The organism is Pseudomonas sp. GW822-FHT02E03 (assembly GCF_058802325.1).
Genome location: NZ_JBXAOA010000037.1, coordinates 1 through 50,749, shown reverse-complemented (window position 1 = coordinate 50,749; position 50,749 = coordinate 1). Strand labels below are relative to the sequence as shown.

Sequence of the window (50,749 nt, the reverse complement as noted above, 5' to 3'; positions counted from 1 at the left end):
AATGATCTCCGATGAGCCCCCGGTGAAAGCTTAGTGGGCGATCACAGGGGGCAGCGGGGGTAGCCATTTCATTAGGGCAGTGCAAGGGGTTACTTGAGGTTGCCGCTGAGGAACTGCTTCAACCGCTCACTCTTCGGATTACCCAGTACATCCTCCGGCGCACCTTCTTCTTCCACCAGCCCCTGGTGCAGGAACAGCACCTGGCTCGATACCTTGCGGGCGAAACTCATTTCGTGGGTGACCATGATCATGGTCCGGCCTTCTTCGGCCAGGCCCTGAATCACCTTGAGCACTTCGCCCACCAGTTCCGGGTCGAGCGCCGAGGTCGGTTCGTCGAACAGCATGACTTCCGGTTCCATGGCCAGTGCGCGGGCAATGGCTACCCGTTGTTGCTGGCCACCCGACAGGAACGCCGGGTACTGATCCGCTACGCGCGCCGCCAGGCCAACCTTGTCGAGGTAACGTCGGGCACGGTCTTCGGCCTCTTGCTTGCTGCAACCCAGGACCCGGCGCGGGGCCATGGTGATGTTTTCCAGCACCGTCATGTGGCTCCACAGGTTGAAGTGCTGGAACACCATGGCCAGGCGGGTGCGAATCCGCTGCAGTTCATCTGCATCGGCCACGCGCATGCCGTGACGGTCGTGGATCATGCGGATCGTTTGGCCGTCCAGGCTCATGGCGCCGTCGTTGGGTTGCTCGAGAAAGTTGATGCAGCGCAAAAAGGTGCTTTTGCCTGAGCCGCTGGCGCCGATCAGGCTGATGACGTCGCCGGTTTTGGCCTTGAGCGAAACGCCTTTGAGCACCTGATGATCGCCATAGCTTTTATGCAGGCCTTCAATGGTCAATTTGTACATGGGGCATGCATCCTCAAGGCGAAAGTAGGTAGCCGCTGCGATAGGCTTCGGTGCCCGCGACGTGGGCGATCACCATGCCGGCAGTGGCCATGCGCCGCAGCGAACGGGCGTACATCAGCCCGGCGGCGGTGCAATGAACAGGGGTGACGCGATCATTGATCGGGTCGATGACTTCAGCAATCAGTTGCCCGGCCTCCAGGTATTCCCCGGGCAGAACCGTGAACACCAGCAGCCCGCCCACCGGTGTAGCCACCGGTTCGACGCCGGCCAGCGGTGTCGCCGGGTAGGGCAGTTCCGGTAATGGCGCCGGCTCACCGGCAATCGCGCCGAAATGAATCAGATAATCGATCAGCGCCTGGCTGTCGAGGCTGGCCAGCGGGTGATTGACGTCACCCTGGCCGCGTAATTCGACAGTGACTGAAAAACTGCCCAGCGGAATCTCGAACTGCTCGCCGAAGCGCTCTTTCAACTGCCACCAGAGCAGGGTGAAGCATTCATCGAACGATTGGCCACCCGAATCGGTAGCCAGCAGGCTGGCTTCAGAACCGATGTAGCGCGCCAGTGGCTCGACCTGCGGCCAGGCCTCGGGCGTGGTGTAAAGGTGCGCCACGGCTTCGAAATCGCAATGCAGGTCCAGCACCATGTCCGCATCGCAGGCCAGCCGTTGCAGGGTCAGGCGCTGGGATTGCAGTTGAGTGCCTGCGGTCTGCCGCGCCAACGCCTTGCGCAGGCTGTCGCGGATCAATTCGAGGTTACGTTGCGGATCGTCGCCGAGCAGGCCTTCGATCTCGTTGCCGACTTCTTCACTCAAGTCGACGAACCAGCGATTGAAGTTCTGCCCGCTTTCCAGCTCGTAGCGGCCCAATGGAACGTCCATCAACACTTGTTCCAGGCCGACCGGGTTGGCCACGGGCACCAGCACGATTTCGCTGCGCAGCCGGCCGGCGGCTTCCAGATCCGCCAGACGCTGCTTGAGGTGCCAGGCCACCAACATGCCGGGCAATTCATCGGCATGCAGGGAGGACTGGATGTAAATCTTGCCTTTGGCCGACGACGGGCCGAAGTGGAAACTGTGAATCTGTCGCACGGTCCCCGGCAGCGGGGCCAGCAGGTCATGAATCTGGTGGCGCATGTACGAGTTGTCCTAGTGAGTCGGCCCGAGGAAGGCCAGCCATCGGCGTTCGGCGAGACGGAACAGGCCGACCAGCGCAAAGGTAACGGTCAGGTAGATCAGCGCGGCGATGCCGAACGACTGGAATGTCAGGAAGGTCGCAGAGTTCGCATCGCGAGCGACTTTCAATACATCCGGGATGGTCGCGGTGAACGCCACGGTGGTCGAGTGCAGCATCAGAATCACTTCGTTGCTGTAATAAGGCAACGAGCGACGCAGGGCTGACGGCATGATCACGTAGGCGTAGAGCTTCCAGCCTGACAGACCGTAGGCCTTGGCCGCTTCGATTTCTCCGTGAGGCAGGCTGCGAATCGCCCCGGCGAAGATCTCCGTGGTGTAGGCGCAGGTGTTCAGGGCGAAGGCCAGGATCGTGCAGTTCATCGCATCGCGAAAGAACGCATCGAGGACCGGCTGGGCGCGCACGGCCGCCAGGCTGTAGATACCGGTGTAGCAAATCAGCAGCTGGATATACAGCGGCGTACCCCGGAACAGGTAGACGTAAAACTGCACTGGCCAGCGGATGTAGATCTTGGACGAAACCCTGGCGATGGACAGCGGGATCGACGCCAGAAAGCCGATGAAGATCGAAGCGCTGAGCAGCCACATGGTCATGGCCAGGCCGGTGATGTTGTAACCGTCGGTATAAAGGAAGGGTTTCCAGTATTCCTGCAAGAGTTCGATCATCGTACGGCCTCCCGGGAGCCGGCGGCGTAGCGGCGTTCGAGCCAGCGCAGGACGACGTTGGAGGCGCTGGTGATCACCAGGTAAATCAGCGCAGCCAGCACCAGGAAATAAAACAGTTGATAGGTGCTTTTACCGGCGTCCTGCGCGGCCTTGACCAAGTCGGCCAGGCCGATGATCGAGACCAGCGCGGTGGCCTTGAGCATCACCATCCAGTTGTTGCCGATACCCGGCAGGGCGAAGCGCATCATTTGTGGGAACACCACGAAACGAAAACGCTGGCCGCGTTTGAGACCGTAGGCGGTGGCGGCTTCGACCTGACCCCGTGGCACGGCGAGGATCGCCCCGCGAAACGTTTCGGTGAAGTACGCACCATAAATGAAGCCCAGGGTGATGACCCCGGCGCTGAACGGGTTGATCTCGATGTATTCCCATTCCATGAAGTCGGTAAACGAGGTCAGCCAGGTTTGCAGGCTGTAGAAGATCAGCAGCATCAGCACCAGATCGGGCACCCCACGAATCAGCGTGGTGTAGAGCTGGGCCGGTACCCGCACCAGTTTGACTTTTGACAACTTGGCACTGGCGCCCAGCAAGCCGAGCAAAACGGCCACCAACAACGACAACACCGATAATTTGATGGTCATCCAGGTGCCTTCCATCAGCAACGGACCGAAGCCCTGGAGGCTGAAGGCTGAAAGCCCCAGGTTTTGTAATAGGTTTTCGAACATAAATCAGCAACCTGATCGGGTGAAAAAAGCGCCCATCGCGAGATGGGCGCCGGGCATTATTTGCCGCTGTACAGATTCAGATCGCCAAAGTGTTTCTTCTGAATGGTGGCGTAGGTGCCATCGTCGTGTAACGCTTTGATACCTTTATTCAAAAGCTCTTTGAGGTCTTTGTTACCTTTAGAGATACCGATCGCTGTTTTCGACGGCAGCAATTCGCTGTCGACTGGCTTGCTGACTTCGTAACCTTCGCCTTTTGGCGACTTCAAGAAGCCCAGTTCGGCTTGCAGCATGTCCTGGATCGCTGCATCGAGACGGCCGGAAGTCAGGTCGGAATACACCTGATCCTGGTTCTGATAGGCCTGGGTTTTTACGCCAGCCTTGTCCAGCACGGCCTTGGCGTATGCTTCCTGGATGGTGCCTTGCTCGTAACCGACGGTTTTGCCCTTCAGCGAAGCGACGTCTTCGCTCAGGCCGGAACCTTTCTTGAACACGTAAGCGGTTGGGCCGGAGAACAACTCGTCGGAGAAATCGATGACTTTTTCGCGGGCCGGGGTGACGGTCATCGAAGAGATCACACCATCGAATTTATTGGCTTTCAAGCCCGGAATCATGCCGTCGAAATCGCTTTCGACCCATTTGCACTTGACCTTCAGCTCGGCGCAAATTGCATTGCCCAGGTCGATGTCGAAGCCTACCAGGCTACCGTCGGCTGCTTTGGACTCGAACGGCGCGTAAGAAGGGTCAACGCCAAAACGCAATTCTTTGTATTCCTTGGCCAGCGCGGAGCCGGCAGCCATGCACAACGCCAGTGCAGAAAGGGTCAGCAATGCTTTTTTCATTATTCAATCCCTAAGAACCAATATGAGCGCTTGTGGCGCAGAAGTACTGTTACTGAAAAGCGTAAGACCTATTAAAAGTAGCAATTTCCGAACCAGAGTCCCGAACAAGCGTTTAAAAGGTAATACAAGAAGTGGCAAAGCGCGATTTATGCACGAAAACGGGCATCGCCAGATCCCTGCGCCAGGGTGGTGCGCAGTATAGGGAGCCCACCGCCAGATCAGCTAAGCCACAATCCATGTGGGAGCGGGCTTGCTCGCGAAGAGGGAGTGTCAGTCAACATTAATGTTGCCGGACACACCGCCTTCGCGAGCAAGCCCGCTCCCACAGGTTCTGCAACTTTACTGACCTGCATTGGTGCAACACAGAAATCAGGTCAGGCGAGCAAATCCTGCAACGTCGCCAAGTTGTCAGCTTCCTCCACCGATTTGTCCTGCCGCCAACGCAGCATTCTCGGAAACCGCACCGCAATCCCGCTCTTATGCCGCTTCGACAGGGCAATACCCTCGAATCCCAGCTCAAACACCAAAGTCGGTTTCACACTGCTCACCGGTCCGAATTTTTCCACGGTGGTCTTGCGTACGATGCTGTCGACCTGACGAATTTCTTCATCAGTCAACCCGGAGTAAGCCTTGGCGAAAGGCACCAGCGTTCGCTCGCGGGCAGAGGGAGGACCGTCCCACACCGCGAACGTGTAATCAGTGTAGAGGCTGGCCCGGCGGCCATGGCCCTGCTGGGCATAGATCAGCACCGCATCAACGCTGAACGGGTCGACTTTCCATTTCCACCACACGCCCATGTCCTTGGTCCGCCCGACGCCATACAGCGCATCGCGGGCCTTGAGCATCATGCCTTCGACGCCCAATTTGCGGGAGGCTTCCCGTTGGCGGGCGAGGTCGAACCAGTTTTCGCCGGTCAGTACGGGCGAGCTCAGTAACACCGGGTTTGCGCAGGCTTTGATGAGTTGTTCCAGTTGAACACGGCGCGTGGCTTGGGTCTGGTTACGCCAATCCTCACCCTGCCATTCCAGCAGGTCATAGGCCAGGATCACCACGGGCACCTCATCGAGGATTTTTTTGCTCAGCGTTCTACGGCTGATCCGCTGTTGCAACAGAGCGAAGGGTTGCACGGCGGGTGACGACGTCGACTTCGGGTCGAAGGCGTCCTCGGTGCCTGGTCGTGCGGCTTTCCAGGCGACGATTTCACCGTCGATCACCGTACCGTCGGGTAAGTCATGAACCAGGCTGTCCAGTTCGGGGAAGCGCTCGCTTACCAGCTCTTCACCTCGCGACCAGATCCACAAGCGCCCATCGCGCTTGACCACTTGAGCGCGGATGCCGTCCCACTTCCATTCCACTTGCCACTGATTGACGGGGCCGAGCAGGGCGTCGAACTGCTCGACCGGGTGCGACAACGCATGAGCGAGGAAAAACGGGTAGGGCTGCCCCCCCCGTTGGGCATGCTCATTGGGTGATTCGGGGGCGACCAGCTTCAGGTAACTGGCGGCGCTCGGGCGGTTGGACTGATCGGTGTAACCCACCAGCCGCTGGGCCACGCGTTTGCTGTCGACCCCGCCCATCGCCGCCAAGGCGCGGGTAACCAGCAATTTGGAGACCCCGACACGGAAACTGCCGGTGATCAGTTTGATGCACAGCATCAGGCTCTGGCGATCCAGTTGCGCCCACAAGGCGGGCAAGCATTCGGCGAGGGTTAGCGGGGGCGCGTTACGCAGCGGCAGCAGTTTGTCTTCAATCCACACCGCCAGCCCATCGGTAGAGGTGTGGGGCGTTTCGGGCAGCACCAGCGAGATGGTTTCCGCCAGATCACCTACGGCCTGATAACTTTCTTCGAACAGCCAGGGCGAGAGTCCGGAAAACGCTGTGGCCATTTCCCGCAGCATTCGTACCGGTACCAATTGTCGAGGACGCCCACCGGACAGAAAGTACACCGCCCAAGCGGCATCTTCGGGTGCGGCTTGGGCGAAATAGCTCTGCATCGCCGCCAGTTTGGCGTTGCTCGAGGTGGTGGCGTCGAGTTCGGCATACAAGTCGGCGAAGGCTTTCATGCCAGCACCTCGGCGCTCTCGGGTTCTAGGACTGTGGTTTCTTCATCATCGCCATATTCGGTGCTGAAACTCATGGCATCGAGGCCTTGTTCGCGCAGATAGCGCACCAATACCCCGATCGAACCATGGGTGACGATCACGCGCTCGGCTCCGGTTTGTTCGATGGCCCAAAGCAGGCCGGGCCAGTCGGCGTGATCCGATAGCACAAAACCGCGGTCCACACTGCGCCGGCGCCGTGTACCGCGCAAGCGCATCCAACCGCTGGCGAAGCCATCGCTGTAATCACCGAAACGCCGTACCCAAGGGCTGGCACCCGCAGAAGGAGGCGCGAGGACCAAGGCCTTGCGCATCATCGGGTCATGCTTTTTAACTTCGCCGGCATAGATCGTTGGCGGTAAATAAATACCGCTCTCGCGATAAATCCGATTGATGGGTTCAACCGCGCCATGTACCAGAATGGGGCCGAGGCTGGCATCGATGCCGTGGAGAATCCGCTGGGCCTTGCCGAAGGCATAGCAGAGCAGCACGCTGGTCTTGTCGGCCGCCGCATTGGCCCGCCACCACTGATTGATCTCGGCAAAGATCTGCATCTGGGGTTGCCAGCGGTAAATCGGCAAGCCGAACGTCGATTCCGTGATGAACGTATGGCAACGCACCGGTTCGAATGGCGCACAGGTGCCATCGGGCTCGGTCTTGTAATCCCCCGAGGCGACCCAGACTTCCCCGCCATATTCCAGACGTACCTGGGCGGAGCCGAGTACGTGGCCCGCGGGGTGAAAACTCAGTTTTACACCGCGGTGCAGCAATGGCTCGCCATAAGGCAAGGTTTGCAGGTTGATGTCCTGGCCCAGACGCGCACGCAGGATGGCTGCCCCCGGTGCCGCTGCCAGATAATGTTGATTGCCACGGCGAGCATGGTCGCTGTGGGCGTGGGTGATGACCGAGCGTTCGACCGGCTGCCATGGGTCGATATAGAAATCACCGGGCGGGCAGTACAAACCTTCAGGACGAGCGATAACAAGGTCCATGTTGTTACCCAAATGGAGAGGCCTGTTAGCTAGGAGGTTTGCGCGAGACGAGAAGTTCTATTTATTTTCAAAGAAGGTTGGAGGCGCTAATCAGGCCGCTTTCGCGAGCAAGCCCGCTCCCACATTCAATCGAGTTCTACCAGAAAGAATGCGATCAAATGTGGGAGCGGGCTTGCTCGCGAAGACGGCGGCACATTCAACATCAATGGGACCGGCAGCATGCTTTCGCGAGCCGGCCCAGTCCCACTTGAGGTTACTTGCCAGGCGTGAGGGTCAACCGCGTCTTCCCGTAGACCTTGTCAAAGTTCTGCGGCTGCATCGGCAGGCTGATGTATTGCCCCTTGAGCCATGGCTCGACGCTGTCGAGATAGTGCGCGCTGGCCGGGTTGCCGGACTGGCCGCTACCGTTCTGGCCCATCAGCGGTTCGGCTTGGCCGAAATCGACGATAAAGCGCATGGCCGGCGCCAGCGTGGTGTTGAAGTCCTGACCCCAGGTGAACGCGGCGGTGTTGAGCGTGGTGTGGTCGCCGCCGGCTGGCAGCGGACCGCGCACGGTCTGGCCACTGGCGTTCTTCCATTCGTAGCGATGCAGTTTGCCCCACTGCCAGGCTTTGTGATCGCCACCCAACTGGCTGTCCCCCGCACTGATCGCGGCCGCCAGGCTACGGGCGAGAATCGTCGGTTTGTCTTCTTTCTGTGGGGTGCGCGAGTCGTCCCAGAACGGACTGTCCTCACGGCTCAGCAGATGATCGGCCTGCGCCGCGTAAGACAACTTGCCGTTGGCGATAAAGGCTTTCCACGCCGGGCTGCTTTCCGGGCCCAGTTCGTCGAGGAAAATCTGTTTAGTGCTTTCCTGCAGGAACAGCTCGTAGATCGCCGCGTCGGCGGAGGTCGGGCTGAGTTTGCCGTCGAAAGCCATCAAGCGCGTATAAGCCTCGCGAGCCTTGCCGCGATCGGCCACCGGCAACGCTTCGATGGCTTGCTTGAGTGGCTGGGACATGCCCGGTGCTTCAAACATCTTCTTCAGCTTGGCAGCGAAGGTGGTGGTCTGGTCGTATTGCATGGCGATCAGGCTACGCGTGTCGTGTTTGCCCACGCCCGCCAGTTCGGCCATGCGTTCACCGCGCTCCGGCGCCGACCAGGAATTGGACAGCTGCATGCCGTAGCCATGGGGAATGACCCGCTGGTTGGCGGTGCCGAGCCAGCCTTGAGCCGGGTCCTGGTCATACGGATGGAGCATCGGGTCGGCGTAACCGTCCCAATCGTAGCGACCTTCCCAGCCCGGCGACGGCAGCAAGCCTTCGCCTTCGCGACGGTTCGGGTAACGCCCGGTAACTTGCCAGCCGATGTTGCTGGCATCGGCAAACACCAGATTCAGGGCGATGGCGCGTATTTCACGGCTGGCGTCCGAGGCTTTCTCGACGCTCTGCGCTCGAGACAGGTCGAAAAAGGCATCCAGGGTTTTGTCGTCGGTGAAGTTTGGCGTCTGCAAGGCCAGGCCGAAACCATTCGCCAACGCGGTGCCTTGGGCGCTGTTGAGTAGCGGTCCGTGGCGGGTTTCGTACACCGCTTCGCGAATCGGCTTCTGGCCTTTGACGAAGTAGGTTTCGTTGCGCACGATCGCCGGCTGCCATTTGCCGCTGACTTCGTAAGAAAGGCCGTTGCCCTGGCGTTTGATTTTTTCCAGGAACAGGTCCTGGTTGTCGCCCATGACCGTGGTCATGCTCCACGCCACTTTGCCGTTGAAACCACCGAGCACCATCGGTAACCCGGCAATGGTCACGCCGGAGGCCTGGTATTTCGGCGCGCGAATCTGCACGTAACTGAACAGCGACGGCACGCCCAGCGGTCCATGGCTGTCGCTGGCCAACAGGCTTTTGCCGCTGCGGCTGCGTTGCGGAGCAATCGCCCAGTTGTTCGAAGACGTGGCGCCCAGCAGATTCAGGTCGGACAGTTGGCCCGTGGCTTTGCTGATTTCGCTCAGCCCCGGGATTTGCCCATTGAGTTTGATGCCCTGAAGTTTTTCCGCTTCTGCAACTGGCAGTTTTTCATCGGGAGCGGACGGCGCAAGCCACGCCAGCTTGTCGGTACTGACTGTCTGGGCCAGCATCAATGAGGAAATTTCTTCCGGCAGGTTCGCCGATTGACTGAAATTCAGCAGGCAGAAAATCAGCGCCGAATCTTCCGGTTTCCAGTACTCAGGCTTGTAGCCAGTGGCTGCGAGGTCCGCAGGCAGTTTGTCGCGGTAGCGGAACAGGTAGGCGTTGACCCCACGGGCATAGACTTCGAAGAAACGCTTGAGGCGCGGCGAAGAGGCCTTGTACAGCTCTCCCGCGCTTTTCTTCAGATTGACCGCACGCATGTAGCGGTCGGCGTCGAGCAGGTCTGCGCCGGACATCTCCGCCAAACGGCCCTGGGCCAGCAACCGCAGAGTGACCATTTGGCTGATGCGGTCGCTGGCATGCACGTAGCCGAGGGTGAACAGCGCATCGTGGAAGCTATTGCTCTCGATCAGCGGCATGCCCATGGCATTGCGCCGAATCGAAACGTTCTGCGCCAGGCCTTTGAGCGGTTGCACGCCGGAGGTAGGCGGGAGGGTGTCTTGAGTGTTCCAGGTCTGACAACCGGTCAGGCTTAAAACACCGGCCACTGCTGCGGCAACGCCGAACCGGGGAAGAAAATGTGTGAGGGCTGGCGAGGCCATGGCAAAGCTCCTGCGGGGGTAGTGGTGCCCCGCCTCGAAAGTCGCTGTTCAGTGTTGACGGCGTCTAATGTCGTCAGACTGCGTTGCCGCTCCTCGCCATAGCGGGCTATGACTCGTCGCGGCGCCTTGTCTGACAACATTAGCCACTCGTCAAAACTGAACGGACTTCCGAGGCGGGGCACAATAAAGGCGCTACGTTAGTGAGCAGGAGGTGGCCGCGCAAGCGGCGGCGGTGTTATTTCTTTACGGTGATCGTTCCCACGCTCTGCGTGGGAATGCAGCCCGTGACGCTCTGCGTCACATTCAGAGCCGAACGCGGAGCGTCCGTTGAGGCATTCCCACGCGGAGCATGGGAACGATCAGGGTGCAGGGCCTCAGGATTTAGGCGGATTGACCTTGGCCACCAGCGCATACGCCTTCACCGTCGCCGGGCGGTTCTGGATGTGGGTGAACCAGCGCAATACGTTGGGGAAGTCTTCCAGGTTCTGGCTTTGCCACTTGTGAGAAACGATCCACGGGTAGATTGCCATGTCGGCAATGCTGTATTCGCTGCCGGCGACAAAGTCATTGTTGGCCAGTTGCTTGTCGAGCACCCCATACAGGCGGGCGGTTTCGTCGATGTAGCGCTTGATCGCGTAAGGGATTTTCTCCGGTGCGAATTGGCTGAAGTGATGATTTTGCCCGGCCATCGGCCCCAGGCCACCCATCTGCCAGAACAACCATTGCAACGCTTGCTGGCGTCCGCGCAGATCCTTGGGCAAGAACTTGCCGGTTTTCTCCGCGAGGTACAGCAGAATCGCCCCCGACTCGAACAGTGCCAACGGTTCACCGCCATCGACCGGCTCATGATCGACGATGGCCGGGATTTTGTTGTTCGGCGAGATCTTCAGGAACTCGGGTTTGAACTGGTCGTTCTGGCTGATGTTGATCGGGTAAACGTTGTACGGCAGGCCGGCTTCTTCCAGGAATATCGAAATCTTGTGCCCGTTGGGGGTGGTCCAGTAATACAAGTCGATCATGAAATACTCCAAATCAAGAGACATCGTCAGGTACGGACAGCGACCGCCGGCATCAGGTCGTCCTGTTTGCGTTTGATGGCTTGCCAGTAGCAAGAGGTGATGCTGAAGTGCGGGAAATTCAATGCCCAGCAGGAGAAAAGTCGGCATGGAGCTCAAGACAAACGCGGCGCTGATCATCATCGATCAACAAAAAGGCATCCTGCATCCCAGGTTGGGCCGCCGAAACAACCCTCAGGCCGAAGAGCGCATCCTGGAATTGCTGGGGCATTGGCGTCGAACCGGACGGCCGGTGATTCATGTGCAGCACCTGTCCCGCTCAGAGGATTCAGTGTTCTGGCCGCAGCAATCGGGGGTGGAATTTCAGGAGCGTTTTCAACCATCGATGGGTGAGTGGCTGATTCAAAAACAGGTGCCGGATGCCTTTTGTTCGACGGGGCTGGAAGCACGTTTGCGCGAGGCGGGGATCGATCAGTTGATCATCGTTGGTGTGGCGACCAACAATTCGGTGGAGTCCACGGCGCGAACGGCCGGGAATCTGGGGTTTGAAGCGTGGGTTGCTGAGGATGCGTGCTTTACCTTCGATAAAACGGATTACTTTGGCGATGCTCATTCAGCCGAGGAAGTGCACGCGATGTCGCTGGGCAATTTGCATGGCGAGTATGCGACGGTCATCAGCACCGCGAAAATTCTGCACGCCGACTAAAAAACCTGTGGGAGCGGGCTTGCCCGCGATGAGGATCTAACTGAAACAGTTGTATTGAATGTGCCGCCGTCATCGCGGGCAAGCCCGCTCCCACAGTAGATTGTGTCGTAAGCGAATCTGTGAACGACGATACCCCTGTGGGAGCGAGGCTTACCCGCGATAGCGATTCAACAGGCGAAAAAGATATCCGCCCGAAGCATCAAGCGCCGTGGCACTTCTTGAATTTCTTGCCGTTGCCGCATGGGCAAGGGTCGTTGCGGCCGACGTCTTTCAGGGCGTTGCGCACCGGTTCCTGGTGGGCGTGGCCGCAGTTCGGGCCGTGGACATGGCCATGGTCGTGATCATGGTGGTCGTGATGGTCATGATCGTGGTTGCAGTCAGGGCCATGGACATGAGGTTGCTGGGTCATCGGGGTCACTCCGGAATTAAATCGGCGGCGATTATCACGCCATTACGCGCCAGGTGCACGTAGTGCGCGATGAATAAACCGGTTTCCAGTTCACCTTCCAGACGATAGGGGATGGGTTGGTCGGGTTTTTTCAGCAGCTTGACCAGGTCCCGGACTTTCGGCCACAGGTTGGTGCGGATCGGCACTTTAAAATAGGCGCTGCGTTTGGGGCCGACCGTGAACCAGTGTTCGTGCTCGCCTTCGGTCAGCAGTATGTCCCCCAAGTGAATGCGATATTCCAGGGCACGCACCGTCAGGTCTTGGTCATTGGGATTGTCGACGCGAAAATGCAGCAGGAATTTCTGCTCCAGTAGTTTGGCCCGGACCACCTCGACCTTGACCAGATGCACCTGCGGCTCCGGCAAGTCGTCGTCGAACCACGACGCACAGCCTCCGAGCCCCAGAAACAGAAGCAGGGTGAACAGCTGTAATGCGCGCCGTTGACGGGTCATGGTGAGGTATCTCCCTTGAGACCCAGTCTAGCCTTAAAAAGATCGCAGCCTTCGGCAGCTCCTACGCGCCTGTGGGCGCCGCCGAAGGCTGCGATCTTTTTGCTGTTGGTCAACTCAAGCGCTGAAATAACTCGCGCAGCACTTCTTGAACTTCTGCCCGCTGGCGCACGGGCACGCATCGTTACGTCCGGCCTTGAGTGACACGGTGGGGTCGATGAAATACCAGTGGCCGGCGTTCTGTACGAATGACGAACGTTCGCGGTGGCTGTGTTCGCCGCTGCTGTCGTGCCAGCGAGCGGTGAAGGTGACGAAGGCGTGCTCCGGCTGTCCGCCGAAAACCTCGGCGCTTTCCACCTCCAGGCCCAGCCAGGTGCTTTGGGCGCTCCAGTCGCTGATCGACTGGCGATCCAGGCCGGCCTGTTGTGCGGGCAGGGTGGTCGCCACTAGATAATCGATCAACCCCAATACATAGGCGCTGTAGCGCGAACGCATCAAGACTTCGGCGCTGGGAGCGGGGTGGCCGGCGTGGTAATGGCCACAGCAGGCATCGAGCAGCGTGCCGCTGCCGCAAGGGCAAATGGATGTACTCATTGCGTTACCACCAATATTTCCCGAAGTTTTCCGGATTGGCCCAGAAGCGGGAGTTGAGCCAGTCGGGCACCTGTTTATAGTCAAGCAGATCGTAGGTAAACAGGGTCAGTACTTGATCGTCGCGCTGGAAGCGTTCACTGGCTTGCAGCGCCAGGGAAAAGAAGTCCGTCTCCTGCCAACCGCATGCCGGCAAGTCGGCCAGCACCGCAATGCGACTGGCATTGAGGTTGCGTATCCCGCCGAGCAAATTCAGGCCGTCGCGCTTGGGCAAGTGTTCAAGGCAATCGACCACCAGCGCCAGATCAAACCGTTGCGCCGCCAGTTCGGCGGGCAGTGGCCCGGGTGCAGCAAAGTCGACGATGCTGTCCGGGTGCGCGAGCTTGAATGCCTCAAGCGCGGGGAATTCGCTGGCACCAATCAGCAACAGACGCGCCGGGGCGTAACGATCAAGCAAAGCGGCCAACGCCTGCTGGGGCGTGCGCGAAGAAATACCTGCAATCATCGAAGATCCTCAATCAGAACGCCAAGACTAGCCTGCCCCAACGTCCGGGCCTAGTGTTCCTGTCTCGCGCAATTAACCAAAAAGCGGCGATCCTCCATGAACATGGGGCAAAACAGCAATGGCCTATTGCTGGCGGAGATTAAAAGTCGGGTCTTTACTCCCTAGAATCGGTTTTAAGCCGATCCCTCAGGAGAAGAACTAGATGAGCATAATTCGGACAGCATTACCCTTGGTTCTGCTAACCAGTGTGTTGACTGGTTGCGCAGGTTTGCAGAAAACCGACTGGCCGACCTGTGCGGGTGTCGGTGGTGTCATCGGTGCAGGGCTCGGCGCGACCGAAAGCTCGGCATGGGCTGGGTATGGCGCGCTGCTGGTCGGCGGCACGGCAGCAGCCTGGTGCTGGGTGCATGGCGATGGCGATGAAGACGGCGATGGTGTGCTGGACAGCCGCGACAAGTGCCCGGGTACACCTAAAGGCGTGCGGGTCGATGCCGACGGCTGCCCTCCACCCGCGCCTGCGCCGGTGGTCGAGGAGGCGGCGGTGGTCAAGGAAGAAGTCATCGTTATCCGTGATGTGCACTTCCAGTTCGACTCGGCCAAGCTCACCCCTGCCGATAAGGACGTACTCAGCACCATTGCCACGCGCCTGAAACAGGAGTCCTCCACCGCCCAACTGACTGTCACCGGTCATACCGACAGCGTCGGCAGCGATGCCTACAACCAGAAACTGTCGGATAGACGCGCCCATTCAGTGGTGGAATACCTGATTTCCCAAGGCGTGCCACGCAGTAGTTTCGTGTCTGTGACCGGTGCCGGTGAAAGCCAGCCGGTGGCCGATAACAAAACCGCTGACGGCCGTGCGATGAACCGGCGCACGGAAATCAAAATCAACCGCTAGGTCTCTGCCGTTCCGCGGCTTGTACAGTCGCGGATGCGGGTCTTTACTCCTGTGTGACCGGTATGGGCCGGTGACACAGGAGCATTCACAATGAGCGTTCTTACAAGGACCGTCTTGCCGGTTCTGCTGCTTGGCAGTCTTCTGACCGGTTGTGCGACTCACAGCGATGGCACCGCCCCTCTGAATCAACGCACCTGGCCAATCTGCAGCGTCCTGGGTGGATTGGTCGGCGGCGGTTTGGGCGCGATCGAAAGTAGTGCCTGGGCAGCGGGTGGAGCGGCGCTCGGGATCTTGACCGGTGGCCTGATCTGCTACGCCCAGGATGGCGATGAAGACGATGATGGCGTCTTCGATCGACGTGATCGTTGCCCCGATACACCTGCCGATACCCCTGTCGAACATCACGGTTGCCCGCTGCCGCAATACCCGGCCAGCGTGAAACCTGTTGAAGCACCGGTCTCCGAAGTCATCACCCTGAACGGCAACGTGCTGTTCGCTTACAACCAATCCGAGCTGATGCCCCAAGCGCGCAGTGAGCTGGATTCGTTGATGGCCAAATTGCAAAACACCGATGTGGTGAGCATTAAAGTCATCGGTCATACCGACAGTCAGGGTTCGGACGCCTATAACCAGAAACTGTCGGAACGTCGTGCCAGCAGCGTCGCGGCCTACCTGTTGAGCCAGGGAGTCGCGCCAGACAAACTCACCAGCGAAGGCCGGGGCGAAAGCCAGCCGGTGGCCGATAACGACACGGAAGAAGGACGGGCGCAAAACCGTCGCGTGGAATTGCACATCAATCGCTAAGCCTTGTAATAGAGCCGTCGGACACCGATTCAGGTTGATCCGACGGCCAATTCGCGACCTTCGGGAAGAATTTTTTGTTGCCCTCTGGCTTATCCCGCGTGTAAGCCGTTACTGTGCGCGCAAAGAATAATTCTCAACGGGGGAGCGTATGAAGGTGTTTTGGGGGCTGGGGAAGTTGTTGACCCTGCTGTTCTGGTTGGTGGTGCTGGCCAATCTGCTCATACCGTTTGTTCATCCGTTTCACCTGCTGATCAATTTTGCAGGCACTGTGTTGGCAGGGCTTCATCTTCTGGAGCTGGTGTTCTGCAACCGCAGCCTCAAAGGTCGAGCCCATCCTTGGCGTGATCGCCTGAAGATTGTCTTTTTCGGCGTTTTCCACCTGCAAACCATTCCGGCCCCGGCCGCTTCGAAGGCCTCCCATGCGTAAACTCTGTCTACTCGCTGCATTTATCAGCCCATTGGCCTGCGCGCAGGTGGTGAGCGTCGAAACCAACTCGCTGATGCGCTTGCCCAACACCACCAGTACCTTGCAACTGGAACGGCTGGAAGTCGCCGATTACGGGACTTTGCTGATTCCCTCGAACGTGACCGAAGTGACGGTCGGCGAGCTGCACCTGGGACGCGACGCGCGGATTGCCATTGTGCCGAGCGAACAAGCCCTGGCGTTGAAGGTCAGCCGTGCCGAATTGGCCGAAGGCAGTCAGATCACTGCACGTGGCGCGCCGGGGACTTACCTCAAGGCCGCTCGCTCCGGACGCAATCTGGATTTGCAGATCAAAGCGTTGAACGCGCCGCAATTGTCGGTAGACGCTCGCGGTGGCGCGGGTGCTCCAGGTTTTGTCGGCCTTGATGGGGCTAATGGTCAAGCACCGGGTTGTACCTGGGGCCAGGCCGGTCGCGGCGCCGATGGCAGTAATGGCAGTGACGGCCAGCCGGGCGCACCAGGGGCGCTGGTTCGGCTGGAAGTGCCGCGTGATTACCCTGCGCAGCAGATCAAGGTCGAGATTGCGGGCGGGGAGGGTGGTACGGCAGGGCCCGGTGGAAAACCAGGGGCGGGCGGCAAGGCCAAGGGCTGTATCGTCTATAAAGCCGATGGCGGCAAGAGCGGCCGCCCCGGTGCCGACGGTCAGCCGGGGCCTGCGGGAGTGGCGGGTTCGGTGACGATTCAGCGGTTGTAAGCCCCTCAAGCGATCGTTCCCACGCTCTGCGTGGGAACGCAGCCCGTGACGCTCCGCGTCACTGGACGCGGAGCGTCCCTTGAGGCATTCCCACGCAGAGCGTGGGAACGATCACGGCCGCGCCGCCGCAATCGCCACCAGCACCAACCCGACCACCAGATTAATCCCCACCAACCGCCGAATCTTACCCAGCACCGCCGCACCCGTCGGCCAATCCTGAGCCGCCACCGCCGTGCGCAGTTCCGGAAGCATCAGCGCCTGAATCCGGATAAACAGCGCCGTCATCACCACATACAATCCCATCATCACCTGCACATACCGCGGCGCCGCTTCAAACCCCGCGAACTGCAGATGAATCATGCCCACGCCGCTGATCGGCAAAAGCACCACGGCGATCCAGACCCAGCGGAAAAAACCTTGAAACACTTCTACCCACAGCTTCAACCGGGCAGGGCCTTCCAGCGCCTTCATCGCCGCAGGGCGCAAGACCATCCAGGCGAAAAACATGCCGCCGACCCACACCAGGGCAGCGATGACATGCAGGGTATAAACGATGCCAAAAGGTGTCATTGAGGTACTCCGTTCTGCGCGGGATTGATTAGCGCGGTATGATAGCCGCCGATCCGAACCACTGAAAATTTATCCAGCATTTTTTGCGCCCGACAACCAATGATCAGCACCGAACTCAAAACCACGATCCAGGGCGCCTATTCGCGTTTTCTCGAAGCCAAGAGCCTCAAGCCGCGCTACGGCCAACGCCTGATGATCGCCGAAATTGCCAAAGTCCTCGGTGACATCGACACCGACGACGAAGGCCGGCGCAGTGGCGACCCCGCGATTGTCGCGGTGGAAGCCGGCACCGGTACCGGCAAAACCGTGGCCTACAGCCTGGCGGCCATCCCTGCCGCGAAGGCCGCCGGCAAGCGTCTGGTGATCGCCACGGCCACGGTGGCCCTGCAAGAGCAGATCGTCTACAAGGATTTGCCCGACCTGATGCGCAACAGCGGGCTGAATTTCAGCTTCGCCCTGGCCAAGGGGCGCGGGCGCTACATGTGCCTGTCCAAGCTGGACATGTTGCTCCAGGAAGGTCACGCGCAGACTGCCACCGCGCAGTTGTTCGAAGAAGAAGGCTTCAAGATCGAGGTCGATGAGGCCAGCCAGAAGCTGTTCACCAGCATGATCGAGAAGCTCGCCGGCAATAAGTGGGACGGCGATCGCGACAGTTGGTCGACGGCGCTGGAAGACGCCGACTGGGCGCGCCTGACGACCGATCACAGCCAGTGCACCAACCGTCATTGCCCGAACTTCGGCCAGTGCGCCTTCTACAAGGCCCGCGAAGGCATGGGCAAGGTCGACGTGATTGTGACCAACCACGACATGGTCCTGGCCGACCTGGCCCTGGGCGGCGGTGCGGTTCTGCCGGACCCGCGTGACACCATCTATGTGTTCGACGAAGGCCACCACCTGCCGGACAAGGCCATCGGTCACTTCGCTCACTACACGCGTCTGCGTTCCACCGCCGACTGGCTGGAAACCACCGCCAAGAACCTCACCAAATTACTCGCCCAGCACCCGCTACCGGGCGATCTGGGCAAATTGATCGAGCAGGTGCCGGAGCTGGCCCGTGAGATCAAGACCCAGCAGCAGTTCATGTTCAGCGCCTGTGAGCAAGCCGCCGACTTCAAGCCCGGCGAAGACGTCGAAGGTCGCGAGCGGCCACGTCACCGTTTTGTCGGCGGGGTGATTCCCGAGCACATGCGCGAAATGGGCATCGAGCTGAAGAAGGGCTTTGCCCGCCTGACCGACCTGTTCACCCGGCTCACCGACCTGCTCAAGGAAGGCATGGACGGCGAGGTCAATATCGGCATCGCCAGCAACCAGGCCGAAGAGTGGTATCCGCTGTTCGGCAGCCTGTTGTCGCGCTCTTCGGGCAACTGGGAGTTGTGGACCGCCTTCACCGTCGAAGACCCGGAAGACAACCCACCGATGGCCCGTTGGCTGACCCTGGCCGAAAGCGGTTCGCTGTTCGACATCGAGGTCAATGCCAGCCCGATCCTCGCGGCGGATATGCTGCGGCGTAACCTGTGGAACGTGGCTTACGGGGCGCTGGTGACATCGGCGACCCTGACCGCTCTCGGCACTTTCGACCGCTTCCGCATGCGTGCCGGTCTGCCTAAAACAGCCGTGACCGCCGTGGTCCCGAGCCCGTTTCATCACGCCGATGCCGGTGTGTTGCGGGTGCCGGACCTCAAAGCCGACCCGCGTGATGCGCCGGCTCACACCGCCGCGATCATCCGCGACCTGCCGCAACTGGTAGAAGGTTCACGCGGCACCCTGGTGCTGTTCTCCTCACGCAAACAGATGCAGGACGTGTTCGACGGTCTGGACCGCGACTGGCGCAAGCAAGTGTTCATTCAAGGCAACCTGTCGAAGCAGGAAACCCTGAACAAGCACAAGGCGCGGGTTGATGGTGGGGATTCCAGCGTGCTGTTCGGCCTGGCGAGTTTCGCCGAAGGCGTGGATTTGCCCGGTGCGTACTGCGAGCACGTGGTGATCGCCAAGATTCCGTTCTCGGTGCCTGACGATCCAGTCGAAGCGGCGCTGGCGGAATGGATCGAGGCTCGCGGTGGCAATCCGTTCATGGAAATCTCCGTGCCGGACGCCTCGCTGAAACTGGTCCAGGCCTGCGGTCGCTTGCTGCGGACCGAAGAAGACCGCGGCACCATCACCTTGCTCGACCGTCGTCTGGTCACACAACGCTACGGCAAAGCTATTCTCAATGCACTGCCACCATTTCGTCGTGAAATTTCCTGATGCACCGGTGGGCAAATAAGCCCACCGCGTTGTCTACCTCACTGCCACCGCTTTTCCACTGGCCCATTGATGGTCGCTTGGGAGATCCACGTTCCTATGATTCGCCGCTCGTTGCCCGCCGTTTTTGCCTTGATGTTCGCAGCCCCTTTGCTGGCGGCCCCTGCCGGCCAGCAGACGCTGTTCAACTTTGTGCGTCCCGCCGATGTGGTTCAGGTGGCGACCCAGGACGCCAGCCTGCCGCAATCCAACGCGGAGCAAACGGCCGAAGGCGAAGTGCTGCGCCGCGTGACCTTCAACCCGGTCGCCCAGCCGACGTTGCGTCTGACGCCGCAGACCGGTGCCTGGGACTGGTCGCAGTCGGGTGTCATGAGCCTGCGGATCCAGAGCGCGATGAACTGGGCCGTGACCCTGTACGTGAAAATCCAGAGCAACGACGGCAAGACCCTGGTCAGCCGTGTCGATCTGCCGGCCGGCCCGGCGCAAACCCTGCTGGTACCACTGCAGCCGAGTACACCTTTGAGCCAGGGCATGAAAGCCGGCCCGCCGATGCCGATCAACTTCGAAGGCCAGCGTGTATTGCTGGCCAGCAGCGCCGGTGAGCTGGACCGCAGCCAAGTGGTGTCAGTGACCTTGTCGATGGATCAGCCGAAAGTCGCCCAGAGCATCCTGCTCGAGCGCTTCGGCGTGCAGGATGGCGAGGCTGTCACCAAGGCCGCTTATGGCGGTCTGGTGGACGCCTACGGCCAATCGACCCGGGCCAAATGGCCGGAGAAGGTCAGCAGCGACGAGCAACTGAAATCCGCTGCGGCCAAAGAACAGCAACAACTGAAAAGCTGGCTGGCCGAGCGTGAGAAGCAGTCCCTGGACAAGTTCGGCGGCTGGACCAAAGGCCCTGCGTTCAAGGCCAGCGGCTTTTTCCGCACCGAAAAGCGTGATGGCCGCTGGTACCTGGTGACCCCGGAAGGGCATCCGTTCTATTCCCTCGGCGTCAACAGCGTGACCCCGGGCGCAAACCAGACCTACGTCGCCGGTCGCGAGTGGATGTTCGAGTCCCTGCCCAAACCCGACGAGCCCCTTGCCAGCTACTATGGCGAAGGCGACAACCGTGGCGGCAATGGCGCCGATCAGGGCCGAGCCTATAACGCCGGGCGCTGGTACGATTTTTATGGCGCCAACCTGCAGCGTCTGTATGGCGAGCCTTGTGCATCGGGCAGCGACACCAAGGCTGGTGTCGCCGAAGCGGCCAAGGCCGATGCGGCCGAGGCGATGACCGATAAGGCTGCCGAGCAATCAGCCGCTCCTGCGGCGACCGAATCCGGCGCCGGGGTTGCCGAAGCGGCCAAGACTGGCGCCGTTGAAGCGTCAGTCGAAAAAGCGGCCGGGCAAACGGCCACCGAACCCTGCAAAGTGGTTTTCGACGAAAAACGCTGGGCCAGCCACACCCTCGATCGCCTGCAAGCCTGGGGTTTCAATACCATTGGCAACTGGAGCGCACCGGTGTTCGGCAACGCTGACCGAGTGCCGTACACCTTGCCACTGTCGATCGTCGGCGATTACGCCAGCATCAGCACCGGCACCGATTGGTGGGGCGGCATGCCTGATCCGTTCGATCCGCGTTTCGCCATGGCCACCGAACGCGCCGTGGCCATCGCCGCCCGCGACCATCGCGACGATCCGTGGCTGATCGGTTACTTCGCCGACAATGAACTGGCCTGGGCCGGTCCCGGCGATGACCCGAAGGCCCGTTACGCGCTGGCCTACGGCACCTTGAAAATGACCACCGATGTGCCGGCCAAACGTGCCTTCCTCAAACAACTGCGTGACAAGTACCGCAACCAGGCGGGCCTTTCCAAGGCATGGGGCATTGATCTGTCAGCCTGGGAATTGATGGAAGACCCGGGCTTCGTGCCGCCGCAGCCGAGCGCCGAGTACCCGGAAATCGAAGCCGACTTCAAATACTTCCAGAAAGTGTTCGCCGACACGTACTTCAAAACCGTCTCTGACTCGCTCAAGTGGCATGCGCCGAACCAGTTGTTACTGGGCGGCCGTTTTGCCGTCAGCACCCCTGAAGCCGTTGAGTCCTGCGCGCAATACTGCGACGTGCTGAGCTTCAATATGTACACCCTGCAACCCCAGGACGGTTACGACTTCGCCAGACTGCGCAGCCTGGACAAGCCGGTACTGATCACCGAATTCAACTTCGGATCGGCGGATCGCGGCCCGTTCTGGGGTGGCGTGACACAACTGGCGAAAGAAGAAGACCGCGGCCCGGCCTACGCCAACTTCCTCAAACAAGCGATGAGCGAACCGTCGATTGTCGGGGTGCATTGGTTCCAGTACCTCGATCAACCGGTGACGGGTCGCCTGCTGGACGGCGAGAACGGTCACTTCGGGCTGGTGGGCATTACTGACCTGCCGTTCCAGGGCTTTGTCGACACGGTACGCAAAAGCAATGTGCAGACTGTCGATCAACTCGGCAAAGAGGCCGAGAAGGCCAGGGCCGAGGCGGAAAAAGCCACCGGGAACCATGAAGGCGAGGGCGGCAAGCAAGGCGCTGCTGGCAAAGGTGCGGAGCACGGTACCGGCCATGCGGGTGGGCATTCGGGCAATGGTCATTAAGCACTGAGATCCCCTGTGGCGAGGGAGCTTGCTCCCGTTGGACTGCGCAGCAGTCCCATTCTGGGAATAGGGGGGCGCTCCGCGCCCCAACGGGAGCAAGCTCCCTCGCCACAGAGGCTCCTGATTAATTCCATGGGCGACCGCCCGACCCGACCCTGTTCCCAAATCCCTCAAGGGCTGGAACAATGCGGGCCACTTTATAGAGCGTTTATCCGGGAGAGTTGTGGGTGCAGATTCAGGGTCATTACGAGCTTAAGTTCGAAGCGGTGCGCGAAGCTTTTGCAGCGCTGTTCGACGATCCTCAGGAGCGTGGCGCGGCGTTGTGCATCCGCATTGGCGGGGAAACCGTTCTCGACCTCTGGGGTGGTACCGCTGACAAGGACGGCACCGAAGCCTGGCACAGCGACACCATTGCCAACCTGTTTTCCTGCACCAAGACCTTCACCGCCGTGACCGCGCTGCAACTGGTGGCCGAAGGCAAGCTGCAACTGGATGCTCCAGTCGCTCGCTACTGGCCCGAGTTCGCTGCCGCCGGCAAAGAGTCCGTGACCCTGCGCCACTTGCTCTGCCATCAGGCCGGCCTGCCGGCCCTGCGCGAATTGCTGGCGCCAGAAGCACTTTACGACTGGCAGACCATGGTCGATGCCCTGGCCGCCGAAGCACCATGGTGGACACCGGGTGAAGGTCACGGTTATGCGGCGATCACCTATGGCTGGCTGGTCGGTGAGTTACTGCGTCGCGCCGACGGTCGTGGGCCGGGCGAGTCCATTGTGGCGCGGGTCGCGAAGCCCTTGGGGCTGGACTTCCACGTCGGCCTCGCCGACAAAGAGTTCCATCGCGTGGCGCACATTGCCCGCAGCAAAGGCAACCTTGGCGATGCCGCAGCCCAGCGCTTGCTGCAAGTGACCATGCGCGAGCCGACGGCCATGAGCACGCGGGCCTTCACCAACCCGCCGTCTATAATGACTAGCACCAACAAACCGGAATGGCGGCGCATGCAGCAGCCGGCCGCCAATGGCCACGGCAATGCCCGCAGCCTGGCCGGGTTCTACGCCGGTTTGCTCGACGGCAGCCTGCTGGAAAGCGAAATGCTCGACGAGCTGACCCGCGAGCACAGCGTCGGCGAAGACAAGACTTTATTGACCCGGACTCGCTTCGGCCTGGGTTGCATGCTCGATCAACCGGACGTACCCAACGCCACCTACGGCCTCGGCCCACGGGCGTTCGGTCACCCCGGCGCCGGCGGTTCCATCGGTTTTGCTGACCCGCAATACGATGTGGCTTTCGGCTTTGTGACAAATACCCTGGGGCCGTACGTCTTGATGGATCCACGAGCGCAAAAGCTTGTGCGAGTACTGGCCACTTGTCTGTAAATCACGCTTAAGGGGGCCAGGGCCGGAACCCGAAAGCCTTTGTGGTTTCAAAGCGCTGTTTATCCGGGCTAACCCGGTCTGATTCTTCATTACTTCATTTTGTGGATATCCAATGTCATCCAATAAAACTCTCGCCCTGGCCCTGTGCTTCGCTATCACCGGTTGCGCACAAACCCCACAAAATGACGCAGACGGCGGCAGCTGGTGGCCGTTCGGTTCATCCGACAAGGTTGCGACCAAAGAACCGGCCCCGGCCCCGCTGAAACCTGCTGCAACAGCCCCCGTCGCCAAGGCTGACAGTGCATCCCCTTGGTACTGGCCGTTCGGTTCCGATGACGCTGCCGACAAAGTGGCCAAACCGGACGTGAAACCAGACGTTAAACCTGAAGCCAAGCCGGTCGTTGCAGCCAAGGCTGAAGCCGATGCCGGTGGCAACTGGTGGTGGCCGTTCGGCGGCAAGGAGCAAAGCACCGCCAAGGCCGTGCCGATGCCCGACCCGAAAGTCACCCAGGCCTGGCTCGACGACTACGAACCGCGTCTGCGCGAGGCGATCAAGGACAGCAACCTGAAACTCGAGCGCCGTGAAAACGTGCTGGTCGTCACTGCGCCGGTAGAAGGCTCGTTCAACCCTGACCGTCCGGCCATGCTGCTGCCGGTGACCCTCGGCCCGTTCACCCGTGTCGCGAAAATCCTCGAAGTCGATCCAAAGACAGCCGTGCTGGTACTCGGTCACAGTGATACGTCGGGCGCCGCTCCGGCCAACGTGAAGCTGAGCCAGGAGCGCGCCCAGTCGGTGGCGGCGATCTTCCGTCTCAGCGGTCTGCAGCGTGATCGCCTGATGCTGCGTGGCATGGGTGGTGAGGCTCCGCGTGCCGCCAACGACAGTTCTGAAGGTCGTGCCTTGAACCGTCGCGTCGAGCTGTTGGTGACGCCGGCAAACACCATGGTCGCGTTGCTGAGCAAGTACAACATGCCGGCTCCGGCACCAGTGAAAACCATGGTCGCTGCGCAAGACATCAAGCCAGTGGCCAAGCCTGTGACCCCGGCGCCTGCTGCGAAGAAAGCGGCTGTGCCGGCGACGAAAAAGGCTCCGGCCAAGAAAGCGGCTGCCAAGGCTCCAGCCAAAAAAGCCGTGGTGAAAAAGACTGCGCCGGCCAAAGCCGCTGTCGACACCAAGAAAGTCGCTGTCGCCGATGACACAAAGAAGTGATTCGTTAACCAAAAGGAATGCGCCATGACCCGGCCCTTGGCAGATATGCGTCGCGACTACACCCGAGATGGCCTGACCGAGGCGCAAGCCCCGGCCGAGCCGTTCGCGCTGTTCCATCAGTGGTTTGCCGATGCGGTGAAAACCGAGCAGGTGCCGGTGGAGGCGAATGCCATGACGCTGGCCACCGTCGATCAGCAGGGGCGGCCGCATTGCCGCATTCTGCTGCTCAAGGGCCTGGATGAGCAGGGCTTCACCTTCTTCACCAACTATGAAAGCGACAAGGGTCAGCAACTGGCAGCCAATCCATTTGCGGCCATGACGTTCTTCTGGCCAGCCCTGGAGCGTCAGGTACGCATCGAAGGGCGGGTGGTGAAGGTTACGCCTGAAGAGTCCGACGCTTATTATCAGGTTCGCCCTCTGGGCAGTCGTCTCGGCGCCTGGGCCTCGCCCCAGAGCCGGGTGATCGCCGATCGCGGCGAACTGGAAGCGCTGCTCAAGAACACCGAGCAACGTTTCAGCGATACTCAGCCTCACTGCCCCGAGCACTGGGGCGGCTATCGCTTGCTACCCGAGCGCATCGAATTCTGGCAGGGTCGTCCGAGCCGTCTGCACGATCGCCTCAACTACCGCTTGAAAGGCACCGACTGGGTTCGTGAGCGTCTGGCGCCATAAATAGCCTACCGATCGGGATACCCTGCCGCAGCCGCCGCCAGCCACTGAGGCAGGTCCCGCCGCTTGATCTTCTGCGCTTGAGCGTTCGCCAGTTGCTGGAGCATGAAGGCTCTTTTCTGTTCGTCTTTACCCGCCAGTGACAACGCCAGATCGCGGTCCATCCAGCGTTTGATCCGCACGTACAGCCACCAATGGAAGTACAAGCCGGCGACGGTCGTGACGACAATGATGAAGTAATCCATGAAAATCCTTGGGTCAGTGGCGCAGATTTTGTAATTTGGCGCTACTGTATGCCGAGTTCGATAAAGCGCCTGTATCGGGCCTGAATGAAACCAATTTTATCCGGGCAATGCCGTGACAGGCGTCAAGCTGCGGAGTTTAATGGATACCTGTCCTATGGAGTTTGATGCTATGCGTAAGTCTGTTCTACTGGTTGCTTCTTTTTCCACGATGGCGATGTTGCTCACTGGCTGCCAATCGAGCCTGACCGGTGACTCCTACTCCCGTGACGAAGCGCGTCGTGTGCAGACGATTCGCATGGGCACTATCGAGGCGCTGCGTCCGGTGAAAATCGAAGGCACCAAAACCCCGATCGGCAGCGTCGCGGGCGCAGCCGTGGGTGGTGTCGGCGGTAGCGCCATTGGCGGCGGTCGCGGCAGCATCGTCGCAGCGGTCATCGGCGCTGTCGCCGGCGGCCTGATAGGCTCGGCCGCCGAAGAAGGCCTGACCCGTACGCAAGGTGTTGAGATCACCGTGCGCGAAGACGATGGCAGCATGCGCGCCTACGTGCAGGAAGTTCAGCCAAACGAAGTGTTCCGCGTGGGTGAGCGGGTGCGGATTGCCACGGTTGATGGCACCAGCCGCGTTGCGCACTAAGCGGAGCGAAGGGTAAAAGAAAACCCCGATCAGGTGCGCTGGTCGGGGTTTTGTGTTTTTGGGGGAATTACCATACTTGCCGATATCGAAATGCAACTTGGTAATCAAAAGCAGCAATATTGATCTTATGCTTGAACAGAGGCTGAAGCTTGGGTACCCACGCCGATAAAACGTCAAATCCACCGTCGTAGATCTCGCTTTCCGCCATCAGGCCTAATGCATCGATTACTGAACCGTCATCACCAAGATCAGCGGAGTATTCTTTGCCGGCTGCTATTTCCGTTTCTTTGTCATACCAGTCCAATCTGACCTTCAGTCCCATCTTGCCCTCACAAATACTTTTTAATGCTGCGGTTTTTTTTAGGCGGGTCTATTTGTTTGCCTGTTAGGTGGTCGAACGAGCCTAGATGACTTCCATCGCTTGCCCGATAAGCTTCCAGCTCTCCATGCAAAGAGTCCCATTCATAAATTGTTCGACCTTTGGCATCAATCCAGCGCTCCCGAAGTCCACCACCCCCTTGTCGTGGGTTTTTCTTCTTTGCTTCTTTCAAGCCCAAGAAACCAGTGATTTCCTCTGTTTCAGGTGCAGAGTGATAGTCGTGATCGGGGTTAGGGACCCGTCTTCCTGCAACACTCACCACAATATAAACCGGCAACACCCCCGAATCCGCCGGAAACACCAGAATGAAATCCTTGTACTCAGGCGGGTACACCGGATTCACGATGATGCTGTCAGCCGCCTTCGTCGGCGGGTAAACCCAGATGTGTGGTGCTTGCGGTGCGGCTTCCAGGGCGGGGATGCCGAGGATGTTTGAACCGTCCTCGGCCGGTGTCCAGATCAGCTCTATACCGTCCCCAAGATCAGCCACCTGCTGACTGCCGCGCAAGGTGAATTGCACGACATCGACCATCTCCCAGTCACGGTTTTTACCGGTGTAGAAACCGTATCCCTTGAGACTGCCGTCAGCCTGTTGCTCGACTCTGAGGCGTACGCGAGTGCGGGCCTGTTTAAGGGCGCGCAGTTGGTCTTCGGTGTAGAGCGAGCTGTCGCCAAGGCTCGACGGTATGACCAGGGCCACCAGGCCTGCCAAGGTAGCCGTGGCGGTGCTGGCGGCGACGGCGGGCAGTGCGGTGAACGCTGAGCCGGCTAGCGCAAAGCTGCCGAAACCCGCCGGAATCGCAGTGCCACTGATTTTCTTGAGCGGCACGACACCGCTTTCATCGGCCTCGCGAGCACCGAGCAGAACCAGTTCACCGTAGTCTTTCAGACTGTCAGTCGGAACAACGCCAGAGGGATTCGTGTAGTCGATGATTGCATCGGGCAGTTTGCAGGACTTGGCGAATACGCAGCCCGCGCGGACAACATTGCCCTTTTTCGCAGCGACCTGAAGGCTGTCTTCGAAGGCCTGCTGCCGGGCGAGCATGGCGTCGTAGGCATTTTGCCTGGCATCGCGCTCGGCCAGTTCGGTGGCCGTCATGTAACGATGGGTGACGTGATGCCCGTCGCCTGACGGTGGGTTTTTCACCCGGGGGATGTCCTTGTGGCCAGCCACTGATTGTCCTTCGCTCGTCCATCGGCAACCCCTGAAAGAGGGGCTGCACGACGTTAACGAACGTGGCTAATCGTGGCTGTAGGACGAATCCTGAATGTCGCTAAGAGTGTTCTCTATCGTTCAGGACTGCAGCGCAGTGCTCTTGCGACTCGCTGCTGCCGTCACCGCATAACCGAGCAATGCCGCAAGTATCGAGCCGGTCAGAATCCCCATCCGATCCATCCCGGCGTATTCACTGGTGCCGGGCACGAAGGCCAGGGAACCGACGAACAGGCTCATGGTGAAACCGATGCCGCAGAGGATCGCCACACCCAGCACCTGGCCCCAGTTGGCGCCTTGGGGCAGGGCGGCGATGCCGATTTTTACCGCCAGCCAGGTCAGGCCGAACACGCCGACGGTCTTGCCCAGCAGCAGGCCGACGGCGATGCCCATCGGCACGTCGTGGGTGAAGCTTTCGGTGGTCACGCCGCTCAGTGACAGGCCGGCGTTGGCGAAGGCAAACAGCGGCAGGATGCCGTAGGCCACCCACGGATGCAGGGCATGTTCCAGGGTCAGCAGCGGCGAAGGCTCGGCGTTTTTCGTACGCAGTGGAATGCAGAAGGCCAGGGTCACACCGGCCAGTGTGGCGTGCACACCGCTCTTGAGTACGCAGACCCAGAGGATCAGCCCGATGATCATGTACGGCCCGAGCTTGACCACGCCGAGTCGGTTCATCCCGATCAACGCCGCGATGCAGGCTGCGGCCAATGCCAGGGACAAGGTCGACAGTGCGCCGGAATAGAAGATCGCAATGATGATGATCGCGCCCAGATCGTCGATGATCGCCAGGGTCATGAGGAACAGTTTCAGCGACACCGGCACGCGTTTGCCCAACAGGGCCAGTACGCCGAGGGCGAAGGCGATGTCGGTGGCGGTCGGAATGGCCCAGCCACTCAGGGCGGACGGGTTGTCGCGGTTAAGGAACCAGTAGATCAGCGCCGGCACCACCATGCCGCCAATCGCCGCCGCGCCGGGCAGGACGATTTGCGACGGTTTCGACAGTTGGCCGTCGAGGACTTCGCGTTTCACTTCCAGGCCGATCAGCAGGAAGAAAAGGGCCATCAGGCCGTCGTTGATCCACAACAGCAGCGGCTTGGCGATTTTCAGCGCGCCGATCTGAGCCACCACGGGGGTGTCCAGCAGCCCGCTATAGAGCCACGACAGTGATGAATTGTTGATGATCAGGGCGAGAGCGGCCGCGGCGATCAATAACAGACCGCTGGCAGCTTCCAACTGAAAGAAACGCGTGAACGTGCTACGCAGAGGCAAGGTCGCTCTCCATCGATGAATTCAAAAGGTGGCACACCCTAACCCGTACCGTTAGTTGTTAAAACAAAAGTTATATTCTTTTTTGTTATATGCCGTTACAACGTGGTCAGTCAGCAAAGGCCTGAGCCTAGCAGTTGCCGGACGTATTGGACCTCAGCTGTATCTGTGCATGATGTAGGTTCTTTCCTAAGCTTGTGGGCTGAGCCTTGCGACAAGGCCAACTCTTTGCCTGATTCAACGAGAAAACCATCATGAGCGACAACCGACAGTGGGCCCGCGAAGCCATCCGGATCATCGAAGCTGACTTCCAGCGCAGCGCCGATACCCACCTGATTCCCTTGCCGCTGCCGGGGTTGCCGGGCATCGAGTTGTACTTCAAGGATGAGTCGAGCCATCCCACCGGGAGCCTGAAACATCGGCTGGCGCGCTCGTTGTTTCTCTACGCCCTGTGTAACGGCTGGCTCAAACCAGGTGCGCCGGTGATCGAAGCCTCCAGCGGTTCGACGGCGATTTCCGAGGCGTACTTCGCCCGGATGCTGGGGTTGCCGTTCATTGCAGTGATGCCCGCAAGCACGTCCAAGGAAAAGATCGCGCAGATCGCTTTCTACGGTGGCAAGAGCCACCTGGTGGACGATCCGACGCAGATCTACGCCGAGTCCGAACGCCTGGCTCGCGAACATGACGGGCACTTCATCGACCAGTTCACCTACGCCGAACGCGCCACCGACTGGCGGGCGAACAACAATATCGCCGAATCGATCTTCCAGCAGATGCGTTTCGAGCAGCACCCGGAACCGAGCTGGCTGATTTCCAGCCCCGGCACCGGCGGCACCACCGCGACGCTCGGCCGTTACGTGCGCTATCGCCAGCACTGCACCCGCGTGCTGTGCGCCGATGCCGAGCGTTCGGTGTTCTTCGATTATTACCAGACTGGCGACGCCAGCCTGCGCCTGGATTGCGGGTCACGGATTGAAGGCATTGGTCGGCCGCGAGTGGAAGCGTCGTTCCTGCCCAAGGTGATCGATGCGATGGTCAAGGTGCCGGACGCGTTGTCGCTGGCGGCCATGCACTATCTGGCGCAGCGTTTGGGTCGGCATGTAGGTGGATCAAGCGGCACCAACCTGATTGGCGCGCTGATGGCGGCGCAACAGATGAAGGCGGCGGGGGAGTCGGGGTCGATCGTGGCGATTCTGTGCGATGGCGGCGAGCGCTATGCCACCACCTATTACGATCAGGCCTGGCTCAAGGCCCAGGGGTATGAGTTGAGTGGTTTGATGGATGCCGTGGCGGCGAGTGTCGAGCGCGGCGAGCCGTTGCCGGCCAGCGTGTTGCGCGCCAATATCTAAATCTTTCAGACACTGAAGACCCTTGTGGGAGCCGGGCTTGCCCGCGATGGCGGATTCAAATTCAACGGATGCGTTGACTGATCCACCGCTATCGCGGGCAAGCCCGGCTCCCACAGGTTATGTGTTGTTTCGGGGATTTGCGTGTCAGGCCTCGAGGCCAAGGATGTCTCGGGCCACCGCTTCGGCAATCCGAATCCCGTCGACACCCGCCGACAGAATCCCGCCCGCATAACCCGCGCCTTCACCCGCCGGGAACAAACCCTTCACGTTCAGGCTTTGCATCGACTCGTTACGGGTAATGCGCAGTGGCGATGACGTGCGCGTCTCGATCCCGGTCAACACGGCGTCGTGCAGCGAGTAGCCACGAATCTGCTTCTCGAACGCCGGCAAGGCTTCGCGAATGGCTTCGATGGCGAACGCCGGCAAAGCCAGGGCCAAATCACCCAAGGCAACGCCCGGCTTGTAGGACGGCTCGACACTGCCCAACTCAGTGGACGGCTTGCCTGCAATGAAGTCGCCGACCAATTGCGCCGGCGCTTCGTAGTTGCTGCCGCCCAACACAAAGGCGTGGGATTCCAGGCGTTCCTGCAACTCGATGCCGGCCAGCGGGCCACCTGGATAATCGACTTCCGGGGTGATCCCTACGACGATCCCGGAGTTGGCGTTGCGCTCGTTACGCGAGTACTGGCTCATGCCGTTGGTGACCACGCGGTTCGGCTCGGAGGTCGCCGCCACTACGGTGCCGCCCGGGCACATGCAGAAGCTGTAGACGGAACGGCCGTTGCTGGCGTGGTGCACCAGTTTGTAGTCCGCAGCGCCGAGTTTCGGGTGCCCGGCGTATTTGCCCAGGCGTGCGCGGTCGATCAGCGATTGCGGGTGCTCGATGCGGAAACCTACCGAAAACGGCTTGGCCTCCATGTACACGCCACGACCGTGGAGCATGCGGAAGGTGTCCCGGGCGCTGTGGCCGAGGGCCAGAATCACGTGTTTGGAATGGATCTGCTCGCCGCCATTGAGCTCGACGCCGACCAGTTGGCCATCTTCGATCAACACATCGGTGACGCGCTGCTGGAAGCGCACTTCGCCGCCCATGGCGCGAATCTGCTCACGCATGTTTTCCACTACACCGGTCAGACGGAACGTACCGATGTGCGGTTTGCTGACGTAGAGGATTTCTTCCGGCGCGCCGGCCTTGACGAACTCGTGCAAGACTTTGCGACCGATGAATTTCGGGTCCTTGATCTGGCTGTAGAGCTTGCCGTCAGAGAACGTACCCGCGCCGCCTTCACCGAACTGCACGTTGGATTCGGGGTTGAGCACGCTTTTGCGCCACAGGCCCCAGGTGTCCTTGGTGCGCTGACGCACTTCGGTGCCACGTTCGAGAATGATCGGCTTGAAGCCCATCTGCGCCAGCAGCAGCCCGGCGAAGATCCCGCAGGGGCCGAACCCGACCACGATCGGGCGCTGGCTCAGGTCGGCCGGCGCCTGGCCGACCACTTTGTAGCTGACATCCGGCGCCACGTTGACGTTACGGTCATCGGCGAATCTGTGCAGCACCGCCGCCTCATCGCGAACGTTGAGGTCAATGGTGTAGATGAAGCACAGTTCGGAGGATTTTTTGCGCGCATCGTAGCTGCGCTTGAACAAGGTGAAATCGAGCAGGTCATCACTGGCGATGCCCAGGCGCTGCACGATGGCAGGGCGCAGGTCTTCTTCGGGATGGTCGATCGGCAGCTTGAGTTCGGTGATTCGTAACATGACGGGATCCGGTTCGCGGGGCGCACAACTGCGCCAAGGCGTTTGAAGCCCGCGATTATAAGCCTCAAAGGATGATTCCCGTGAGGCAAAAACGATCAGTCGTCGCGCGATCCGCCAAAATACCCACAGCCGCGTTGCACCTGGCCGTCGATGCGCAGCTCGGCGCTCATGTGCTGCACACTACCGGTGCTGCTGTCGACGCAACGTTGCGGCGCGACCCAGAGCTCAATGCGCTGGTTATTGGCTTCGGTGCTGAGGTTGAAGCGGCCATCGCCCAGTTGCTCTTCAACGTACGGTAGGGCCAGGGGCGGTTGACCGGCGCGGTCGATGACCATGCCTTTGCCGCTGACTCTGACGTTCCATTCCGGGTCATGGCCGGCGGCGCGCAGGATCAGCTGTTTGAAATTGGGATCGTCGCACGCCGTGCCCGAGCGTTCGACGCGGTACAACTGCTCCAGATCCAACTGGCCGCTGGCGGTGATCCGGCCGCGCACGTCAGCAAACAACTTGCCCTGATCATCGGCCAGGCTTGCGGCTTCTTGCAGGACGCTGGTGCCGCCGGTGTCGTTGACCACCAAACTGCGCTGCTCATTGCATGGCTGGAACAGTAACTTTCCGTCAGCGGCCGTCAATTGGCCCTGCAGGCGGGTCTGACCCACATGGGACGCGCTTTCCCGTGGGCCATCAAGCAACTGGCAGGCGGCGAACAACGGAAGCACGGCAACAAGTACCAAGGAACGGGCAACACGCATCTTTGAGTCTCCTGACAAGTGTCGCCACGTTACTCAGCCTGACCGTTCATCACAACCCTGCGATGTCCTCGCTTTCCTACGGGGCATGTTCGGTTTAGCCGACGCGGTAGGTCTGGCCGGTCTGTAAGCCTTCCACGCTTTTAGCGTAGGCCAGCGCCACTTCGGCGGCGGGAACCGGTTTGAAACCACGGAAGTACGGGGCGTAGCTACCCATGGCTTCGACCAGCACGTTCGGGCTGACCGAGTTGATGCGCAAACCGCGCGGCAGTTCGATTGCCGCGGCACGGACGAAGCTGTCCAGGGCGCCGTTGACCAGCGAGGCCGAGCTACCCGTACGAATCGGATCGTGGCTGAGGATGCCGGTGGTGAAGGTGAATGAGGCACCGTCATTGGCGAATTCCCGGCCGATCAGCAGCAGGTTCACCTGACCCATCAGCTTGTCCCGCAAACCGAGCTCGAAGTCTTGTTCGGTCATGGTCGCCAGCGGCACGAAGTTGACGCTGCCGGCGGCGCAGATCAGCGCATCGAAGTTGCCAGTCTGTTGGAACAATTTGCGGATCGAGGCGCTGTCACTGATGTCGACCTGAAACTCACCGCTCTTGCGGCCGATACGGATGATTTCGTGGCGCTGGGACAGTTCATGGTCAATGGCCGAACCGACGGTGCCAGAGGCGCCAATCAAAAGAATTTTCATCGCGATGTACCTGAATGGGTTGGATTTAAATTTAAGTTTAGAGTGGTTTTTTCCATAGATAAGCGGGCTAATAGGCAACCTTTGGTTTTCAAATGGAAACAATCCATGAGCGAAATGGATGATCTGGCGGCGTTCGCGGTGTTGATCGAGGCGGGCAGTTTCACCCTGGCCGCCCAGCAATTGGGTTGCAGCAAGGGGCAACTCTCCAAGCGCATCAGCCTGCTGGAAACGCGGTTCTCCGTAGTGTTGCTGCAACGCACCACACGCCGCTTGAGCCTGACGGCGGCAGGCGCGGCGCTATTGCCGCAAGCCCAGGCACTGGTGATTCAAGTCGAGCGAGCGCGTCAGGCCTTGGCGCGATTGAAAGACGACATGGCCGGCCCGGTGCGGATGACGGTTCCGGTTTCATTGGGGGAAACCTTCTTTGACGGTGCGCTGCTGGAGTTTTCCCGGCAGTACCCCGAAGTGCAGATCGAACTGGAGCTCAACAATAACTACCGTGACCTGTCCCGGGACGGTTTCGACCTGGCGATCCGCTCGGAAGTGGCCAACGACGAACGCCTGGTCGCCCGCCCGCTGCTGGCCTGGCACGAGATGACTTGCGCGAGCCCTGCGTACCTTGAGCGATTCGGTGAACCACTGACGCCTCAAGCATTGGCCGAACACCGCTGCCTGCTCAACAGCCATTACAGCGGTCGCGAAGAATGGCTCTATCACCAACAGCACGAGTTACTGCGGGTGCGAGTGTCGGGGCCGTTCGCCAGCAACCACTACAACCTCTTGAAGAAGGCCGCGCTGTCGGATGCGGGCATTGCGCGTTTGCCGTCGTACTTGCTGCAAGAGGAATTGGCTGACGGGCGTTTGCGCTGGCTCCTGCGCGATTATCAGACTCGCAGCATGCCGATGTACCTGGTGCACCCGTATCAAGGCGGTTTGCCGAAGCGCACCCAAGTGCTGGCGGATTATCTGATCGGTTGGTTCAAGCGCAGTGGCGAGGCGTTGGACAGGCTTTAAGGTCGCGATAGGGCACTGAAATCTGATTCATCACGCAATCCCCTGTGGGAGCGGGCTTGCTCGCGAAAGCGGTGTATCAGTCAACATCTCTGTTGAATGTGAAACCGCCTTCGCGAGCAAGCCCGCTCCCACAAGGGGGGGATCTTCATCGTCTGGAGATTTGAGGTCTGGCATACCGCTTGGCAATCAGATGATCAATCGACAACTTGCCCGGCCCGGTCGCCATCAAGTACAGCAACACCGCAGCCCAGGTGCCGTGGGTCGGATAGGCATCGGGGTACACGAACAGCTGAATGGTCAGCGTCATACCCAACAGCGCCAACGCCGAAAAACGGGTGGCGAAGCCGATCAGGATCAGCATCGGAAAGAAATGCTCGGCGAAAGCCGCCAGGTGCGCCGCCAGTTCCGGGGAGAGCAATGGCAGGTGATATTCGCTCTGGAACAACGGGATGGTCGAGTCCGCCAGCCTTGGTACGCCGAGTTGAAACGTGCCGTCGATCAAGTCGATGGCCAGGCCTTCCACCTTGGTTTGTCCGGACTTCCAGAACACCGCGGCAATCGAAAAACGCGCGATAAAGGCGATCAGGCTGTGGGGGATTTTTTCCAGCCACTTGATGGCGCGGGCGATGGGGTTGTGATGGAGGTTCATGGCGATACCTTCTGGTGTAAATGGGTGATGACGTTGTGGCTGATCAGCAGCGCCAGGGTTTGGCTGAGGTCGAAGTCGGGCGCTGTTTCCAGCGCTTGGGCCAGAGGCTGGCCGTTTCGCAGGTTCTGAATGAAGATGCTGGCGCCGTGGTCGATGGCGAAAACCTCAACTTCCAGACCATTGCGCAACACCAGCGCGTTTTGTCCGTGGCCGAGGTCGATCCCGGCCATCGTCGCGTCCTGTTGATGCGCCGCCCAGATCGCAACCACGGCAAAAGCTGAAGTCAGCAGATTCAGGGAGGGATGAAACCCGACCGTCAGCTCGCTCAGTGCCTGCGGGTCCGACAGCGCGGCGGCAATCTGTTCATGGCGCAAGGGCTGAGCGTCGGCGGCGTGATAGGCCTGAACGCGCAACCGCTCCAGCCGCGCCGTATCGGCCAGATAAGGCACGCTGGCTGCCGGTTCAAAGCTGTCGATGAACTCGGCGAAGTCCTTGCCGTAATCGTTGATGAGTGGGCCTCGAGGCGGGCAATGCTGCACATACAGCCCCGCCATCGCCCGAAAGAACTCATCGCCCACCAATTGCGCAACCACTGGGTAACTGTCGGCCAAGGCGTTGATCAGCGAGCTCTGCATATTGTTGCGATACACCGCGAAACGGTTGGCGGGATCGGCGCCATTGGCACAGAACAAGCCGTCGGGGCAGGGCTGTTGCGGATCGAGCAGGGCGGCGGCAAACGCGGCTTGAGTGTTCATGATCGGTTCCCCGCGCAACGCAGCAACTCATCGGCCTGACGGGCTTCGGCGTGCAGCACGCTGAAGGCCGGTAATTGGTTGTCGCGCTCGATCAACGTGGCGATCGGGCCGACCCGCTCCAGCACCCGCGAGTACAGCGCCCACACCGCGTTATCGATGGGCGCACCGTGATCGTCGATCAGCAGACGGTCGCCGAGGCTGTCCGTATCTTCGGCAAACCCGGCCAGATGAATCTCTCCCACTGCGTGCAGCGGCAGCGCGTCGATGTAGGCCAGCGGATCCCTTTGGTGATTGATGCAGGAGACGTAGACGTTGTTGACGTCCAGCAGCAGCCCGCAGCCGGTGCGGCGAATGACCTCACTGATGAAGTCGGCCTCATCGATTGTCGAGCGCTGGAACGCCAGATACGTCGCCGGGTTCTCCAGCAGCATCGGACGTTTGAGGATGCTCTGCACCTGATCGATATGCTCACAGACGCGGTTCAGCGTCGGTGCATCGTAGGCCAGGGGCAGCAGGTCATTGAGAAACACCGGGCCATGACTGGACCAGGCCAGGTGTTCGGAAAAGGACTGGGGTTGATAGCGTTCGATCAGCGCGGCAAGCCTTTGCAGGTGCTGAAGATCCAGCGGACCTTCGGCACCAATAGACAAGCCAACGCCGTGTAGCGATAGCGGATACTTCTCGCCAATCAACCCCAGAAAATGATGAAACGGGCCGCCGGCCACCATGTAGTTTTCGGCGTGGACTTCGAAGAAACCGATGTCCGGTTGTGCACCGAGCACTTCACGAAAGTGCTCGGCCTTGAGCCCCAGCCCGGAGCGGGGCGGGAGCCCTGAAGATGAATGGTTCATGGTCGATGCTCAGGCTGGGTGCGGATTACGACTTGGCTTTGTACGCTTCCAACTGGCCGAAACCGGTTGGCGAGGTTTTGCTCATCGTGGTGACGCAGGTGCCCTTAGGGACGAGTTTCCAGGCATTGGCCTGATGGTCGGTTTTTGCCGTACCGGCGCAAGTAGTACCAGCGCCTGCGGCGCAATCATTCTTGCCTTTCATGGCCACGCCGAAGCATTTTTCCATGTTGTCGTCAGCGGCATGGGCGGTGGAGACAGCGGCGATGCTCAAGGCAGAACCGAGGGCCAGAACCAGGGCGGTGGCGGACAGGGTGCGGGTGGTAGCAGTCATGATGTTTCTCCGAAGTTGAGCTTGGGTTGGCAAGCGTTTGTGCTTGCTTACTGCTCTAGAGAAACGACAGCGCGATGCGTTACAGGCCACCCAAAAATTTTTTGCCGATAAGGTCGTCAGGCAATGCTGATTTTACTGACGCTGGTGATCTGACCGTTCCAGATCATCTCGTAGTGGGCTGTTTGAGTGATTGATGAGAGGGGGCTGGGGGTCATCAGTGCCCAGCAGTAGCTCCCCTGCATGCGCACGGAGTTGTACCGCAGACCAGGGACCCCAGCATTCTTGATGGCCTTTCCCAAGCGATGGGAGTGCGTGTAATCGACGGGATCGTAGACAGGATCGTCCATTGGAATGGATACGGCATCCCTCATGGCTTCGTCAACGAAAGTGCAGGATAACCCCCGGAAAACAAACCTCTCGTAATTGAGCCCCTGGACTTTCGACCAATACTGATTCTGATGATGCTGCACCTCAGCCAGTGCGGTTTCCATCGAGGCAGCCAGGTACAACACTCCGAAACTGCCATCGCTGAAACGCGAACCCGCTGGGTTGATGTGGGTGAAAGGAGCGATTGCGTAAGAGCACCCAGGGATGCCGAAGGGAATCTGCGCACGCGGTATCAGCTCAAGCCGGCCGACTTCATTTTGCAGCCTCGGATTGGTGAGGGCCTGGATCTGATACAGCACATCAAATTCGTCCGCGTTTGCCACGTCGTCAAACAGTGCAATGGGCGGAAATTTTGAATTGATCAACCGGTAGGCCTGCAACTGCTCACCGGCCAATACAGCCAGCTGGCTCAGCGTTACCATTGTGCGCCTCGCAGCATGTCGATCCGCCGAAACGTCTCGTACAGGGAAATCATATCCCCTTGGGACATGATTTCGAGCGGGCTACGCCCGTTGAAGAACTCGTTCTCGTTCGCCATCGCCGCAAAACCATAGACGTTTTCAGGGTTGTCGAAGACAAGGCGCAGGGTGGCATGGATGTTGAGAATAAAACTGATGCGCTGCATCTGGTCTGAATCCAGGCTGACGGACCAATCGGGATCGCGCTGCTTTGCCCGGGAGTACGTACTGCGGGAAATGCGCAGGATGCGACAGGCCTGATCGCTCGACGCTTGCCACTTTTCGAGTATGCCTACAGCCGCTCGCAAACCAGTCACGCACTGGTCTTTGCTGAAGGCTTGTGCCTGGGAGGTTGCTGTCATGGCGATCACTTTGGTTTGGTCTATAGATACAAATATATGAAAAATGTCTCTATGGATCAAGTTGGTTCGTGTTGTGAGTACACAGCTCCTACGGGGGATCTTCATTGTTGTGGGGTTTGTGGCAGGCATAAAAAAACGGCCTGCGAAGGCCGTTTTTTTGTTTACCGCAATCGCTTAACCACCGAGGTACGCTTCGCGCACTTTCGGGTCGGTCAACAGCGCTTCGCCAGTCCCTGTCATCACCACCCGGCCGTTTTCCAGCACGTAGGCTCGGTCAGCGATTTTCAACGCCTGGTTGGCGTTTTGCTCCACCAGGAACACCGTCACACCGTCCTTGCGCAGTTGTTCGATGATGTCGAAGATCTGCTGGATGATGATCGGTGCCAGGCCCAGCGATGGCTCGTCGAGCAGCAACAGCTTGGGCTTGCTCATCAGCGCACGGCCGATGGCGAGCATTTGCTGTTCGCCGCCAGACATGGTGCCGCCACGTTGGGCGAAACGTTCTTTCAGGCGTGGGAAAAGTCCGAGAACCTTGTCCATCTGTTCCTGATAGTCGCCCTTGTCGGTGAAGAATCCGCCCATGGCGAGGTTCTCTTCCACGGTCAGACGGGCAAACACCCGACGACCTTCCGGGACCACGGCGATGCTTTTACGCATGATGTGCGACGAGTCCTGGCCGACGAGCTCTTCACCCATGTAGCGGATGCTGCCGCTGTGGGCTTGCGGCGAACCGCAGAGGGTCATCAGCAGGGTCGACTTGCCGGCACCGTTGGCGCCGATCAGCGTCACGATCTCGCCCTGGCGGACTTCGACGTTGACGCTGTGCAGCGCCTGGATCTTGCCGTAGAAGGTGGAAACGTTTTCGAACTGCAGCATTTACGCTTCCCCCAGGTAGGCTTTGATCACTTCAGGATTGTCGCGGATCTGTTCCGGCGTACCGTCGGCCAGAGGCGTGCCCTGGTTGATCACGAAGATGTGGTCGGAAATGCTCATGACCAGTTTCATGTCGTGTTCGATCAGCAGCACGGTCACATCATGCTCTTCACGCAGGATGCCGATCAGTGCCTTGAGGTCTTCGGTTTCCCGCGGGTTGAGACCGGCAGCCGGTTCGTCGAGCATGAGGATCCGCGGGCGGGTCATCATGCAGCGAGCGATTTCCAGGCGACGTTGCTGACCGTAGGCCAGGGTGCCGGCCGGACGGTTGGCGAACTCCTTGAGGTTGACCTTTTCCAGCCAGTACTCGGCGTATTCCATGGCCTCGCGTTCGCTTCTGCGGAACGCGGGGGTCTTGAACAGACCGGCCAGGAAATTGGTGTTCAGGTGACGATGTTGTGCGATCAAGAGGTTCTCGACCGCTGTCATGTCCTTGAACAGCCGCACGTTCTGGAAGGTGCGCACCACGCCTTTGAGGGCGATCTTGTGGCCCGGCAACCCTTGGATCTGTTCGCCGTCCAGCACGATGCTGCCGGCGGTGGGCTGGTAGAAACCGGTCAGGCAGTTGAACACGGTGGTCTTGCCGGCGCCGTTGGGGCCGATCATCGATACCACTTGTTTCTCTTTGACGGTCAGGGCCACGCTGTTGACCGCCAACAGGCCGCCGAAGCGCATGCTCAGGTCAGTGACTTTCAGGATCTCACGGCTCATTTGCGCAGCTCCATGTGGGGGCGTTGCATCGGCAGCAGACCTTGTGGACGCCAGATCATCATCAGCACCATCAAGGCGCCGAACATCAACATGCGGTATTCACTGAACTCACGCATCATTTCCGGCAACAGGATCATCACCGTGGCGGCGAGTACGACGCCCAGTTGCGAGCCCATGCCGCCCAGCACCACGATGGCGAGGATGGTCGCCGATTCGATGAAGGTGAAGGACTCCGGTGTCACCAGGCCTTGGCGCGCGGCGAAGAAGCTACCGGCGAAACCGGCGAAGCAGGCACCGAGGGTGAAGGCCGACAGCTTGATGACCGTAGGATTGAGACCCAGTGCACGGCAGGCAATTTCGTCTTCACGCAGCGCTTCCCAGGCACGGCCCAGGGGCATGCGCAGCAAGCGGTTGATGACGAACAGCGCGAACAACGACAACAACACCGCGATCAGGTAAAGGAAGATCACCTTGTTGATCGAGTTGTATTCCAGGCCGAAGTACTCGTGGAAGGTCTGCAGACCTTCTGCGGCAGTTCTATCAAAGCTCAGCCCGAAAAGCGTGGGCTTGGGAATGTTGCTGATGCCGTTCGGGCCGCCGGTGAGGTCGGTCAGGTTACGCAGGAACAGACGGATGATTTCACCGAAACCCAGGGTCACGATTGCCAGGTAGTCGCCGCGCAAACGCAGTACCGGGAAGCCGAGCAGGAAGCCAAACGTGGCCGCCATCATCCCGGCGATCGGCAGGCAGATCCAGAAGCTCAGGCCGTAGTAGTGCGACAGCAGCGCGTAGCTGTAGGCGCCCACGGCATAGAAGCCGACGTAACCGAGGTCGAGCAGGCCAGCCAGGCCGACCACGATGTTCAAGCCCAGGCCGAGCATCACGTAGATCAGCACCAGGGTGGCGATGTCCACCGCCCCGCGGGAGCCGAAGAACGGCCAGACCAGCGCGCCGATGATCAACGCGATGATGATCCAGCGTTGAGTCGTCGGCAGGGTCAGGAAGTTAGTGGCCTTGGCCGGCATCACCGGCAGGTTGGGCGAAGCTTTCCAGGCCGAACTGATCTGCTGGTCGAACAGCACCCGCAGGAACATCAGCACCGAGCACACGGCGATGGTGATCAGCGTTGCAGTGCTGGTGCCATGGACTTCGAGGTTGATGCCGACAATGGTCAGTTTCAGACCGAGTACCGGGTAGGCAACCGCCCACACCAGCAAGGCGCTGAACAACGCCTGTTTAAGATTCCTAGTCATACTTTCTCAACCTCCGGACGGCCCAACAGGCCGGTTGGCCGGAACAACAACACCAGAACCAATAAGCCGAACGCCACGACGTCCTTGTACTGGTCGCCGAAGATATCGGCACCAAAGGCTTCCGCCACCCCAAGCACCAGCCCGCCGAGCATCGCGCCGGGGATGCTGCCGATACCGCCCAATACTGCTGCGGTGAAGGCTTTGAGGCCGACCAGGAAACCGGCGTTCGGATTGATCACGCCATATTGCATGCTCAGCAACACAGCCGCGATGGCCGCCAGTGCCGCACCGATGACGAAGGTCAGGGCGATGATGTTGTTGGTGTTGATACCCAAGAGGTTGGCCATCTTGATGTCTTCGGCACAGGCGCGGCAGGCGCGACCCAGGCGAGAACGGGAGATGAACAGCGTCAGGCCGAGCATGGCGACCAGGGTCACCACGAACACCACGATTTGCATGTAGGAAATCAGCACTTCATGTGCGCCACCTGGCCCGATGGCGAAGTTGCCAGGGATCAGGTTGGAGATGGATTTGTCCTTGGAGTCTTGCGCCAGCAGAACCGTGTTCTGCAGGAAGATCGACATGCCGATGGCAGAGATCAGCGGGATCAGACGGTTGCTGCCGCGCAGGGGGCGGTAGGCGATCCGTTCGATGCTGTAACCGTAGGCACTGGTAACGACGATGGTCGCGAGGAAAGCCGCGGTCATCAAGAGAGGGACACTGTCGAGTCCCAGCATGGCCAGCCCGGCGATGGCGATGAACGCCACGTAAGAGCCGATCATGTACACCTCGCCGTGGGCGAAGTTGATCATTCCAATGATGCCGTAAACCATCGTATAGCCGATGGCGATCAGGGCATACGTGCTGCCAATGGTCAGACCATTAACCAGCTGTTGGAAGAAGTGATAGATGTCAGGCATTACAGCGCTCCTAAAAACCTGATACGCATTTCACTGGTGGAGTCATTTTCCCGCTCGAGCCCCGTGGATCTGCATCCACTTCGAATTCGAGGTTTGCCAGCGAACCGCTGATGACGGTTTTGAGATTTTCAGGTGGGGAGACTGGCGGATCACGCCAGCGCGGCCCAATACGTTCGTAAAACAAAGCCCACGGCACGCCGTGGGCTTTATTGGCAGTCAGTCAGGCCAAGGCCTTACTGAGGCGAAACTTCAGTTTTAGGTTTGCCGAAATGCCACTGGTAAACCACGAATTTGAAGTCCTTCAGGTCGCCCTTTTCGTCGAAAGACAGGTCGCCGGTCGGGGTTTTGAACGTGCCTTTGTGGATAGCTTCAGCCACTTTGGTGGTGTCTTCGCTCTTCGCGGCCTTGATGCCTTCGACGATGACTTGCACGGCAGAGTAAGACGGGAACACGAACGGACCGCTCGGGTCTTCTTTCTTGGCTTTGAACGCGTCAGCCAGGGCGATGTTGGCCGGATCCTGGTCGAAGGATTTCGGCAGGGTCACCAGCAGGCCTTCGGAAGCTTCCTTGGCGATCTGCGAAATGGAGTCGTTACCCACGCCTTCCGGCCCCATGAACTTGGCTTTCAGGCCTTTTTCCTGGGATTGACGCAGGAGCAGACCCAGCTCCGGGTGGTAGCCGCCGTAGTAGACGAAGTCGACGTTGGCTTGCTTGAGCTTGGAGACCATCGAAGAGAAGTCTTTGTCGCCAGCGTTGATGCCTTCGAACACGGCAACCTTGACGCCTTTCTTCTCGAGGGTGGTTTTAACGGCGCTGGCGATGCCTTCACCGTATTGCTGTTTGTCGTGCAGCACAGCAACGATTTTCGGTTTGACGTGATCGGCAATGTAGTTACCGGCGGCAGGGCCCTGGGCGCTGTCCAGACCGATGGTGCGGAAGATCATCTTGTAGCCGCGAGTGGTGATGTCCGGGCTGGTGGCAGCCGGAGTGATCATGATCACGCCTTCGTCTTCGTAGATGTCGGACGCCGGTTGAGTGGAGCTGGAGCACAGGTGACCCACCACGAACTTGACGCCGTCGTTGACGACTTTGTTCGCAACAGCAACCGCTTGTTTTGGATCGCAGGCGTCATCGTATTCAACGGCTTCGAGCTTCTTGCCGTCGACGCCGCCCTTGGCGTTGATTTGTTCGATGGCCATTTTCGAGCCACTGAACTGCATGTCGCCGTATTGGGCTACAGGGCCGGTTTTAGGGCCGGCGATGCCGATCTTGATGGTGTCAGCGGCGAACGAATGGCTGGCAACCCCGGCCAGAACCATAGCGGCAAACAGTTTTGAAATCTGCTTAGTAGCCTTAGTCATAGTGCTCCACTCTTACTGTTGTAGTTTTTATAGTCCTGGCGCCGTAGCAGCAGAACCGGGTCAGATATCGTTGATATCCTCCGGAAAATGCCCCCGGCAACTGTACCGGTACAGTGTAGAGCGCCGATTGTTAGCCTGGGAAGGCAGCTCCGGGGGGCAAAACCTGAGGGTGTCGCTTTATTGAAAGAAAAAGACAGAATCACGGCGGGATGTTAGCTGGCTAATACTTGGATTCAGCAGCATTCCCTGGCTTTCCTGCATTTCTCGATCGGTAACGCAATTGCATCCGGGTTTTTCTGGCGCAGTACCGACGTTATCATTCACGTCGTTTTTCATTGCGGACAGAAACCCATGACTCAAGAACCTAGCACCCTCTATGCCAAGCTGCTTGGTGAGACCGCATCTATTACCTGGAAAGAGTTGGAGCCGTTCTTTGCCAGGGGTGCCCTATTGTGGGTCGATCCAGGCCTGGATTTGATCGCTGCGGCAGAAGCGGTGGCAACCGATGAAGGCGAGAAAGTCGCTGCCTGGCTGGCCGCCGACAAGGTCGCCAAGCTGTCTGAAACGCGGGCGCTGGATCTTTTCGAGCGCGATCCCGAGCTGTGGGCCGTGGTGGTTTCACCGTGGATTCTGATCCAGGAAAGGGCGACGAGCTGAACGCTTGCACTTAATTGGTGCGCAGCTTTGCCGTTCAAAAGTGTGTAGCCGAGTAGCGTGATGGCATGTTGCCGTAGAGAAAGGCCACAGAAGGGTCTTGGCGAGGGTGACGTAAACGTAACGGGAACAGTTTATTGAGCAGCCGATTGGCTGCTTAATTGTGATCGTTCCCACGCTCCGCGTGGGAAAGCAGCCCGGGACGCTCTGCGTCCCAAAGCGGACGCAGAGCGTCCATTGAGGCATTCCCACGCAGAGCGTGGGAACGATCGACAGTAGGTGAGTTAAGCAGTCTTGCCGGTATGGTTATTCAAAGAAATAACCTTGGTCTTGCCAATCCGGTGACGGTAAATCTCGCGCAGATACTTGATCGCCTTCTTCACGCAATCCCGGGACAAACGAATGTCATTGATCGAGACAAACTTGTCCTTGTCGTTGATCAGCTCGCGGTACTTTTTCTCGTACATCGGTTTGATCGCGTACCAGTTGGTATCGAGGATTTTCGCCGGGTTTTCGAATTCGTTGAGCAGTTCATCGATCCGGTTTTCGTCGAAGTCTTCATTGATGATGAAGTCCAGGATCGAGTTGTCCAGCGTCTCGTCGAAGCGGTAGGGGTTTTTCGCGAAGCAGCGCTTGATGAAGGCCACGATCAGGGTCAAAAAGTCGTCCGACAGGCACGGGCTCTTGGCGATGAGGGTGGTCAGCGACAAGTTGGCCGAGGCGCCGATGACCAGCGCATAACGCTTGAGCGTGGTGTTGGGGAACAGGCTGTTGAGGTGGGTCTTCAGCCTGTTCAGGTCCATGTAGGACAGCTTGTAGTCCTTGGGCAAGGACACAATCGACACCACCGACGAGCAGTTCTTGAAGAAGTGCAGGTCGTGCAACGCGGCCGCGTCATAGCCCGAGTTCTTGTACTGCTCAAGCGAGGCGCGATAGCGCTTGGACTCGATCGGCAACAGGCTGATGCCTTCGATTGCCTGCGTGACCTTGTTGAAGTGCGGCAGGTCGATGGAACGGAAGAACAGGTCGTCGATGTTCAGGCGCTGCGGCTCTTTTTCGAACACCTTGAACTTGTCGCTGCTCGGCGGCGGGGTTTCCGGTACGACGGACTCGGCGTAGGCAATCGCCACGGGGCCGGCCAGGCTCATGAACAGGTCGTTGGCGTCCAGGCGAATGGTTTCGCCGATGTCGATGCCGGCACGACGGAAATAGTTCTGGTCGTAATCGGTGGTTACCGCCTGCGCTGTCAGAATGTTGAAGATCTGCTGTGAGATGTACTGGTTGGCGTGCTTTTCCATGGCATTGACATCAATGTTCTGGATGTTGCCGTCATCGCTTTCTTCGGCGTAACGCATGATGTCGTTGGAGATCAGCATCATCGCGTTCCATGGGCGGATACGGCCCATGACGCTGGCTTCGCTGCTGTCTTCGTTGGCGAAGTTGTAGGAGAAGTCCCACTCTTCAGACAGGTATTTGCACAGCAGACGACCGGCGTTGATGTGCAGTGCCTCGGACATTTCGCTGCGGTGATCGGAAATGTTCGGCAGTACGCAAATGCCGCTGGTGAAGATCGGTTCGAAGACGAAGGAATGACCGCTCTTGCTGTCGTGCTCGTCCATCGGCTTGGTGTCGAACGTCTTGTTCATGTACGAGTGTTGCTGGGCCAGGCCGAACTCCGAGGCCATGCCCGAACCGGTACCGCCGCCGGCACTGAAGATCGAGAAATACAGGCGCGACTGGTTGGCCTTGATGCCGCAGCTGTCGATCAGGTACGAGTGAATCATCTTCCAGTCAGGGCTGGAGAAGCGCTGGGTGTCCTTGTTCAGGATGATCTTGGCCAGGTATTGGCCGAGGATCGGCGCGTTACCGGCGCCACCGGCGTGGACTTCCGACAAGTCCATGATTTTCATTTTGCTGTAGTCGCGCAAAAAGCCGCTTTTTTCGCCCTTGCGCGAGAAACGGATGCGACCGGCGATGTCTTTGTCCAGGTCGCCGAGCATCACCAGCGGCTCGACCAGAAACACCGGTTTGCTGGCCTTGTTCGTCCCCAGGCGCAGGTTGTTGCGGATCCACTGCGCCGGGCTGTAGCCCTTTTCGGCGTAGCGTTTGTCCGGCGACAGACGGTCTTCGTTGTTGAATTCGTTGAGGTAGAACTTGCGGGCGTTGTACACCAGTTCCGCGACGTCTAGCGCGATGTTCGAACCACAACGGCCCAGGCCGATCAGGCACACCGAAGGGAATTCCTGATCGCTGTGCTGTTCGTTGTCGCCTTCCAGATGGGGCGGGCGCGGGAACACCATGTCGCGCAGGCCGTCGAGGTTGTCGAGGATGCGGTCGGTATTGGTTTCGGTGAAGTACAGGTATTGCTGAGTCGCCAGCGGACGCGACGGGGTCAATGGCTTCGACGATGAGGGGCTGTTCGCCGCGGGGCTCAGGGTCAGGTCGGATACCGCGGTGGCCGGATTGTTTTTAGAAGTCATTGTGCGCCATATACCTGGACTGGTCGGCTCGGCGACAAGTGTCATCGAGTCATCACGGAATGAGGTCTCGCGTCTTTTTGCAGCGCGAATATGACCCAAGCGTCAGGGTCTTGGCCTGTGCATCGCTCGGGGGAATCCTTTCCTTAATCATGATGAATCGGCCAATATTCGATGATCTTTAATCAAAGGGAGGCTAAATGATGGCAACGTTGCCAGCGCTGGGGTTTGCCGGAATCGGTTTGATGGGCTTGCCAATGTGCCGACGCCTGTTGGCGGCGGGTTTTCCGCTGACGGTGTGGAACCGTAACCCTGACAAGTGCGCAGCGCTGGTCGAGGCCGGCGCGCGGCAAGTGGCGACACCGGCCGAACTGTGCCGACACGCGGACCTGGTGATGTTGTGCTTGGCCGACACAGCTGTTGTACGTGAGGTGGTGTTTGGCGCGGCAGGCGTTGCCGAGGGGGCGAAAAGCGGCCAGCTACTGGTGGATTTTTCCAGCCTGGAGCCCACCGCGACGCGGGAAATGGCGAATGCCTTGGCCAGTAAAACCGGTATGAGTTGGCTCGATGCGCCGGTCTCCGGCGGAGTGGTCGGCGCCGAGGCCGGCAGCCTGGCGATCATGGTCGGCGGCGAGGCGGCAGACCTTGAGCGCGTGCGACCGGTGTTGTTGACCCTTGGCCAGCGCGTGACCCATATGGGCGCCGTCGGTGCGGGGCAGGTGACCAAGGCCTGCAATCAGATGATCGTGGCGTGCAATGCCTTGGTGATTGCCGAAGTGGTGGCCTTGGCCGAGCGTTCCGGAGTCGACGCCCGCTTGATCGGCGAGGCGCTCGCCGGTGGCTTCGCCGATTCAAAACCGCTGCAGATTCTTGCGCCGCAAATGGCCGACAGCCGTTTCGAACCGGTGAAGTGGCACGTACGCACGCTGCTCAAGGATCTGGACACCGCCGTGAAATTTTCCCGCGAACAGGGTTCGGCCACACCGATCAGCGGATTGGCCGCACAACTGATGCGCCTCCATGGGGGCCAGGGCTTCCTGGAAAAGGATCCGTCGACGCTAGTGCAGTTATACCGCGAGCCAGACTCAAAGGATTGACGGTGTGCATGTGCTTGTGCTGATTGATGTCCGCCAGTACTGGACGCAACTCGGCCAGCGGCACCGGGCGGCTGAGCAGGTAGCCCTGAACGAAATCGCAGCCGTGGCGTTCGAGAAAGTCGTATTGCTCGAAGGTTTCGACGCCTTCGGTGACGACCTGCAAATGCAGGGTATGGGCCATGACGATAATGGCCTGGACGATTTCCATGTCCTGGGTGGCCTTGGGGATGTCCTGAATGAACGAGCGGTCGATCTTCAACGTGTTTAACGGCAGGCGCCTGAGGTAGGCCAGGGATGAATAGCCGGTGCCGAAGTCATCGATCGACAACGAGACCCCGAGGGCACGAATCTGCCGCAGCAACACCAGGGTGTTGCTGATATTGCCCATCAACGCATTCTCGGTGACTTCCAGTTCCAGCCGGTGTGGTGCCACCCCGAAGGCGTGCAGGGCGTGTTCGATTTCATTGGCCAGTTCTTCTCGCGTCAGGTTCAGGGGCGAGCAATTCACCGCGATTTTGAGTTCTTCGCAATCGTGCCGGGACAGCTCGCCCAAGTCCTCGCAGGCCTTGCGCAGCACCCAGTTGTCCAGCTCGGCGATCAGGCCGTTGGCTTCGGCAATGGCGATGAACCGATCCGGCGTGAGCAATCCGTGAACCGGATGTTGCCAGCGAATCAGCGCTTCAAGTTTGGTGACCTGGCCGATTCTCAGGTCATAAATCGGTTGGTAATACAGCATCAACCCGGTGTTTTCGCGCAGGGCGTGGCGCAGTTCCTCTTCGAGTTGCAACTCCAGGGTGGCTCGGGTTTTCAGGTTTGAACTGAAAAAATGCAGGGCGTTACGACCGCAATCCTTGGACTGGTACAGCGCCAGGTCAGCGTTTTTCAGCAGTTCGTCACAGGTCTTGCCGTCTTCCGGAAACAGGCTGATGCCGATGCTGGTGGTCATGACCATGCGCCGTCCGGACAACTCGATGGGTTCCTTCATTTTCAGCATGATGCGCTGGGCCATTTGCCGCGCTTCTTCACGGTCATACAGGGTGATGAGGATGCAGAACTCGTCGCCTCCGAAGCGCGCCACCACGTCTTCATGACTGCGCACCGAGGCCTTGATGTGGCTGGCCAGGACTTTGAGCAATTCGTCACCGGCGTCATGGCCGAGGCTGTCATTGATCCGCTTGAAATGGTCGATGTCGAGGAACATCACCGCCAGCATGCCGCCTTCATTGGTTTTCTCGATGAGTTTCTCGGCGAAGATCTGGTTGAAGCCTCGTCGGTTGATCAGGCTGGTCAAGGGGTCGTAATGCGCCACCTGTTGCAGCGACATGCGTGCCTGATCCAGTTGGCTGAGCAGGGCGTTGACCCGTTGCAGGTCATGCTCTTTGTGTTGCAGCTTCTTGTCCACCCATGCAGCGCTGATGCCGCTGCCGATGATCAGCAGCGTCATTACCGCTACCGTCAGCCCCAGTTGCAGGTGATTGTTGTCGCTGGGCAGGGGCTCAAGGCTGCCAACGGGCAGCACCAGGCTGAACGCCGCCATACCGGTGAAATGCATGCTCACGATGCCGGCTCCGAGCACCAGGCTGGCGGTGTATTTGAGCAATTGATGAAACACGCCGACACCATCGCGCAGGTGACTGGAAATCAGCAGGGCGGCCAGGCTGGCACCGATGGCGATCACAATGGAAAGCCCGAACAGGACGGGTTGGTAGTAGGCCATCGCATTCGACCGCAGGGTGGCCATGCCCACGTAATGCATGGTTGCGATGCCCAGGCCGATCCACACCGCGGCTCGCAGGTATTGCCAGAAATTCAGCTGAGGATGGCTGAGGGTGTGCATGGCCAACCACGAGGCGGTCAGGGCGAATAACAGCGAGAGCAGGGTAGTGGGCAGGTGGTAATGGATTTCGATCGGCGCCTGGAACGCCAGCATGCTGATGAAGTGCATGGCCCAGATACCGCCCGCCAGGCACCCGGCACCGACCCAGCGCCAGAGTCGTTGGGAGGCGGATTTTTCCACATGGCCGACCCGCTCGGTCATGTCCAGCGTGGCGAAGCCGGCCGCACAGGCCACCAGATAGGCCAGCAACACCAGAAAAGGGTTATGGGTGCAATCGAGTATGACCTGCCCGCTCTCTGGCAGCCCGGTCATGAAATGCAAACCAAGCCACTCCATTAGCATGCCCCATCTCTGAATCATCCTGGCCCGCACCATGCGCGCTGGCGAATGCTTGCAGTATAGAGGCCTTGCACAGAGCGCAAGAGGTGATGGCACGGTGACGCCAATGATTTTGGTATTAGCGTGATAGCGATTGGTGCTAAGTCTCAAGCGCTCCGTTCATAAGGCATTTCGAACTCCGGTTGCAGGGCTGGCAACCCGAACGCGGCCCGGGCCGCGTCGCAATCCACGTTCACCTCACCAGTGGCCCACGAGGCGTCGAACTCCCGGCAGGTGCTGGAGCGCTGATCGTAAATCGAGCACTGCACGGTGCTGCCCACCTCACCTACCAGCCCGACGCAGCGGGTCGGTTTGCAGTCTGTGCCGAGCATGGCCACCCGGCTGGGACTGATGGGCGCGACCAGTTCATCGGGCACCGTCCCCCCTGCCGAGATGCATTCACCCCAGAAAAAAGACACGCGAAAATGAGAACAGCAGGCACCGCAATTCAGACACGGACTGGCTTCGGACATGGGCGATAGTCAAAGAGGGATGGGGGACACGGTGGGCAGACAAGGCCGCTATTCTAGGCTTTGCCTTGGGCTTGGGAAGGGGGGCACAGAGGTATTTTTCAATGTTCGGTCGGGTCATGGAAAACACCGCAATTCCCCTGTGGGAGCGGGGGGGGGGGGGGGGGGGGGGGGGGGGGGGGGGGGGGGGGGGGGGGGGGGGGGGGGGGGGGG

At 59.7% G+C, this 50,749-nt stretch carries 50 protein-coding genes; 15 read left to right on the top strand and 35 right to left on the bottom strand.

The window, feature by feature from the left end:
• Positions 1 to 89: 89 nt before the first annotated feature.
• The 9 genes from AC1RQB_RS22170 to AC1RQB_RS22130 form a co-directional block, all read right to left on the bottom strand.
• Positions 90 to 854, bottom strand: coding sequence for an ABC transporter ATP-binding protein (locus AC1RQB_RS22170; RefSeq protein ID WP_007904656.1), 765 nt, complete (start codon positions 852 to 854; stop codon positions 90 to 92).
• Positions 855 to 867: 13 nt separating this feature from the next.
• Positions 868 to 1,986, bottom strand: a complete 1,119-nt coding sequence (locus tag AC1RQB_RS22165) for a succinylglutamate desuccinylase/aspartoacylase family protein (RefSeq protein ID WP_063342674.1) — start codon at positions 1,984 to 1,986, stop codon at positions 868 to 870.
• A 12-nt stretch (positions 1,987 to 1,998) separates the two neighbouring features.
• The gene (locus AC1RQB_RS22160; protein WP_008072750.1) at positions 1,999 to 2,709 is read right to left on the bottom strand and encodes an ABC transporter permease; all 711 of its coding nucleotides are present in this window, start codon (positions 2,707 to 2,709) and stop codon (positions 1,999 to 2,001) included.
• Positions 2,706 to 3,434, bottom strand: a complete 729-nt coding sequence (locus AC1RQB_RS22155) for an ABC transporter permease (RefSeq protein ID WP_007904662.1) — start codon at positions 3,432 to 3,434, stop codon at positions 2,706 to 2,708. Before AC1RQB_RS22155 ends, AC1RQB_RS22160 begins: the two co-directional genes overlap by 4 nt.
• A gap of 56 nt (positions 3,435 to 3,490) precedes the next feature.
• Positions 3,491 to 4,273, bottom strand: a complete 783-nt coding sequence (locus AC1RQB_RS22150; RefSeq protein ID WP_007904668.1) for a transporter substrate-binding domain-containing protein — start codon at positions 4,271 to 4,273, stop codon at positions 3,491 to 3,493.
• A gap of 374 nt (positions 4,274 to 4,647) precedes the next feature.
• Positions 4,648 to 6,336: an ATP-dependent DNA ligase gene (locus AC1RQB_RS22145; RefSeq protein ID WP_063342675.1), complete on the bottom strand. Its 1,689-nt coding sequence runs from the start codon at positions 6,334 to 6,336 to the stop codon at positions 4,648 to 4,650.
• Positions 6,333 to 7,364, bottom strand: coding sequence for a ligase-associated DNA damage response exonuclease (locus tag AC1RQB_RS22140; protein WP_063342676.1), 1,032 nt, complete (start codon positions 7,362 to 7,364; stop codon positions 6,333 to 6,335). Before AC1RQB_RS22140 ends, AC1RQB_RS22145 begins: the two co-directional genes overlap by 4 nt.
• Positions 7,365 to 7,617: 253 nt before the next feature.
• The gene (locus AC1RQB_RS22135; protein ID WP_063342677.1) at positions 7,618 to 10,068 is read right to left on the bottom strand and encodes a penicillin acylase family protein; all 2,451 of its coding nucleotides are present in this window, start codon (positions 10,066 to 10,068) and stop codon (positions 7,618 to 7,620) included.
• Between the two features lie 374 nt (positions 10,069 to 10,442).
• On the bottom strand, positions 10,443 to 11,087 hold the full coding sequence (locus AC1RQB_RS22130) for a glutathione S-transferase N-terminal domain-containing protein (RefSeq protein WP_063342678.1): 645 nt from the start codon (positions 11,085 to 11,087) through the stop codon (positions 10,443 to 10,445).
• Positions 11,088 to 11,232: 145 nt separating this feature from the next.
• Between AC1RQB_RS22130 and AC1RQB_RS22125 the strand changes: the two genes are divergently transcribed.
• Positions 11,233 to 11,790 carry a cysteine hydrolase family protein gene (locus tag AC1RQB_RS22125; protein WP_063342679.1) on the top strand — a complete coding sequence of 186 codons (558 nt, stop codon included), beginning with the start codon at positions 11,233 to 11,235 and terminating at the stop codon, positions 11,788 to 11,790.
• Between the two features lie 199 nt (positions 11,791 to 11,989).
• Here the strand turns inward: AC1RQB_RS22125 and AC1RQB_RS22120 are convergent, their stop codons facing one another.
• From AC1RQB_RS22120 to AC1RQB_RS22105, 4 genes are all read right to left on the bottom strand, one after another.
• On the bottom strand, positions 11,990 to 12,199 hold the full coding sequence (locus AC1RQB_RS22120; protein ID WP_007906737.1) for an SEC-C metal-binding domain-containing protein: 210 nt from the start codon (positions 12,197 to 12,199) through the stop codon (positions 11,990 to 11,992).
• Positions 12,200 to 12,204: 5 nt separating this feature from the next.
• The gene (locus tag AC1RQB_RS22115) at positions 12,205 to 12,690 is read right to left on the bottom strand and encodes an LEA/WHy family protein (RefSeq protein ID WP_008005786.1); all 486 of its coding nucleotides are present in this window, start codon (positions 12,688 to 12,690) and stop codon (positions 12,205 to 12,207) included.
• A 114-nt stretch (positions 12,691 to 12,804) separates the two neighbouring features.
• Positions 12,805 to 13,281 carry a YchJ family protein gene (locus tag AC1RQB_RS22110; protein WP_063342680.1) on the bottom strand — a complete coding sequence of 159 codons (477 nt, stop codon included), beginning with the start codon at positions 13,279 to 13,281 and terminating at the stop codon, positions 12,805 to 12,807.
• A 4-nt stretch (positions 13,282 to 13,285) separates the two neighbouring features.
• The gene (locus AC1RQB_RS22105) at positions 13,286 to 13,783 is read right to left on the bottom strand and encodes a DUF6231 family protein (RefSeq protein ID WP_063342681.1); all 498 of its coding nucleotides are present in this window, start codon (positions 13,781 to 13,783) and stop codon (positions 13,286 to 13,288) included.
• 202 nt (positions 13,784 to 13,985) lie between these two features.
• Between AC1RQB_RS22105 and AC1RQB_RS22100 the strand changes: the two genes are divergently transcribed.
• The 4 genes from AC1RQB_RS22100 (at position 13,986) to AC1RQB_RS22085 (ending at position 16,663) form a co-directional block, all read left to right on the top strand.
• Positions 13,986 to 14,681: a PA1041 family peptidoglycan-binding anchor lipoprotein gene (locus AC1RQB_RS22100; RefSeq protein ID WP_063342682.1), complete on the top strand. Its 696-nt coding sequence runs from the start codon at positions 13,986 to 13,988 to the stop codon at positions 14,679 to 14,681.
• 90 nt (positions 14,682 to 14,771) lie between these two features.
• Positions 14,772 to 15,485 (top strand): PA1041 family peptidoglycan-binding anchor lipoprotein, encoded by a 714-nt coding sequence (locus tag AC1RQB_RS22095; protein WP_008072767.1) that lies wholly within the window; start codon positions 14,772 to 14,774, stop codon positions 15,483 to 15,485.
• Positions 15,486 to 15,633: 148 nt separating this feature from the next.
• Complete coding sequence (locus tag AC1RQB_RS22090) at positions 15,634 to 15,912, top strand: DUF1145 domain-containing protein (RefSeq protein ID WP_032830505.1); 279 nt, start codon at positions 15,634 to 15,636, stop codon at positions 15,910 to 15,912.
• A complete protein-coding gene (locus AC1RQB_RS22085) occupies positions 15,905 to 16,663 on the top strand; it encodes a collagen-like triple helix repeat-containing protein (protein ID WP_063342683.1) in 759 nt (252 codons plus the stop codon). Before AC1RQB_RS22090 ends, AC1RQB_RS22085 begins: the two co-directional genes overlap by 8 nt.
• Positions 16,664 to 16,774: 111 nt before the next feature.
• Here AC1RQB_RS22085 and AC1RQB_RS22080 read toward each other — a convergent pair whose 3' ends face one another.
• Positions 16,775 to 17,233: a CopD family protein gene (locus AC1RQB_RS22080; RefSeq protein ID WP_063342684.1), complete on the bottom strand. Its 459-nt coding sequence runs from the start codon at positions 17,231 to 17,233 to the stop codon at positions 16,775 to 16,777.
• 99 nt (positions 17,234 to 17,332) lie between these two features.
• Here AC1RQB_RS22080 and dinG point away from each other — a divergent pair, with 99 nt between their 5' ends.
• The 5 genes from dinG (at position 17,333) to pdxH (ending at position 25,351) form a co-directional block, all read left to right on the top strand.
• The gene (gene dinG / locus AC1RQB_RS22075) at positions 17,333 to 19,477 is read left to right on the top strand and encodes an ATP-dependent DNA helicase DinG (protein WP_008072773.1); all 2,145 of its coding nucleotides are present in this window, start codon (positions 17,333 to 17,335) and stop codon (positions 19,475 to 19,477) included.
• A 96-nt stretch (positions 19,478 to 19,573) separates the two neighbouring features.
• Complete coding sequence (locus AC1RQB_RS22070) at positions 19,574 to 22,096, top strand: beta-galactosidase (RefSeq protein ID WP_063342685.1); 2,523 nt, start codon at positions 19,574 to 19,576, stop codon at positions 22,094 to 22,096.
• A 227-nt stretch (positions 22,097 to 22,323) separates the two neighbouring features.
• Positions 22,324 to 23,469 carry a serine hydrolase domain-containing protein gene (locus tag AC1RQB_RS22065; protein ID WP_063342686.1) on the top strand — a complete coding sequence of 382 codons (1,146 nt, stop codon included), beginning with the start codon at positions 22,324 to 22,326 and terminating at the stop codon, positions 23,467 to 23,469.
• A gap of 112 nt (positions 23,470 to 23,581) precedes the next feature.
• Complete coding sequence (locus AC1RQB_RS22060; RefSeq protein WP_063342687.1) at positions 23,582 to 24,679, top strand: OmpA family protein; 1,098 nt, start codon at positions 23,582 to 23,584, stop codon at positions 24,677 to 24,679.
• A gap of 24 nt (positions 24,680 to 24,703) precedes the next feature.
• The gene (gene pdxH, locus AC1RQB_RS22055; RefSeq protein WP_063342688.1) at positions 24,704 to 25,351 is read left to right on the top strand and encodes a pyridoxamine 5'-phosphate oxidase; all 648 of its coding nucleotides are present in this window, start codon (positions 24,704 to 24,706) and stop codon (positions 25,349 to 25,351) included.
• Positions 25,352 to 25,356: 5 nt separating this feature from the next.
• Here the strand turns inward: pdxH and AC1RQB_RS22050 are convergent, their stop codons facing one another.
• Entirely contained in the window at positions 25,357 to 25,593 is a 237-nt protein-coding gene (locus AC1RQB_RS22050; RefSeq protein ID WP_063342689.1) for a hypothetical protein, read from the bottom strand.
• A gap of 169 nt (positions 25,594 to 25,762) precedes the next feature.
• On the opposite strand from AC1RQB_RS22050, the gene AC1RQB_RS22045 reads away from it, so the two are divergent.
• Entirely contained in the window at positions 25,763 to 26,227 is a 465-nt protein-coding gene (locus AC1RQB_RS22045) for an outer membrane lipoprotein (RefSeq protein WP_008072797.1), read from the top strand.
• A gap of 67 nt (positions 26,228 to 26,294) precedes the next feature.
• Here AC1RQB_RS22045 and AC1RQB_RS22040 read toward each other — a convergent pair whose 3' ends face one another.
• The 3 genes from AC1RQB_RS22040 to nhaA all read right to left on the bottom strand — a co-directional run bounded on the left by AC1RQB_RS22040 (position 26,295) and on the right by nhaA (position 29,088).
• Positions 26,295 to 26,549, bottom strand: coding sequence for a colicin E3-like toxin immunity protein (locus AC1RQB_RS22040; RefSeq protein ID WP_063342690.1), 255 nt, complete (start codon positions 26,547 to 26,549; stop codon positions 26,295 to 26,297).
• Between the two features lie 7 nt (positions 26,550 to 26,556).
• Positions 26,557 to 27,780, bottom strand: a complete 1,224-nt coding sequence (locus AC1RQB_RS22035) for a colicin E3/pyocin S6 family cytotoxin (RefSeq protein WP_063342691.1) — start codon at positions 27,778 to 27,780, stop codon at positions 26,557 to 26,559.
• Between the two features lie 120 nt (positions 27,781 to 27,900).
• Positions 27,901 to 29,088 (bottom strand): Na+/H+ antiporter NhaA, encoded by a 1,188-nt coding sequence (gene nhaA, locus AC1RQB_RS22030; protein WP_063342692.1) that lies wholly within the window; start codon positions 29,086 to 29,088, stop codon positions 27,901 to 27,903.
• Positions 29,089 to 29,336: 248 nt separating this feature from the next.
• Here nhaA and AC1RQB_RS22025 point away from each other — a divergent pair, with 248 nt between their 5' ends.
• On the top strand, positions 29,337 to 30,434 hold the full coding sequence (locus AC1RQB_RS22025) for a PLP-dependent cysteine synthase family protein (protein ID WP_198537238.1): 1,098 nt from the start codon (positions 29,337 to 29,339) through the stop codon (positions 30,432 to 30,434).
• Positions 30,435 to 30,578: 144 nt separating this feature from the next.
• On the opposite strand, the gene AC1RQB_RS22020 is transcribed toward AC1RQB_RS22025, so the two are convergent.
• The 3 genes from AC1RQB_RS22020 to AC1RQB_RS22010 form a co-directional block, all read right to left on the bottom strand.
• Positions 30,579 to 32,192, bottom strand: a complete 1,614-nt coding sequence (locus AC1RQB_RS22020) for an NAD(P)/FAD-dependent oxidoreductase (protein ID WP_008074604.1) — start codon at positions 32,190 to 32,192, stop codon at positions 30,579 to 30,581.
• A gap of 95 nt (positions 32,193 to 32,287) precedes the next feature.
• The gene (locus tag AC1RQB_RS22015; protein ID WP_063342694.1) at positions 32,288 to 32,944 is read right to left on the bottom strand and encodes a COG3650 family protein; all 657 of its coding nucleotides are present in this window, start codon (positions 32,942 to 32,944) and stop codon (positions 32,288 to 32,290) included.
• 94 nt (positions 32,945 to 33,038) lie between these two features.
• A complete protein-coding gene (locus AC1RQB_RS22010) occupies positions 33,039 to 33,638 on the bottom strand; it encodes a short chain dehydrogenase (RefSeq protein WP_007906681.1) in 600 nt (199 codons plus the stop codon).
• A gap of 105 nt (positions 33,639 to 33,743) precedes the next feature.
• Here AC1RQB_RS22010 and AC1RQB_RS22005 point away from each other — a divergent pair, with 105 nt between their 5' ends.
• Positions 33,744 to 34,652, top strand: a complete 909-nt coding sequence (locus AC1RQB_RS22005) for a LysR family transcriptional regulator (RefSeq protein WP_063342695.1) — start codon at positions 33,744 to 33,746, stop codon at positions 34,650 to 34,652.
• Positions 34,653 to 34,797: 145 nt separating this feature from the next.
• Here AC1RQB_RS22005 and AC1RQB_RS22000 read toward each other — a convergent pair whose 3' ends face one another.
• The 11 genes from AC1RQB_RS22000 to AC1RQB_RS21950 all read right to left on the bottom strand — a co-directional run bounded on the left by AC1RQB_RS22000 (position 34,798) and on the right by AC1RQB_RS21950 (position 43,623).
• Complete coding sequence (locus AC1RQB_RS22000) at positions 34,798 to 35,301, bottom strand: DoxX family protein (protein WP_063342696.1); 504 nt, start codon at positions 35,299 to 35,301, stop codon at positions 34,798 to 34,800.
• Complete coding sequence (locus AC1RQB_RS21995; RefSeq protein WP_063342697.1) at positions 35,298 to 36,056, bottom strand: HvfC/BufC N-terminal domain-containing protein; 759 nt, start codon at positions 36,054 to 36,056, stop codon at positions 35,298 to 35,300. The genes AC1RQB_RS22000 and AC1RQB_RS21995 overlap by 4 nt, the downstream gene beginning before the upstream one ends.
• Positions 36,053 to 36,907 (bottom strand): MNIO family bufferin maturase, encoded by an 855-nt coding sequence (gene bufB / locus AC1RQB_RS21990; protein ID WP_063342698.1) that lies wholly within the window; start codon positions 36,905 to 36,907, stop codon positions 36,053 to 36,055. The genes AC1RQB_RS21995 and bufB overlap by 4 nt, the downstream gene beginning before the upstream one ends.
• 25 nt (positions 36,908 to 36,932) lie before the next feature.
• Complete coding sequence (locus AC1RQB_RS21985) at positions 36,933 to 37,238, bottom strand: BufA1 family periplasmic bufferin-type metallophore (protein ID WP_007906660.1); 306 nt, start codon at positions 37,236 to 37,238, stop codon at positions 36,933 to 36,935.
• A 116-nt stretch (positions 37,239 to 37,354) separates the two neighbouring features.
• On the bottom strand, positions 37,355 to 38,047 hold the full coding sequence (locus tag AC1RQB_RS21980) for an RES family NAD+ phosphorylase (protein WP_063342699.1): 693 nt from the start codon (positions 38,045 to 38,047) through the stop codon (positions 37,355 to 37,357).
• Complete coding sequence (locus AC1RQB_RS21975; protein ID WP_063342700.1) at positions 38,041 to 38,445, bottom strand: antitoxin Xre-like helix-turn-helix domain-containing protein; 405 nt, start codon at positions 38,443 to 38,445, stop codon at positions 38,041 to 38,043. Before AC1RQB_RS21975 ends, AC1RQB_RS21980 begins: the two co-directional genes overlap by 7 nt.
• A gap of 174 nt (positions 38,446 to 38,619) precedes the next feature.
• Positions 38,620 to 39,321, bottom strand: a complete 702-nt coding sequence (locus AC1RQB_RS21970; RefSeq protein WP_007906649.1) for an ABC transporter ATP-binding protein — start codon at positions 39,319 to 39,321, stop codon at positions 38,620 to 38,622.
• Entirely contained in the window at positions 39,322 to 40,089 is a 768-nt protein-coding gene (gene livG, locus AC1RQB_RS21965; RefSeq protein WP_007906647.1) for a high-affinity branched-chain amino acid ABC transporter ATP-binding protein LivG, read from the bottom strand.
• A complete protein-coding gene (locus AC1RQB_RS21960; protein ID WP_008074581.1) occupies positions 40,086 to 41,342 on the bottom strand; it encodes a high-affinity branched-chain amino acid ABC transporter permease LivM in 1,257 nt (418 codons plus the stop codon). The genes livG and AC1RQB_RS21960 overlap by 4 nt, the downstream gene beginning before the upstream one ends.
• Positions 41,339 to 42,262, bottom strand: coding sequence for a high-affinity branched-chain amino acid ABC transporter permease LivH (gene livH, locus AC1RQB_RS21955; protein WP_008074580.1), 924 nt, complete (start codon positions 42,260 to 42,262; stop codon positions 41,339 to 41,341). Before livH ends, AC1RQB_RS21960 begins: the two co-directional genes overlap by 4 nt.
• 233 nt (positions 42,263 to 42,495) lie before the next feature.
• A complete protein-coding gene (locus AC1RQB_RS21950; RefSeq protein WP_063342701.1) occupies positions 42,496 to 43,623 on the bottom strand; it encodes a branched-chain amino acid ABC transporter substrate-binding protein in 1,128 nt (375 codons plus the stop codon).
• Positions 43,624 to 43,974: 351 nt separating this feature from the next.
• On the opposite strand from AC1RQB_RS21950, the gene AC1RQB_RS21945 reads away from it, so the two are divergent.
• Positions 43,975 to 44,280 carry a DUF2288 domain-containing protein gene (locus AC1RQB_RS21945; protein WP_007906642.1) on the top strand — a complete coding sequence of 102 codons (306 nt, stop codon included), beginning with the start codon at positions 43,975 to 43,977 and terminating at the stop codon, positions 44,278 to 44,280.
• Positions 44,281 to 44,561: 281 nt separating this feature from the next.
• On the opposite strand, the gene AC1RQB_RS21940 is transcribed toward AC1RQB_RS21945, so the two are convergent.
• A complete protein-coding gene (locus AC1RQB_RS21940; protein ID WP_063342702.1) occupies positions 44,562 to 46,757 on the bottom strand; it encodes a hypothetical protein in 2,196 nt (731 codons plus the stop codon).
• A 197-nt stretch (positions 46,758 to 46,954) separates the two neighbouring features.
• Here AC1RQB_RS21940 and AC1RQB_RS21935 point away from each other — a divergent pair, with 197 nt between their 5' ends.
• Positions 46,955 to 47,851: an NAD(P)-dependent oxidoreductase gene (locus AC1RQB_RS21935; protein WP_081235281.1), complete on the top strand. Its 897-nt coding sequence runs from the start codon at positions 46,955 to 46,957 to the stop codon at positions 47,849 to 47,851.
• Here the strand turns inward: AC1RQB_RS21935 and AC1RQB_RS21930 are convergent.
• Both AC1RQB_RS21930 and AC1RQB_RS21925 read right to left on the bottom strand, forming a co-directional pair.
• On the bottom strand, positions 47,742 to 50,024 hold the full coding sequence (locus tag AC1RQB_RS21930) for a putative bifunctional diguanylate cyclase/phosphodiesterase (RefSeq protein WP_063342704.1): 2,283 nt from the start codon (positions 50,022 to 50,024) through the stop codon (positions 47,742 to 47,744). The genes AC1RQB_RS21935 and AC1RQB_RS21930 overlap by 110 nt on opposite strands.
• A 149-nt stretch (positions 50,025 to 50,173) precedes the next feature.
• Positions 50,174 to 50,539, bottom strand: a complete 366-nt coding sequence (locus tag AC1RQB_RS21925; RefSeq protein WP_032830590.1) for a YkgJ family cysteine cluster protein — start codon at positions 50,537 to 50,539, stop codon at positions 50,174 to 50,176.
• Between the last annotated feature and the right edge of the window lie 210 nt (positions 50,540 to 50,749).

Excerpts from the sequence above, each read along its gene's own strand:
- AC1RQB_RS22170 (WP_007904656.1), bottom strand. The coding sequence starts at position 854 with ATGTACAAATTGACCATTGAAGGCCTGCATAAAAGCTATGGCGATCAT.
- AC1RQB_RS22165 (WP_063342674.1), bottom strand. The coding sequence starts at position 1,986 with ATGCGCCACCAGATTCATGACCTGCTGGCCCCGCTGCCGGGGACCGTG.
- AC1RQB_RS22160 (WP_008072750.1), bottom strand. The coding sequence starts at position 2,709 with ATGATCGAACTCTTGCAGGAATACTGGAAACCCTTCCTTTATACCGAC.
- AC1RQB_RS22155 (WP_007904662.1), bottom strand. The coding sequence starts at position 3,434 with ATGTTCGAAAACCTATTACAAAACCTGGGGCTTTCAGCCTTCAGCCTC.
- AC1RQB_RS22150 (WP_007904668.1), bottom strand. The coding sequence starts at position 4,273 with ATGAAAAAAGCATTGCTGACCCTTTCTGCACTGGCGTTGTGCATGGCT.
- AC1RQB_RS22145 (WP_063342675.1), bottom strand. The coding sequence starts at position 6,336 with ATGAAAGCCTTCGCCGACTTGTATGCCGAACTCGACGCCACCACCTCG.
- AC1RQB_RS22140 (WP_063342676.1), bottom strand. The coding sequence starts at position 7,364 with ATGGACCTTGTTATCGCTCGTCCTGAAGGTTTGTACTGCCCGCCCGGT.
- AC1RQB_RS22135 (WP_063342677.1), bottom strand. The coding sequence starts at position 10,068 with ATGGCCTCGCCAGCCCTCACACATTTTCTTCCCCGGTTCGGCGTTGCC.
- AC1RQB_RS22130 (WP_063342678.1), bottom strand. The coding sequence starts at position 11,087 with ATGATCGACTTGTATTACTGGACCACCCCCAACGGGCACAAGATTTCG.
- AC1RQB_RS22125 (WP_063342679.1), top strand. The coding sequence starts at position 11,233 with ATGGAGCTCAAGACAAACGCGGCGCTGATCATCATCGATCAACAAAAA.
- AC1RQB_RS22120 (WP_007906737.1), bottom strand. The coding sequence starts at position 12,199 with ATGACCCAGCAACCTCATGTCCATGGCCCTGACTGCAACCACGATCAT.
- AC1RQB_RS22115 (WP_008005786.1), bottom strand. The coding sequence starts at position 12,690 with ATGACCCGTCAACGGCGCGCATTACAGCTGTTCACCCTGCTTCTGTTT.
- AC1RQB_RS22110 (WP_063342680.1), bottom strand. The coding sequence starts at position 13,281 with ATGAGTACATCCATTTGCCCTTGCGGCAGCGGCACGCTGCTCGATGCC.
- AC1RQB_RS22105 (WP_063342681.1), bottom strand. The coding sequence starts at position 13,783 with ATGATTGCAGGTATTTCTTCGCGCACGCCCCAGCAGGCGTTGGCCGCT.
- AC1RQB_RS22100 (WP_063342682.1), top strand. The coding sequence starts at position 13,986 with ATGAGCATAATTCGGACAGCATTACCCTTGGTTCTGCTAACCAGTGTG.
- AC1RQB_RS22095 (WP_008072767.1), top strand. The coding sequence starts at position 14,772 with ATGAGCGTTCTTACAAGGACCGTCTTGCCGGTTCTGCTGCTTGGCAGT.
- AC1RQB_RS22090 (WP_032830505.1), top strand. The coding sequence starts at position 15,634 with ATGAAGGTGTTTTGGGGGCTGGGGAAGTTGTTGACCCTGCTGTTCTGG.
- AC1RQB_RS22085 (WP_063342683.1), top strand. The coding sequence starts at position 15,905 with ATGCGTAAACTCTGTCTACTCGCTGCATTTATCAGCCCATTGGCCTGC.
- AC1RQB_RS22080 (WP_063342684.1), bottom strand. The coding sequence starts at position 17,233 with ATGACACCTTTTGGCATCGTTTATACCCTGCATGTCATCGCTGCCCTG.
- dinG (WP_008072773.1), top strand. The coding sequence starts at position 17,333 with ATGATCAGCACCGAACTCAAAACCACGATCCAGGGCGCCTATTCGCGT.
- AC1RQB_RS22070 (WP_063342685.1), top strand. The coding sequence starts at position 19,574 with ATGATTCGCCGCTCGTTGCCCGCCGTTTTTGCCTTGATGTTCGCAGCC.
- AC1RQB_RS22060 (WP_063342687.1), top strand. The coding sequence starts at position 23,582 with ATGTCATCCAATAAAACTCTCGCCCTGGCCCTGTGCTTCGCTATCACC.
- pdxH (WP_063342688.1), top strand. The coding sequence starts at position 24,704 with ATGACCCGGCCCTTGGCAGATATGCGTCGCGACTACACCCGAGATGGC.
- AC1RQB_RS22050 (WP_063342689.1), bottom strand. The coding sequence starts at position 25,593 with ATGGATTACTTCATCATTGTCGTCACGACCGTCGCCGGCTTGTACTTC.
- AC1RQB_RS22045 (WP_008072797.1), top strand. The coding sequence starts at position 25,763 with ATGCGTAAGTCTGTTCTACTGGTTGCTTCTTTTTCCACGATGGCGATG.
- AC1RQB_RS22040 (WP_063342690.1), bottom strand. The coding sequence starts at position 26,549 with ATGGGACTGAAGGTCAGATTGGACTGGTATGACAAAGAAACGGAAATA.
- AC1RQB_RS22020 (WP_008074604.1), bottom strand. The coding sequence starts at position 32,192 with ATGTTACGAATCACCGAACTCAAGCTGCCGATCGACCATCCCGAAGAA.
- AC1RQB_RS22015 (WP_063342694.1), bottom strand. The coding sequence starts at position 32,944 with ATGCGTGTTGCCCGTTCCTTGGTACTTGTTGCCGTGCTTCCGTTGTTC.
- AC1RQB_RS22010 (WP_007906681.1), bottom strand. The coding sequence starts at position 33,638 with ATGAAAATTCTTTTGATTGGCGCCTCTGGCACCGTCGGTTCGGCCATT.
- AC1RQB_RS22005 (WP_063342695.1), top strand. The coding sequence starts at position 33,744 with ATGAGCGAAATGGATGATCTGGCGGCGTTCGCGGTGTTGATCGAGGCG.
- AC1RQB_RS22000 (WP_063342696.1), bottom strand. The coding sequence starts at position 35,301 with ATGAACCTCCATCACAACCCCATCGCCCGCGCCATCAAGTGGCTGGAA.
- AC1RQB_RS21995 (WP_063342697.1), bottom strand. The coding sequence starts at position 36,056 with ATGAACACTCAAGCCGCGTTTGCCGCCGCCCTGCTCGATCCGCAACAG.
- bufB (WP_063342698.1), bottom strand. The coding sequence starts at position 36,907 with ATGAACCATTCATCTTCAGGGCTCCCGCCCCGCTCCGGGCTGGGGCTC.
- AC1RQB_RS21985 (WP_007906660.1), bottom strand. The coding sequence starts at position 37,238 with ATGACTGCTACCACCCGCACCCTGTCCGCCACCGCCCTGGTTCTGGCC.
- AC1RQB_RS21980 (WP_063342699.1), bottom strand. The coding sequence starts at position 38,047 with ATGGTAACGCTGAGCCAGCTGGCTGTATTGGCCGGTGAGCAGTTGCAG.
- AC1RQB_RS21975 (WP_063342700.1), bottom strand. The coding sequence starts at position 38,445 with ATGACAGCAACCTCCCAGGCACAAGCCTTCAGCAAAGACCAGTGCGTG.
- AC1RQB_RS21970 (WP_007906649.1), bottom strand. The coding sequence starts at position 39,321 with ATGCTGCAGTTCGAAAACGTTTCCACCTTCTACGGCAAGATCCAGGCG.
- livG (WP_007906647.1), bottom strand. The coding sequence starts at position 40,089 with ATGAGCCGTGAGATCCTGAAAGTCACTGACCTGAGCATGCGCTTCGGC.
- AC1RQB_RS21960 (WP_008074581.1), bottom strand. The coding sequence starts at position 41,342 with ATGACTAGGAATCTTAAACAGGCGTTGTTCAGCGCCTTGCTGGTGTGG.
- livH (WP_008074580.1), bottom strand. The coding sequence starts at position 42,262 with ATGCCTGACATCTATCACTTCTTCCAACAGCTGGTTAATGGTCTGACC.
- AC1RQB_RS21950 (WP_063342701.1), bottom strand. The coding sequence starts at position 43,623 with ATGACTAAGGCTACTAAGCAGATTTCAAAACTGTTTGCCGCTATGGTT.
- AC1RQB_RS21945 (WP_007906642.1), top strand. The coding sequence starts at position 43,975 with ATGACTCAAGAACCTAGCACCCTCTATGCCAAGCTGCTTGGTGAGACC.
- AC1RQB_RS21940 (WP_063342702.1), bottom strand. The coding sequence starts at position 46,757 with ATGACTTCTAAAAACAATCCGGCCACCGCGGTATCCGACCTGACCCTG.
- AC1RQB_RS21935 (WP_081235281.1), top strand. The coding sequence starts at position 46,955 with ATGATGGCAACGTTGCCAGCGCTGGGGTTTGCCGGAATCGGTTTGATG.
- AC1RQB_RS21930 (WP_063342704.1), bottom strand. The coding sequence starts at position 50,024 with ATGGAGTGGCTTGGTTTGCATTTCATGACCGGGCTGCCAGAGAGCGGG.
- AC1RQB_RS21925 (WP_032830590.1), bottom strand. The coding sequence starts at position 50,539 with ATGTCCGAAGCCAGTCCGTGTCTGAATTGCGGTGCCTGCTGTTCTCAT.